Origin of the sequence: Lysinibacillus sp. FSL K6-4013, assembly GCF_038630435.1 — a bacterium.
Classification (GTDB): domain Bacteria; phylum Bacillota; class Bacilli; order Bacillales_A; family Planococcaceae; genus Lysinibacillus; species Lysinibacillus boronitolerans.
Map to the genome: position 1 here is coordinate 980,415 of NZ_CP152031.1, position 57,671 is coordinate 1,038,085.

At 37.7% G+C, this 57,671-nt stretch carries 61 protein-coding genes (2 of these 61 cut by a window edge); 48 read left to right on the forward strand and 13 right to left on the reverse strand.

What is annotated here, in order from left to right; genetic code table 11:
• Nucleotides 1-528, forward strand: partial view of an inositol monophosphatase family protein gene (locus tag MHB39_RS04590; protein ID WP_004224769.1) — the 3' portion only. The gene continues 267 nt to the left of window position 1, outside the view; the window shows 528 of its 795 coding nt (coding positions 268-795); its start codon lies off the left edge, out of view; the stop codon is at nt 526-528.
• 42 nt (nt 529-570) lie between these two features.
• Here MHB39_RS04590 and MHB39_RS04595 read toward each other — a convergent pair whose 3' ends face one another.
• Complete coding sequence (locus MHB39_RS04595; RefSeq protein ID WP_016992866.1) at nt 571-756, reverse strand: DUF5325 family protein; 186 nt, start codon at nt 754-756, stop codon at nt 571-573.
• A gap of 138 nt (nt 757-894) precedes the next feature.
• Between MHB39_RS04595 and typA the strand changes: the two genes are divergently transcribed.
• The 5 genes from typA (at nt 895) to MHB39_RS04620 (ending at nt 5,975) form a co-directional block, all read left to right on the forward strand.
• Entirely contained in the window at nt 895-2,739 is a 1,845-nt protein-coding gene (gene typA, locus MHB39_RS04600) for a translational GTPase TypA (RefSeq protein WP_004224771.1), read from the forward strand.
• 30 nt (nt 2,740-2,769) lie between these two features.
• Nucleotides 2,770-3,168, forward strand: coding sequence for a YlaH-like family protein (locus MHB39_RS04605; RefSeq protein ID WP_036077070.1), 399 nt, complete (start codon nt 2,770-2,772; stop codon nt 3,166-3,168).
• 258 nt (nt 3,169-3,426) lie between these two features.
• Nucleotides 3,427-4,419 carry an ABC transporter substrate-binding protein gene (locus MHB39_RS04610; RefSeq protein ID WP_342545935.1) on the forward strand — a complete coding sequence of 331 codons (993 nt, stop codon included), beginning with the start codon at nt 3,427-3,429 and terminating at the stop codon, nt 4,417-4,419.
• Nucleotide 4,420: 1 nt separating this feature from the next.
• Nucleotides 4,421-5,188, forward strand: coding sequence for an ABC transporter ATP-binding protein (locus MHB39_RS04615; protein WP_036077074.1), 768 nt, complete (start codon nt 4,421-4,423; stop codon nt 5,186-5,188).
• Entirely contained in the window at nt 5,181-5,975 is a 795-nt protein-coding gene (locus MHB39_RS04620) for an ABC transporter permease (protein WP_016992766.1), read from the forward strand. The genes MHB39_RS04615 and MHB39_RS04620 overlap by 8 nt, the downstream gene beginning before the upstream one ends.
• Before the next feature lie 55 nt (nt 5,976-6,030).
• On the opposite strand, the gene MHB39_RS04625 is transcribed toward MHB39_RS04620, so the two are convergent.
• Both MHB39_RS04625 and MHB39_RS04630 read right to left on the reverse strand, forming a co-directional pair.
• Nucleotides 6,031-6,234 (reverse strand): YlaI family protein, encoded by a 204-nt coding sequence (locus MHB39_RS04625; protein ID WP_004224776.1) that lies wholly within the window; start codon nt 6,232-6,234, stop codon nt 6,031-6,033.
• Between the two features lie 11 nt (nt 6,235-6,245).
• Complete coding sequence (locus MHB39_RS04630) at nt 6,246-6,746, reverse strand: hypothetical protein (protein ID WP_036077076.1); 501 nt, start codon at nt 6,744-6,746, stop codon at nt 6,246-6,248.
• 182 nt (nt 6,747-6,928) lie between these two features.
• Here MHB39_RS04630 and MHB39_RS04635 point away from each other — a divergent pair, with 182 nt between their 5' ends.
• Genes MHB39_RS04635 through pyc form a run of 3 tightly spaced genes read left to right on the forward strand, consistent with a single transcriptional unit; the run spans nt 6,929 to nt 11,899 of the window.
• Nucleotides 6,929-7,210, forward strand: a complete 282-nt coding sequence (locus MHB39_RS04635) for a YlaN family protein (protein ID WP_004224778.1) — start codon at nt 6,929-6,931, stop codon at nt 7,208-7,210.
• 60 nt (nt 7,211-7,270) lie between these two features.
• A complete protein-coding gene (locus tag MHB39_RS04640) occupies nt 7,271-8,452 on the forward strand; it encodes an FtsW/RodA/SpoVE family cell cycle protein (RefSeq protein WP_342545936.1) in 1,182 nt (393 codons plus the stop codon).
• A gap of 12 nt (nt 8,453-8,464) precedes the next feature.
• Entirely contained in the window at nt 8,465-11,899 is a 3,435-nt protein-coding gene (pyc, locus tag MHB39_RS04645) for a pyruvate carboxylase (RefSeq protein ID WP_036077080.1), read from the forward strand.
• A gap of 75 nt (nt 11,900-11,974) precedes the next feature.
• Here pyc and MHB39_RS04650 read toward each other — a convergent pair whose 3' ends face one another.
• Together MHB39_RS04650 and MHB39_RS04655 are read right to left on the reverse strand one after the other, a co-directional pair.
• Complete coding sequence (locus MHB39_RS04650; RefSeq protein ID WP_339280999.1) at nt 11,975-12,985, reverse strand: IS3 family transposase; 1,011 nt, start codon at nt 12,983-12,985, stop codon at nt 11,975-11,977.
• The gene (locus MHB39_RS04655) at nt 12,880-13,305 is read right to left on the reverse strand and encodes an HTH domain-containing protein (protein ID WP_058844812.1); all 426 of its coding nucleotides are present in this window, start codon (nt 13,303-13,305) and stop codon (nt 12,880-12,882) included. Before MHB39_RS04655 ends, MHB39_RS04650 begins: the two co-directional genes overlap by 106 nt.
• Before the next feature lie 189 nt (nt 13,306-13,494).
• Here MHB39_RS04655 and MHB39_RS04660 point away from each other — a divergent pair, with 189 nt between their 5' ends.
• Nucleotides 13,495-14,115, forward strand: coding sequence for a TetR/AcrR family transcriptional regulator (locus MHB39_RS04660; protein ID WP_036077083.1), 621 nt, complete (start codon nt 13,495-13,497; stop codon nt 14,113-14,115).
• Nucleotides 14,108-14,296, forward strand: coding sequence for a hypothetical protein (locus MHB39_RS04665; RefSeq protein WP_258859599.1), 189 nt, complete (start codon nt 14,108-14,110; stop codon nt 14,294-14,296). The genes MHB39_RS04660 and MHB39_RS04665 overlap by 8 nt, the downstream gene beginning before the upstream one ends.
• Nucleotides 14,297-14,347: 51 nt before the next feature.
• Here the strand turns inward: MHB39_RS04665 and MHB39_RS04670 are convergent, their stop codons facing one another.
• Nucleotides 14,348-15,271 (reverse strand): heme A synthase, encoded by a 924-nt coding sequence (locus MHB39_RS04670; RefSeq protein ID WP_016992770.1) that lies wholly within the window; start codon nt 15,269-15,271, stop codon nt 14,348-14,350.
• A gap of 336 nt (nt 15,272-15,607) precedes the next feature.
• On the opposite strand from MHB39_RS04670, the gene cyoE reads away from it, so the two are divergent.
• The 7 genes from cyoE (at nt 15,608) to MHB39_RS04705 (ending at nt 22,213) form a co-directional block, all read left to right on the forward strand.
• Nucleotides 15,608-16,525, forward strand: coding sequence for a heme o synthase (cyoE, locus tag MHB39_RS04675; RefSeq protein WP_004224785.1), 918 nt, complete (start codon nt 15,608-15,610; stop codon nt 16,523-16,525).
• Nucleotides 16,526-16,624: 99 nt separating this feature from the next.
• Complete coding sequence (coxB, locus tag MHB39_RS04680; RefSeq protein WP_048394696.1) at nt 16,625-17,713, forward strand: cytochrome c oxidase subunit II; 1,089 nt, start codon at nt 16,625-16,627, stop codon at nt 17,711-17,713.
• A 40-nt stretch (nt 17,714-17,753) separates the two neighbouring features.
• Nucleotides 17,754-19,637: a cytochrome c oxidase subunit I gene (gene ctaD, locus MHB39_RS04685; RefSeq protein ID WP_004224787.1), complete on the forward strand. Its 1,884-nt coding sequence runs from the start codon at nt 17,754-17,756 to the stop codon at nt 19,635-19,637.
• Nucleotides 19,637-20,263 (forward strand): cytochrome c oxidase subunit 3, encoded by a 627-nt coding sequence (locus MHB39_RS04690; RefSeq protein ID WP_004224788.1) that lies wholly within the window; start codon nt 19,637-19,639, stop codon nt 20,261-20,263. Before ctaD ends, MHB39_RS04690 begins: the two co-directional genes overlap by 1 nt.
• Nucleotides 20,263-20,607, forward strand: coding sequence for a cytochrome C oxidase subunit IV family protein (locus MHB39_RS04695; protein ID WP_004224789.1), 345 nt, complete (start codon nt 20,263-20,265; stop codon nt 20,605-20,607). The genes MHB39_RS04690 and MHB39_RS04695 overlap by 1 nt, the downstream gene beginning before the upstream one ends.
• Before the next feature lie 180 nt (nt 20,608-20,787).
• Entirely contained in the window at nt 20,788-21,711 is a 924-nt protein-coding gene (gene ctaG, locus MHB39_RS04700) for a cytochrome c oxidase assembly factor CtaG (protein WP_342545937.1), read from the forward strand.
• A gap of 40 nt (nt 21,712-21,751) precedes the next feature.
• Nucleotides 21,752-22,213: a DUF420 domain-containing protein gene (locus tag MHB39_RS04705; protein ID WP_016992774.1), complete on the forward strand. Its 462-nt coding sequence runs from the start codon at nt 21,752-21,754 to the stop codon at nt 22,211-22,213.
• 15 nt (nt 22,214-22,228) lie between these two features.
• On the opposite strand, the gene ytvI is transcribed toward MHB39_RS04705, so the two are convergent.
• Both ytvI and MHB39_RS04715 read right to left on the reverse strand, forming a co-directional pair.
• Nucleotides 22,229-23,290, reverse strand: a complete 1,062-nt coding sequence (gene ytvI, locus MHB39_RS04710; RefSeq protein ID WP_274771805.1) for a sporulation integral membrane protein YtvI — start codon at nt 23,288-23,290, stop codon at nt 22,229-22,231.
• 145 nt (nt 23,291-23,435) lie between these two features.
• Complete coding sequence (locus MHB39_RS04715; protein WP_004224795.1) at nt 23,436-23,837, reverse strand: YugN family protein; 402 nt, start codon at nt 23,835-23,837, stop codon at nt 23,436-23,438.
• A 147-nt stretch (nt 23,838-23,984) separates the two neighbouring features.
• Here MHB39_RS04715 and MHB39_RS04720 point away from each other — a divergent pair, with 147 nt between their 5' ends.
• The gene (locus tag MHB39_RS04720) at nt 23,985-25,142 is read left to right on the forward strand and encodes a CAP domain-containing protein (RefSeq protein ID WP_339280638.1); all 1,158 of its coding nucleotides are present in this window, start codon (nt 23,985-23,987) and stop codon (nt 25,140-25,142) included.
• A 150-nt stretch (nt 25,143-25,292) separates the two neighbouring features.
• Nucleotides 25,293-26,765, forward strand: a complete 1,473-nt coding sequence (locus MHB39_RS04725) for a UDP-N-acetylmuramoyl-L-alanyl-D-glutamate--2,6-diaminopimelate ligase (RefSeq protein ID WP_016992778.1) — start codon at nt 25,293-25,295, stop codon at nt 26,763-26,765.
• Here MHB39_RS04725 and MHB39_RS04730 read toward each other — a convergent pair.
• On the reverse strand, nt 26,746-27,246 hold the full coding sequence (locus MHB39_RS04730) for a PaaI family thioesterase (RefSeq protein ID WP_342545938.1): 501 nt from the start codon (nt 27,244-27,246) through the stop codon (nt 26,746-26,748). The genes MHB39_RS04725 and MHB39_RS04730 overlap by 20 nt on opposite strands.
• An 87-nt stretch (nt 27,247-27,333) precedes the next feature.
• Here MHB39_RS04730 and MHB39_RS04735 point away from each other — a divergent pair, with 87 nt between their 5' ends.
• A complete protein-coding gene (locus tag MHB39_RS04735) occupies nt 27,334-27,780 on the forward strand; it encodes a YlbF family regulator (RefSeq protein WP_016992780.1) in 447 nt (148 codons plus the stop codon).
• Nucleotides 27,781-27,887: 107 nt separating this feature from the next.
• On the forward strand, nt 27,888-28,940 hold the full coding sequence (locus MHB39_RS04740; RefSeq protein ID WP_342545939.1) for a tartrate dehydrogenase: 1,053 nt from the start codon (nt 27,888-27,890) through the stop codon (nt 28,938-28,940).
• A 90-nt stretch (nt 28,941-29,030) separates the two neighbouring features.
• Here the strand turns inward: MHB39_RS04740 and MHB39_RS04745 are convergent, their stop codons facing one another.
• Nucleotides 29,031-29,942 (reverse strand): glycerophosphodiester phosphodiesterase, encoded by a 912-nt coding sequence (locus MHB39_RS04745; RefSeq protein WP_112117452.1) that lies wholly within the window; start codon nt 29,940-29,942, stop codon nt 29,031-29,033.
• Between the two features lie 400 nt (nt 29,943-30,342).
• On the opposite strand from MHB39_RS04745, the gene MHB39_RS04750 reads away from it, so the two are divergent.
• Nucleotides 30,343-30,615, forward strand: a complete 273-nt coding sequence (locus tag MHB39_RS04750; protein WP_004224806.1) for a YlbG family protein — start codon at nt 30,343-30,345, stop codon at nt 30,613-30,615.
• Nucleotides 30,616-30,617: 2 nt separating this feature from the next.
• Here MHB39_RS04750 and MHB39_RS04755 read toward each other — a convergent pair whose 3' ends face one another.
• Entirely contained in the window at nt 30,618-31,007 is a 390-nt protein-coding gene (locus tag MHB39_RS04755) for a methylthioribose kinase (RefSeq protein ID WP_342545940.1), read from the reverse strand.
• A 56-nt stretch (nt 31,008-31,063) separates the two neighbouring features.
• Here MHB39_RS04755 and MHB39_RS04760 point away from each other — a divergent pair, with 56 nt between their 5' ends.
• The 3 genes from MHB39_RS04760 (at nt 31,064) to coaD (ending at nt 33,616) form a co-directional block, all read left to right on the forward strand.
• The gene (locus tag MHB39_RS04760) at nt 31,064-32,485 is read left to right on the forward strand and encodes a hypothetical protein (RefSeq protein WP_048394682.1); all 1,422 of its coding nucleotides are present in this window, start codon (nt 31,064-31,066) and stop codon (nt 32,483-32,485) included.
• 71 nt (nt 32,486-32,556) lie between these two features.
• Nucleotides 32,557-33,123, forward strand: coding sequence for a 16S rRNA (guanine(966)-N(2))-methyltransferase RsmD (gene rsmD / locus MHB39_RS04765; RefSeq protein ID WP_342545941.1), 567 nt, complete (start codon nt 32,557-32,559; stop codon nt 33,121-33,123).
• 1 nt (nt 33,124) lies between these two features.
• Nucleotides 33,125-33,616 carry a pantetheine-phosphate adenylyltransferase gene (gene coaD / locus MHB39_RS04770; protein WP_036077107.1) on the forward strand — a complete coding sequence of 164 codons (492 nt, stop codon included), beginning with the start codon at nt 33,125-33,127 and terminating at the stop codon, nt 33,614-33,616.
• Nucleotides 33,617-33,674: 58 nt separating this feature from the next.
• Here coaD and MHB39_RS04775 read toward each other — a convergent pair whose 3' ends face one another.
• Complete coding sequence (locus MHB39_RS04775) at nt 33,675-34,574, reverse strand: hypothetical protein (protein WP_258859592.1); 900 nt, start codon at nt 34,572-34,574, stop codon at nt 33,675-33,677.
• Between the two features lie 118 nt (nt 34,575-34,692).
• On the opposite strand from MHB39_RS04775, the gene MHB39_RS04780 reads away from it, so the two are divergent.
• The gene (locus tag MHB39_RS04780) at nt 34,693-35,739 is read left to right on the forward strand and encodes a SepM family pheromone-processing serine protease (RefSeq protein ID WP_048394679.1); all 1,047 of its coding nucleotides are present in this window, start codon (nt 34,693-34,695) and stop codon (nt 35,737-35,739) included.
• Nucleotides 35,740-35,783: 44 nt separating this feature from the next.
• Here MHB39_RS04780 and MHB39_RS04785 read toward each other — a convergent pair whose 3' ends face one another.
• Entirely contained in the window at nt 35,784-36,995 is a 1,212-nt protein-coding gene (locus MHB39_RS04785; protein ID WP_342545943.1) for a nucleotidyltransferase, read from the reverse strand.
• Between the two features lie 167 nt (nt 36,996-37,162).
• Between MHB39_RS04785 and MHB39_RS04790 the strand changes: the two genes are divergently transcribed.
• The 21 genes from MHB39_RS04790 to ftsZ all read left to right on the forward strand — a co-directional run.
• Nucleotides 37,163-37,696: a YceD family protein gene (locus MHB39_RS04790; RefSeq protein ID WP_315055327.1), complete on the forward strand. Its 534-nt coding sequence runs from the start codon at nt 37,163-37,165 to the stop codon at nt 37,694-37,696.
• A gap of 24 nt (nt 37,697-37,720) precedes the next feature.
• A complete protein-coding gene (rpmF, locus tag MHB39_RS04795) occupies nt 37,721-37,894 on the forward strand; it encodes a 50S ribosomal protein L32 (RefSeq protein WP_004224819.1) in 174 nt (57 codons plus the stop codon).
• 163 nt (nt 37,895-38,057) lie between these two features.
• Nucleotides 38,058-38,825, forward strand: a complete 768-nt coding sequence (locus MHB39_RS04800; RefSeq protein WP_016992547.1) for an enoyl-CoA hydratase/isomerase family protein — start codon at nt 38,058-38,060, stop codon at nt 38,823-38,825.
• Between the two features lie 111 nt (nt 38,826-38,936).
• On the forward strand, nt 38,937-39,314 hold the full coding sequence (locus tag MHB39_RS04805) for a transcriptional regulator (protein ID WP_004224822.1): 378 nt from the start codon (nt 38,937-38,939) through the stop codon (nt 39,312-39,314).
• Nucleotides 39,315-39,690: 376 nt separating this feature from the next.
• On the forward strand, nt 39,691-40,593 hold the full coding sequence (locus MHB39_RS04810; protein ID WP_342545946.1) for a 2-dehydropantoate 2-reductase: 903 nt from the start codon (nt 39,691-39,693) through the stop codon (nt 40,591-40,593).
• Entirely contained in the window at nt 40,590-40,985 is a 396-nt protein-coding gene (locus MHB39_RS04815) for a DUF3397 domain-containing protein (protein ID WP_016992544.1), read from the forward strand. Before MHB39_RS04810 ends, MHB39_RS04815 begins: the two co-directional genes overlap by 4 nt.
• A 422-nt stretch (nt 40,986-41,407) precedes the next feature.
• A complete protein-coding gene (gene bshC, locus MHB39_RS04820) occupies nt 41,408-43,024 on the forward strand; it encodes a bacillithiol biosynthesis cysteine-adding enzyme BshC (RefSeq protein WP_342545947.1) in 1,617 nt (538 codons plus the stop codon).
• Nucleotides 43,025-43,278: 254 nt separating this feature from the next.
• Nucleotides 43,279-43,710: a division/cell wall cluster transcriptional repressor MraZ gene (gene mraZ / locus MHB39_RS04825; RefSeq protein ID WP_016992543.1), complete on the forward strand. Its 432-nt coding sequence runs from the start codon at nt 43,279-43,281 to the stop codon at nt 43,708-43,710.
• Nucleotides 43,711-43,772: 62 nt separating this feature from the next.
• Nucleotides 43,773-44,723, forward strand: a complete 951-nt coding sequence (gene rsmH, locus MHB39_RS04830; protein ID WP_036077119.1) for a 16S rRNA (cytosine(1402)-N(4))-methyltransferase RsmH — start codon at nt 43,773-43,775, stop codon at nt 44,721-44,723.
• The gene (gene ftsL, locus MHB39_RS04835) at nt 44,724-45,095 is read left to right on the forward strand and encodes a cell division protein FtsL (protein WP_004224836.1); all 372 of its coding nucleotides are present in this window, start codon (nt 44,724-44,726) and stop codon (nt 45,093-45,095) included.
• Complete coding sequence (locus tag MHB39_RS04840; RefSeq protein ID WP_333006126.1) at nt 45,092-47,314, forward strand: penicillin-binding protein; 2,223 nt, start codon at nt 45,092-45,094, stop codon at nt 47,312-47,314. Before ftsL ends, MHB39_RS04840 begins: the two co-directional genes overlap by 4 nt.
• Nucleotides 47,315-47,371: 57 nt before the next feature.
• Entirely contained in the window at nt 47,372-49,288 is a 1,917-nt protein-coding gene (locus MHB39_RS04845; RefSeq protein WP_036077124.1) for a stage V sporulation protein D, read from the forward strand.
• A gap of 125 nt (nt 49,289-49,413) precedes the next feature.
• Entirely contained in the window at nt 49,414-50,385 is a 972-nt protein-coding gene (gene mraY / locus MHB39_RS04850; protein WP_016992541.1) for a phospho-N-acetylmuramoyl-pentapeptide-transferase, read from the forward strand.
• Nucleotides 50,385-51,734, forward strand: coding sequence for a UDP-N-acetylmuramoyl-L-alanine--D-glutamate ligase (murD, locus tag MHB39_RS04855; RefSeq protein WP_342545948.1), 1,350 nt, complete (start codon nt 50,385-50,387; stop codon nt 51,732-51,734). The genes mraY and murD overlap by 1 nt, the downstream gene beginning before the upstream one ends.
• 40 nt (nt 51,735-51,774) lie before the next feature.
• A complete protein-coding gene (ftsW, locus tag MHB39_RS04860) occupies nt 51,775-52,854 on the forward strand; it encodes a putative lipid II flippase FtsW (protein WP_036077129.1) in 1,080 nt (359 codons plus the stop codon).
• Between the two features lie 20 nt (nt 52,855-52,874).
• A complete protein-coding gene (locus MHB39_RS04865; protein WP_342545949.1) occupies nt 52,875-53,708 on the forward strand; it encodes a cell division protein FtsQ/DivIB in 834 nt (277 codons plus the stop codon).
• The gene (locus MHB39_RS04870; protein WP_036077199.1) at nt 53,686-54,414 is read left to right on the forward strand and encodes a DUF881 domain-containing protein; all 729 of its coding nucleotides are present in this window, start codon (nt 53,686-53,688) and stop codon (nt 54,412-54,414) included. The genes MHB39_RS04865 and MHB39_RS04870 overlap by 23 nt, the downstream gene beginning before the upstream one ends.
• 123 nt (nt 54,415-54,537) lie before the next feature.
• On the forward strand, nt 54,538-55,257 hold the full coding sequence (locus tag MHB39_RS04875) for a DUF881 domain-containing protein (protein WP_342545950.1): 720 nt from the start codon (nt 54,538-54,540) through the stop codon (nt 55,255-55,257).
• 3 nt (nt 55,258-55,260) lie between these two features.
• Complete coding sequence (locus MHB39_RS04880) at nt 55,261-55,632, forward strand: small basic family protein (protein ID WP_036077137.1); 372 nt, start codon at nt 55,261-55,263, stop codon at nt 55,630-55,632.
• A gap of 95 nt (nt 55,633-55,727) precedes the next feature.
• Nucleotides 55,728-57,011, forward strand: coding sequence for a cell division protein FtsA (gene ftsA, locus MHB39_RS04885; RefSeq protein WP_004224856.1), 1,284 nt, complete (start codon nt 55,728-55,730; stop codon nt 57,009-57,011).
• Nucleotides 57,012-57,064: 53 nt separating this feature from the next.
• Nucleotides 57,065-57,671, forward strand: the 5' portion of a protein-coding gene (ftsZ, locus tag MHB39_RS04890) for a cell division protein FtsZ (RefSeq protein ID WP_004224858.1). 551 nt of this gene lie beyond the right edge of the window; only the first 607 of its 1,158 coding nucleotides appear in the window; its start codon is at nt 57,065-57,067; its stop codon lies beyond the right edge, outside the window.

The following is a 57,671-nucleotide window of genomic DNA, read 5'->3' on the forward strand; positions in this document are numbered from 1 at the left end:
GGCACGATGAATTTTGTCAAACAGCATCGTCATTTTATGATTTCTATAGGTATTTTTGTCAATGGCGTAGGAAAATTAGGTTACATATTTGATGTCATGCGAGAGGATTTATTTAGTGCCATTGAGGGTCAAGGGGCATGGTATAATGATTCACCATTGCGAAAACTACAGTCTGTTACAATGGAAGAGTCTGTCATTGGCATCAATGCACATTGGGTCGCACCTAATCGACATATTCACCATGAAAAGGTGATAGATATGGTTCGTAAAGTTCGCGGTACACGGTCTTATGGCTCTGCGGCAATGGAAATTGCATTTGTTGTTAGCGGCAAATTAGATGCCTATGTCTCTATGCGTTTAGCACCATGGGATATTGCAGGAGGGACCATCATTGCTCAGGAAGTTGGAGCAGTTGCTACAAATCTACATGGTGAAGGCTTTGATTTCCTTCATCAGGATACATTTATTATTGCCAATCCCGCTATTCATAAAGAGTTATTAGAAAAATATATTGTGCCATATGAATAAAAAGGAGCAGTCTATTTACTAGACAGCTCCTTTTTATGTTCTTTAAAGTAATCCTTGCGCACGTAGTTTACGCTTCATTTTAAAGGCTGTCATGAAAATGACACAAGTAGCCACAATACCAGCTATTACACCAAATATACTACTAGCTGCAACAGAGTAGCCGATAGAGCACATTGCTAATACAGCTGCCAATGCATAGATGGCCATTACGATTTTTGCACGATTCATAGCCTAGCCTCCTATATAAAAAATTTGTCGATCAAATATATTTTTTAGAATGATGGAAATTCTAATAAGGACATTTCTATCCTTCTTGTGCTATAATATCACAGTTAAACATTCGAAAAAAGAATATGGAGTGGAATAATGACAAACTTACGTCAAGATCTTCGCAATATCGCAATTATCGCCCACGTTGACCATGGTAAAACTACTTTAGTCGACCAACTATTAAAACAATCAGGTACATTCCGTTCAAACGAACATGTTGAAGAACGTGCAATGGACTCTAATGATATTGAACGCGAACGTGGTATTACAATTTTAGCAAAAAATACTGCAGTAAACTATAACGGAACTCGTATTAACATCCTTGATACGCCTGGACACGCCGACTTCGGTGGTGAGGTAGAACGTATTTTAAAAATGGTAGATGGCGTTTTACTAGTTGTCGATGCGTATGAGGGTTGTATGCCGCAAACACGCTTTGTACTGAAAAAAGCGTTAGAACAAAAGTTAACACCGATTGTAGTTGTAAACAAAGTTGATAAAGACTCAGCTCGTCCATTAGAAGTGGTTGATGAAGTATTAGAATTATTCATCGAGCTAGGTGCTGATGATGATCAATTAGATTTCCCTGTTGTGTATGCATCAGGTGTAAACGGTACAGCTTCTCTTGATGCTGATCCAACAAAACAAGAAGAAAATATGCAATGTCTATTTGAAAAGGTAATTGAAGCAATTCCTGCACCAGTAGACAACTCAGCAGATCCATTACAATTCCAAGTGGCATTACTTGACTACAATGATTATGTTGGTCGTATTGGGATTGGACGCGTATTCCGCGGAACAATTGAAGTAGGACAACAAGTTGCTTTAATGAAGTTAGATGGGACTGTGAAACAATTCCGTGTAACGAAACTATTTGGTTTCTTTGGTTTAAAACGTGAAGAAATCCAATCAGCAAAAGCTGGTGACTTAATTGCTGTTTCAGGTATGGAAGACATCAACGTTGGAGAAACAGTTTGTCCAGTTGAACATCAAGAAGCTTTAACACCATTACGTATAGACGAGCCAACATTACAAATGACTTTCTTAGTGAATAATTCACCGTTTGCAGGTCGTGAAGGGAAATGGGTAACTGCTCGTAAAGTAGAAGAGCGTTTACGTTCACAACTTCAAACAGACGTATCTCTACGTGTAGAAGATACAGATTCACCAGATGCATGGACGGTTTCTGGACGTGGTGAGCTACATTTATCAATTCTTATTGAAAATATGCGCCGTGAAGGCTTTGAGCTACAAGTATCAAAACCTCAAGTTATCATTCGTGAAATTGATGGTGTAAAATGTGAGCCGTTTGAACGTGTACAAATTGATGTGCCAGAAGAAAATGTAGGTTCGGTTATTGAATCGATTGGTACGCGTAAAGGTGAAATGTTAGATATGGTGAACAATGGCAATGGCCAAGTTCGTTTAACTTTCCTTGTTCCAGCTCGTGGTTTAATTGGATATACAACAGAATTCATGTCTATGACTAAAGGTTTTGGTATCATTAACCATACATTCGATTGCTACCAACCATATATTCCAGGACGTATTGGTGGACGTCATCAAGGTGTTCTTGTATCAATGGAAACTGGTAAATCCACAACTTATGGTATGATGCAAGTAGAGGACCGTGGTACACTCTTTGTAGAACCAGGTACTGAAATTTATGAAGGTATGATCGTTGGTGAAAATACACGTGATAATGATATCACTGTAAACATAACAAAAATGAAGCAAAAAACGAATGTTCGTTCTGCGACAAAAGATGCAACAAACGTTATTAAAAAGCCACGTTTATTAACACTAGAAGAAGCATTAGAATTCTTAAATGATGATGAGTATTTAGAAATCACACCAGAATCTATTCGCCTTCGTAAACAAATTCTAGATAAAAATGAACGTGAAAGAATAGCGAAAAAATTAAAAAACGCTGAACAATAATTTTTTGCTTCCATGAAAGGAAGAGGAGTCTTGGATCTGAAGTCCGCTTTATTGGGTGAACTAAATGTTATTCAAGTTGCTGCACAGACAGGTACAGATGAAACAACACGAGTTTATGGGAGAATGGCTGGTATAACTAGATTTTTATATGAAAATTTACCAAGCTATGAAATAGCAGGTTATGTTGTATTTCTTCTTGTATTTGCACTTTCTGCCATTGTCTATAAGCTAGGCTTTGCCAAGAAATTAAAGTTATCTCAAAATATTATTATTTATGCGTTCCTATTTTTAGGGTGTATTATGCTTACGTTCTTTGCCCTATTCTTACCAATGATTGAAGGTCTGATTGTAGCGGCCTTAATTCTAATTGTCTATAAAACAAGATTATGGCGTGAAAAAAGAGAAGAGCAACAAGCTACCAATCAGTAACAATTACGTACTTTATAATAAGAACTTTTTATCTGTTATAAACAGTCTTAGCGGTTTTAATGCTAAGGCTGTTTTTTGTATGTTTCCCCTTGTAGTCAAGCTGAAGAAAACACCCGCACTCATTTTCTCCGAGAGCGCTTTTTAAACCAAGAAGCTCCGTTTTCTACATAAACTAAAAAATGATAGGCACCGAAATCTTCTTATGTGAATAAGTTAATGTCGATAGGCTTATTTTCAACACATCAAGGAGGAAAGGGAATGCGTTGGCTTACAAAAGGTTTATTGTTAGGTGTCATTGCTTTGTTACTCCTTTCTTTGACGGCATGTAATAAAGCAGAGCTAGAAAAAGTCAAAGTAGGAGAAGTAACTCGTTCAATATTCTATGCGCCTCAATATGTAGCACTTGAGAAAGGATTCTTCGAGGAGGAGGGTCTTTCTGTGGAGCTACAAACGATTGCAGGTGGCGATAAAACGATGACGGCGTTACTGTCAGATGGAATTGATATAGCTTTAGTTGGATCGGAGACGTCTATTTATGTCACTTTACAAGGTGCAAATGATCCTATTCAAAATTTTGCACAGTTAACCCAAACGGATGGAACCTTTTTAGTGGCAAGAGATAAGATGGATAATTTTTCGTGGGATCAATTGAAGGGCTCAGCGTTTTTGGGGCAACGTAAAGGTGGTATGCCACAAATGGCAGGTGAATTCGTGCTGAAAAAACATGGCATCAACCCTGTAAATGATTTAACGCTCATTCAAAATATTGATTTTGCCAACATTGCAACTGCTTTTGCATCAGGCACTGGTGACTATGTACAATTATTTGAACCTACTGCGAGTGTCTTCGAGAAAGAAGGGAAAGGTTATATTGTAGCTTCGTTTGGAACGGAGTCTGGTAATCTTCCTTACACGTCCTTTATGGCAAAAAGTAGTTATTTAAAGGATGAAGCTTCAACTGTTCAAGCTTTTACAAATGCATTACAACGAGCACAGGATTATGTGCAAAATGAGAGTGCTGCTGAAGTAGCAAAGATTATTCAACCATATTTTGAAAATGTAGATATAGAGATAATTGAAACTGTAATTGAGCGATATAAAGCACAAGGCTCTTATGCTACTGACCCAATCCTTGATGAAGGAGAGTGGGATAACTTGCAAACAATTATGGAGGAAGCAGGTGAACTTCCTCAACGAGTGGAGTATGAAAAACTTGTGAATACTACCTTTGCTAAAAAGGCTGCTGAGTAATATGGAATTTTTACAGCTAGAGAATATTCACCATAGTTATTTTTCAAGTACACAGGCAAAGGAAGTATTACGTGATATCAGTTTAGCCATTCATGAAGGAGAGTTTGTTTCGTTTATTGGTCCGAGTGGCTGCGGAAAAACCACATTATTATCAATTATTGCAGGATTATTCCCTGCCACTGAAGGCAATGTTTATATAGATGGTGAAAAGCTATCAGCAAATAATCAATCTAGCATTGGCTATATGCTTCAGCAGGACTATTTATTTCCTTGGAAGACCATTGAGGAAAATGTCACAATTGGCTTGAAGATAATGGAGAAAAGTCATAAAACACATAAAGTAACGGCCAACGCATTATTACAGGAAGTAGGATTACCGCATGTGGGGAACAATTATCCTCGAGAATTATCAGGAGGTATGCGGCAACGTGTCGCCCTTGCTCGTACCTTAGCTGTAAATCCTAAAATTTTATTATTAGATGAACCATTTTCTGCATTAGATTATCAGTCGAAATTAAAGCTTGAGGATTTAGTGGTGGAAACATTAAAAACTTATAAAAAGACTGCTATTCTTGTGACACATGATATTGGCGAGGCAATCGCGATGAGTGAGCGTGTAGTTCTATTTTCTGCAAACCCAGGGACAGTTCACAAGGTGTTTGAAATACCTAAAGCTCTTAGTGAGCTATCACCTTTTGATGTAAGACAGCATCCAGCCTATGCAGATATTTTCCAAACGATTTGGAAGGAGCTGGAGAGCCTTGGATAATACATTATTTAAGCAATATCAGCAATTGTTAAAAAGAGAAAAACGCTATGTTCGAGTATATCAGCTTATTATTTTATTGCTATTCTTTGGTGGATGGGAGCTGCTTTCACGATTAGAATGGATTGATCGTTTAATTTTTAGCTCGCCAACGCATGTATGGCATACATTTATTGAAAAAGTAAGTGATGGTTCTTTAACATTGCATGTGAGTGTTACATTAATGGAGACCGTAATTGGCTTTTTAGCGGGGACATTATTAGGAACATTGATAGCTATTGTCTTGTGGTGGTCCCCGTTACTATCAAAAGTACTTGATCCATATTTAGTAATTTTAAATGCGATGCCAAAAGTTGCACTGGGTCCGATTTTGATTGTTGCACTTGGCCCAGGCTACTTTTCCATCATAGCGATGGGTGCATTAATATCCATCATCATTACAACAATTGTAGTATATACGGCATTTAAAGGAGTCGATCCAAATTATAGTAAGGTTTTACAAACATTTGGAGCGACCAGATGGCAAATCTTTCGTGAGGTCATTTTGCCAGCCTCATTTCCTACGATCATTTCAACCCTGAAAGTGAATGTTGGCTTATCATGGGTAGGGGTTATTGTAGGGGAATTTTTAGTAGCTTCAAAAGGACTTGGCTATTTAATTATCTATGGCTTCCAAGTATTTAATTTTAACCTTGTCCTTATGTCACTTCTGATCATTGCCTTTTTTGCTACTATTATGTATCAAGTTGTAGAATTAGTTGAAAAAACGATTATTAAAAATAATGGATAGTAGAGAAAAAGAGGTGTCTCAAAATAGAGGCACCTCTTTTAAAGCTGTTCTTTAGTTAAAATTCTTTATCCATCTGTGGTGACGTACGATAAAAACGGAAATTGCCTGTTTCCATTCGTGCGACAGTATTTTCCGAAATGCGATCATGACAAATATTGCACATATAAGTATGAATTGGTCGATTACGCAATTTTTTCGCTAAAGGTAAATTATCATCTAAATTATGAATCGTATCGCAAATAACGCATTTAACGCGCATTGCATTCCCTCCTATTCAGCGCGGATGGCTGATACGTTTTTAATAGGATTGTCAATATTTGAACCGTCTCTTAGTAATACATGGATTGGACCATCTTCTAAAAGAGGCTTCCCGTCTTGGCTATATTTTAAAATAAGTGTATAAGCTTCTTCAATTGTGAAAGGATATTCTTGACCATCTTTGCAAGTTAAGACGATTTTTGTCGCTTCAGGTTTAATTTCAGCATTCTTCAAGAAATGACTTAATTCGATACCGAATGTACCTGTCTCCATGCCTTTACGGTCAAATTTCCTCTCTGATTTTAATGTAGGTGGGAATGTTGCTCCTTCCATAATTTCACGTGACCAGTGTGCCCCTACTTCACGCATATATTTGACGTCAGCATCTTCCTCAACATTTTGAGTAGTGAAGTAAGTGTTTAAATCTAATTTACGATCATCAAAAATCCACACAGTAGGATCTAATGTTAGTTGGTATGTGACTGCACCTGTGATAGGAATTATTGTTTCCATAATAGAAATCCTCCTCAAATCTTGTATATCCATGACATAGTATAACGCTAATGCCTAGAGATAATAAAGAAATATAATTCGAATTCTCTATTTTCCAATGAAGACACTTGCATTTTTATCGACTAAAAGATAAACTTTATTAAGATAGAATCGAAGAAATATCAGATAATGGGGGCGTCCTCATGGATACGAAATCACAAACTTCTTTTCAAGAGAAGGCTTTGGAGCTATTAGTTGCTGATGCAGATAAGATTGCTCGCCTTATTCGAGTACAAATGGATCACTTAACAATGCCACAATGCCCTTTATATGAGGAAGTATTAGATACACAAATGTTCGGCCTGTCACGTGAAATTGACTTTGCTGTGAAGCTTGGATTAATTGAACGTGAAAAAGGCAAAGAAATTCTCGATTCACTCGAGAAGGAACTTTCTGTACTACACGACGCGTATACAGACAAATAAAAAGAAAAACTCAAACGCTTTTTTGCGCTTTGAGTTTTTTTACTAGAACGAGGTTTTCCAATGAGACAATACTTAAAACGTTATGCACAAAATTTTGATTACCCCTTATTTTTTACGGTCCTATTATTAAGTTTATTTGGATTAATTATGATTTACAGTTCAAGTATGATGGTTGCTATTGTTCAAAAAGGTCAAGCACCTGATTATTTTTATCAAAAGCAAGTGACCAATTTAATGGTGGCACTTCTTGGCTTTATCCTTACAGCATTTTTCCCATATAAGCATTATGCGAATAAGAATATTATGTTATTGCTAACTGTTGTGTTAGTTGTGTTATTTACATGGGTAAAAGTAGCAGGTAATGGGGCAGAGGAAGTAGGTTCTCAAAGTTGGATTGCTATTCCAGGGTTAGGGAATTTTCAACCTTCAGAGTATGCGAAACTATTTATAATTTTATATTTTGCAGCTGCTTTTTATCGAAAAGCGCAAAAATATACGTTTGAAAAGCTACAACCTACTGAAATTTTTTACCCAATTTTTCTATGGATTTTAGTGGTTGCTGGGGTAGCCTTTGAAACAGACTTAGGAGCAGTGATTATTCTATGTGGTATTGCTGTTTCAGTTGTTGCTTCAAGTGGTATTCCATTTAAAACATTTTGGAAGTTTTTTGGTGTATTAGGTGCATTTGGTACAGCCATTCTTGGTATTCTATGGATATTTAAGGGAGAGCTACTAACAGGAAATCGAAAAGGACGGATATTGTCTTACTTAAATCCGTTTGAGTATGAGGATGGTAGTGGTCACCAAGTGGTGAATAGTTATTATGCCATTGGCGGAGGCGGCTTAGAAGGGCGTGGCCTTGGTCAATCCATTCAAAAATTAGGATACTTGCCTGAACCACAAACAGATTTTATTATGGCAATCATAATGGAAGAGCTAGGGATTTGGGGCGTTTTAATTGTCTTAGGTGGTTTGGGATTTATTGTATATAAAGGTTTTTCTATTGCATTACGAACAAAAGATCCATTGGCACGCATGATTGCGGCTGGCATTGCGAGCTGGATAGGCTGGCAATCGTTTATTAATCTTGGGGGTGTAACCGGGTTAATCCCGTTAACCGGTGTAACGTTACCTTTTATAAGCTATGGCGGTACATCTATAATCATTCTATCTTTAGCGATGGGAATATTAATCAATGTTTCTATGTTTGAAAAGGTAGAGAGGAAAAAAACACAATCATAAAGGGGGATACCTATGGAATCAATCAACAAAATTCTCGTAGCCAATCGAGGAGAAATTGCAATTCGTATTTTCCGTGCCTGTACGGAGCTGAATATCCAAACTGTTGCCATCTATTCAAGAGAAGATAGTGGTGCTTTTCATCGCTTTAAAGCAGATGAAGCTTATTTAGTGGGAGCTGGCAAGAAACCAATCGATGCTTATTTAGATATTGAAGGTATTATTGCCATCGCAAAAGATGCAGATGTTGATGCGATTCATCCAGGGTATGGTTTTTTATCAGAGAACGTGGAATTTGCACGTCGCTGTGAGGAAGAGGGTATTGTCTTTATCGGACCAACTTCTCAGCATTTAGATATGTTTGGAGATAAGGTCAAAGCACGGTCTCAAGCCATTGCGGCTGAGATTCCTGTTATTCCTGGTACAGATGGCCCAGTAGCCGATCTAGCAGAGGTAGAGACGTTTGCTAGCAATTATGGCTATCCAGTTATGATTAAGGCAGCACTTGGCGGTGGTGGTCGAGGGATGCGTCTAGTCCATGCGCCAGAGGATCTTGCTTCTTCCTATGAAAGAGCAAAATCAGAGGCAAAGGCTGCTTTTGGTTCCGATGAAGTGTATGTAGAAAAAGCAATCATAAAGCCAAAACACATTGAAGTACAAATTATTGGCGATAAACATGGTAATATTGTGCATTTATATGAGCGTGATTGCTCAATTCAGCGTCGTCATCAAAAAGTGGTGGAAATTGCGCCATCTCATTCGATTTCACAAGAGTTAAGAAATCGTATTTGCGATGCTGCTGTGAAATTAATGAAGAATGTCTCGTACATAAATGCAGGGACAGTGGAATTTTTAGTCGCAGGAGACGATTTTTATTTCATCGAGGTAAACCCTCGCATCCAAGTAGAACATACAATTACAGAAATGATTACAGGTGTCGATATCGTCCATGCCCAAATTAAGGTAGCGGCAGGCTATGAACTACACAGTGAAGAAATTCATATGCCAAAGCAAGAAGATATGCCAATGATTGGCTATGCCATTCAGGCCCGTGTGACAACAGAAGACCCTGCAAATGACTTTATGCCAGATACAGGAAAATTAATGGTTTACCGTTCAAGTGGTGGTTTTGGCGTGCGGTTAGATGCTGGAAATGGATTCCAAGGCGCTGTTGTAACACCATACTATGACTCTTTGTTAGTAAAGATTTCAACATCGGGCATGAACTTTAAAGAAGCTGCAGCGAAAATGGATCGTAATTTGAAGGAATTCCGTATTCGTGGCGTTAAAACGAATATCCCGTTTTTAAACAATGTTGTAACACATGAGAAATTTTTATCAGGTGCCTTTGATACTAGCTTTATTGATACAACGCCAGAGCTTTTCGAGTTCCCTGTGCGTAAAGACCGTGGAACAAAGCTGTTAAGCTATATAGGGAATGTGACCTTAAATGGCTTCCCAGGTGTAGAGAAGAAGTCAAAACCTATCTTTGCTCAGCCGAACCAGCCTAAAATTGATCCTTTAATTGTACCACCAGCAGGTACGAAGCAGATTTTAGATACACAGGGAGCAGATGGCTTAGTGCAGTGGATTTTAGCACAGGAAGACGTACTACTAACTGATACTACATTCCGCGATGCCCACCAATCTCTCCTTGCAACACGTGTTCGTTCACAGGATATGTATCAAATTGCAGATGCAACAGCTCGCATGATGCATCAGTTATTCTCGCTGGAAATGTGGGGCGGGGCAACATTTGACGTAGCCTATCGTTTCTTAAAAGAGGACCCATGGGAGCGCCTAGAGAAACTGCGTGAGCAAGTACCTAATGTCTTGTTCCAAATGTTACTGCGTGGAGCTAATGCCGTTGGTTACACGAATTACCCTGATAATCTAATCCGAGAATTTATCGCTGAATCGGCTTCATCAGGAATTGATGTATTCCGTATTTTCGATAGTTTAAACTGGATTAAAGGTATGGAAGTGGCGATTGATGCAGTGCGTCAATCAGGAAAAATTGCTGAAGCGGCCATCTGTTATACAGGCGACATTTTGGATGATAGTCGAGCGAAATATTCGGTGCAATATTATAAGGATATGGCGAAGGAGCTAGAGCTAGCTGGTGCACATATTTTAGCGATTAAAGATATGGCTGGTTTACTGAAGCCAGAAGCGGCCTATCGTTTAATTTCCGAGTTAAAAGAGACGACAAGTCTGCCAATCCATTTGCATACGCATGATACAAGCGGCAATGGGATTTACTTATATGCTAAAGCCATTGAAGCAGGTGTAGATATTATCGATACAGCGCTTGGATCTATGGCGGGCTTAACATCTCAGCCAAGTGCAAATTCCTTGTACTATGCGATGAAGGGGAGTAAACGAGAAGTACGTGCGGATATTGATTCTTTGGAAAAATTATCGTACTACTGGGAAGATGTTCGTAAATACTATAAAGATTTCGAAAGTGGCATGATTAGCCCGCATTCTGAGATTTACGTGCATGAGATGCCTGGTGGCCAATATAGTAACTTACAGCAGCAAGCAAAAGCGGTAGGGCTTGGTGATCGTTGGGAAGAAGTAAAACGTATGTATTCCCGTGTAAATCTACTGTTTGGTGATATTGTCAAAGTGACACCATCCTCCAAGGTGGTAGGAGATATGGCTTTATTTATGGTGCAAAATGACTTAGACGAAAATACGGTCTTAACAAGAGGGAAAACAATTGACTTCCCAGATTCTGTGATTGAATTCTTCCAAGGTTATCTTGGACAGCCACATGGCGGGTTCCCAGAGGCATTACAACAAGTAGTGTTAAAAGATCGCGAAGCAATTACAGTTCGTCCAGGAGAATTATTAGAGCCTATTCAGTTTGATCAATTAGAGGCTGTGCTAGAGGAAAAGTTAAATCGTCCTGTTACGAAAAAGGATGTTCTGGCTTATGCTCTTTATCCAAAAGTCTTTGAGGAGTATGCGAAAACAGCAGAATCCTTCGGTAATATTTCAGTTCTTGACACACCAACATTCTTATATGGCTTAAAGCTTGGAGAAATTATTGAAGTCGAAATAGAAAAAGGGAAAACATTGATTATTAAACTCGTTTCAATCGGGGAACCACAACACAATGGAACACGTGTCCTTTACTTTGAGCTCAATGGACAATCGCGTGAATTGGTGATTCAAGATATGACTGTTGAGGTTGATGGCAATTTAGCATTAAAAGCCGATCCAAGCAATCCAAACCAAATCGGCGCTACAATGCCAGGTACTGTGTTGAAAGTTGTTGTTTCTAAAGGTAGTCCTGTTAAACGTGGAGATCACCTGTTAATTACAGAAGCGATGAAAATGGAAACAACTGTTCAAGCACCTAAAGACGGCATTGTAAAAGAGGTATATGCAAGTGCAGGAGATGCCATTTCAACAGGCGATCTATTAATTGAAATTGAATAGATAGTCTTAAAAAAGGTTATTAGATACTTTTATTAGTATAAAATGTACCCTTTGTAAAGGACATTTTGAAAAAGGTTAGGCAACTTCTTGAAGCTGCTGTCTGTATTTTGCAGGCGGCAGCTTTTTTAAATTCCATTGCCCTCGATAATGATTGTAGTAAATCATATAACTCTTAATTTCTTTCTTTACTTCTTCTAACGTTTCACATGCTCTAATAGTTGTTTCATCTTTAAAATGCCCAAAGAACGATTCTTGTGGCGCATTATCCCAACAGTTTCCTCGACGTGACATGGACTGTCCTAAGCCAATTTTCTTCACTAAGGCTCGGAATTTTGGATTCGTATAGTGGAAACCTTGATCCGAATGGATAAAGGCATCCTCCCTTAAATGCCGATGTTTCTTTAATTTATGTAACGTATTGAGCGCAATTTCTATACCCAATGTAGAGGATACTTCATACGCTAAAATTTCATTTGTTTCGGCGTCTTTTATCGTTGATAAATAAGCACGTTTACCGCCTCCATATGTTAAATATGTGATGTCGGTTAGTAATACTTTTCCTGCCACACCTTGCTTGAAGTTGCGCTGTAAATTGTTAGGGCATATACGGTGTTCCTTCGTTGCTTTTGCCATACGACGCGCTGGATTGGCTTTTCGAATGGGACAGATAATATTAAACTTTTTCATAATGCGACGGATACGCTTAAGGTTGTACGTAATTTCATATTGGTTTTCTAGTGTCATTTTTATTTGACGTGCGCCTTTCTTTCGTCCTCGGAAATGAAAGGCCTTTAAAATGACTTCTTTCACCACTTCATCTTCTTCATTCTGTTTTTGACGAGTTAAGACAGCTTCTTCTCTAAAATAGCGATAGTAGCCTGAGCGTGAAACCTTTGCCATTTCACAAAGATATCGTACCATCCGTTTTAATTGATATTTTTCAATAATTTGATGGATTAACTCAAATTTTTGTGTAGTACTTATTTTGATTGCTTCCTTATCAGCTGCCTTTCGAGTTGATCTAGCTTTTTTAAAAATTCGTTTTCTGCTTCTAACAATTTCATCTTCGCCTCTAAGCGGGCGTATTTTTCTTCTATACTTAATTCGCGTTCTAAAGGGCGACCTGAAGCATGTTTTCTGGCATCTTCTAAGCCTGTAAGCCCATGCTCTTTATAAGCTGTACGCCAACGATTCGAAGCTCTCCGAATACGAGCTGGACCAAGGGCTTCAATGTCAAAACCCGCCTCAAAAAAGATTTCACTTGGATATTTTCCTTTATCGTATTCATCAATAAAAAATTCTTTAAATTCATCTGTATAAGTAATGGCTTTCGCGCTTACTGTTTTGACGTATGGATTTAATTTTAATTGTGCCTGTTGTTGTTCCGAAAAAAATTTTTTAGTCATACAATCTACCACCGCTCGTTTTTTCTTCATTATAAATAAAAATACCCTATAAGATGACCTTTTTGAAAGTGTCTATCTTATAGGGTACATTTTAGTATCTACATAACCTTTTTTATTGTGTTTAAGCGATAAATCATATAAAATTTGATTACTTAATCAAAAAAATGTTCGACCAATCAGGAGGGGTCTATGGATAGCAGTAAAAATACCTTTATTCAGGAAGCAAGAAAGCAGCAAATTATTGAAGCTACGATAACGACACTTGATGATATTGGCTATGTAAAGGCGAGTCTAGCACAAATTGCTAAACGTGCTTCTATTAGCACAGCATTAATTTCTTATCATTTTGTAGATCGACAAGATTTAATCAACCAAAGTCTCCAAGCACTGATTGAGCAATCCACAACTTTTATTTTGACAAAAACATATACTGCCAGTGACCCTGTCACACAATTAGCAAACTTCATAGAGGCAAGCATTGCTTATCAAGCAACACACCCAAAAGAAAATGCAGCATTATTAGAAATTGTCTTCAACGCTCGAACTGAACAAGACATCCCTTACTATAAACTGCCAGATGAAGAGGAAGATCCACTATTGAAGGCATTATGTAATATTTTAGAAGATGGAAAAAAACAGGGGACATTTAGTGTTCGCTCTGTCGATGTAATGGCAAAAGTAATTCAAGGAGCGATTGGTGAATACATGCTTATAGGGGGACCGCTTGCTATTGCGGCAGAGGATTACAGTCTCGAAGTAACAAATATTATATGGACAGCAATGAAAGTAGAGGGGCCAAAAAATGCTTAAAGCACTATTTAACTGGATGTTAGTCATAGGTTTAATTTTATTAGGAGGCCGTCTCGTAACGCTAATTTGTCGATATTTCGACATTCCTTTTACAACATTTTTTAAAGATTATGCTTTTGTATCCATGATTATTTTAATTGTTGGGATTATAGGGACTGAAGCTATGAAGAAACAAAAATAGTCATAGAAAAAAGATTCGACACATCGTTGGTGGCGAATCTTTTTTAATGGGCTATTTCTTTTTCTCATTATAATTACTTCGAGCGACTAGCATGATCATATAGCATAATAAACCGAATAAAAGGGAAATAAATAATGAATGCAGTAAAGCTACCGTTAAATTCAGTTTAGTAAGGACTACTAACATACCTGCAATAACTTGTAAAACTACTATTGTAAAGGCAATTATCCATCCATAGTATATAACACGTTGATGTTTATATTCCTTTACAGCATGCCAAGTTATGTATGCAATCCAAATGAAAATAATAAGAACTGCTAATCGATGTCCCATTTGCACCCATTCATACATATTATTCGGCGGTGCGAAAGGTGTTTCATTATAGCAAAATGGCCAATCGGGACAAATTAAGCTCGAATCTGTATGACGAACTAGCGCCCCAGTATAAACGACTAAATAAGAATAAATTGTGACAGCAATTGTATGCCAACGTAACTTTTTACCGATAAATACGTTATCAGCATCAAATTTCCGATCGACTTCAAATACAATCATAGAGAGAAGAAGAACCGCGGCAAAGGAAATAAGAGATATCCCAAAATGTAGTGCTAAGATGAAATCACCTTGCCCCCATAATACTTGAGCTGCTCCAATAAGAGCTTGCGCGATTAAGAAAAACATTGCTAAGAAACCTAATAGCTTTACTTCACGAATATGTCCGAGCTTACGCCATGTCCAAACGGTTAACACAAGAATTGAAATAGATACAACTCCTGTTACGAGACGATGTGAGAATTCAATAAGGACTTCTGGTGTAATCTCCTTTGGAATAAGAGATCCATTGCAATCAGGCCAGTTTCGACCACAGCCTAGGCCACTATCTGTTTTGGTAACGAGAGCCCCACCTAGTAATATAAGGAGCATCCCTACTGTAGCGGCAACAGCAAACCACTTCAAATACCTGTTGTGTTGCATAAAATGAGTCACCTACTTTATCTATCAACATTACAAGAACGTAATGTTTCTGCTACTAGATAATATCGAAAATACGTATAAAAAACAACTTGTAAAGAGAAGGGACTACTAGATGTCGATTCCATTTCACAAATTGTTCATAATTTCGTGCTTTAACCTTCACAATTCATTTTAGAAAATGTTTTACTATAGATATGTTGTTTTTAATTATATTTCTAGACAAAGCTAATTTTTACAACTTCATCTAAATTTCACTTAATGTCTAGAAATCAATCGCAAATTTCGCTATAGTTATTGTTAGCGGAATATGCTTACAAAAATGAAAGGAGAGGTATTATGTCAAACGGTCGTACACTGGCGGCTACTAGAAATACTGGTCCAGAAACAACATCTGTTGTAAAAGATTTCTTAGCACTAATAAAAATTGGAATCGTTAACTCGAATCTTGTCACAACGTTTACAGGGATGTGGCTGGCTTTTCAGTTTACTAGTAGACATTTCTTGCAAGAGCTTGATGTCATATTTTACACCATGCTGGGTGCGGCATTAATCATTGGTGGCTCAGGTGCAATGAATAATTTCATAGATCAGGATATAGATCCTATCATGAAAAGAACAAAGGCAAGACCGACAGTGACAGGCAGATTTAAGCCAAACTTTGTGTTGACCATTGCCCTCTCATTTTTAATTGTAGGTGAAATTTTGTTATTTGCGGCATCGTTTGCAGCCGGCATGTGGGGACTAGTAGGAATATTTGCTTATGTCGTTCTGTATTCAATGTGGTCAAAGAGGAAGCATGTTAGTAACACGGTTGTAGGTAGTATTTCGGGGGCTATTCCTCCTGTTATTGGATTCGCAGCGATTGAGCCCGCCTTAGGTCCAGGAGCACTAGCCTTATTCCTTATTATGTTTGCATGGCAACCACCACATTTCTATGCGCTTGCCATGAAACGGACTGAGGAATATCGTGCAGCTAAAATACCAATGCTACCTGTTATAAAGGGATTTAAACGTACAAAGTACTCAATGTTATTCTGGATTCTTTTATTATTACCGTTACCTTTCCTTTTAACAGAGCTTGGAATTGGCTTTTTAACTCTTGCTACTGCATTGAACTTGGGTTGGTTAATACTAGCTCTGAAAGGCTTTACAACAAAAGATGATATGAAATGGGCAAATAAAATGTTTATTTATTCGTTGAATCATATGACCATACTATTTGTAGCCATCATAATATTTGCGGTGTTTAGCTAAAGTTAGGGATTCTTTCTTTTTATAAGAATTCATATAGACAGAACTGATGTCCTAGGTACACATGAAAATACAACAAAGAAAGAGGGGTTTAATTAAGCTATGATGAAAGGGCTTAAAAAATGGCGTCTTTTTTCACTTCTAGCAGTGATGATGGTTTTCCTTTCAGGTTGTGGTGAAGATTATCTTTCTACACTAAAACCATCTGGAGAAGTAGGTAAACAACAATTGAATTTATTACTGTTAACTACTGTAATTATGACGCTAGTAGTAGTAATAGTATCCGTTATCTATTTACTTGCATTCCTAAAATACCGTCGTGCACGCGTGGGTGAAAATGTTATCCCTAAGCAAGTAGAGGGTAGTCATACTTTAGAAGTGATTTGGACAGTTATTCCGATTATTTTATTATTAATTATCGCTGTACCAGTTGTTACAACTACTTATAAATTTGCAGATGTTGCTGCAATGGATGAGGTAGATGAAGAAGGGAACAAAACAGCCCTAACAATCAATGTAACGGCAAAATTATACTGGTGGGAATTCGAATATCCTAACCAAGGTATCGTAACGGCTCAAGAGCTAGTGGTACCAACAGGTGAAAAAGTTTACTTTAATTTAAAAGCTGCCGATGTTAAGCACTCATTCTGGATTCCTGCTGTAGGCGGTAAAATGGATACAAACGTGGAAAACTTAAACAAATTCTACTTAGTATTCGATAAAGAATCAAAAGATCTTAAAGATGGCGTATTTTATGGAAAATGTGCTGAATTATGTGGACCTTCACATGCTTTAATGGACTTTAAAGTAAAAACATTAAGCCCAGATGCATTTGATGCATGGGTTGATGCAATGAAAGCAACTGAAGGACAAACTGCTGACAAAGCTTCAACTGATCTTGGTGAAGCAACTTTTGCTAATAGCTGCTTAGGCTGTCATGCTATCTCTGGTTCAGGAGCAGGCGGTACACCAGGTCCAAACTTAACTACGTTTGGTGACCGTAACCGTGTTGCTGGTTTCTTAGAGCATAATGAAGAAAGCTTAAAAGCTTGGATTAAAAACCCTGAGGAATTTAAACCAGGTAACTTAATGATGAATGCTGATGGCACTGCGCCTATTTACGGTAATTTATCTGATGAAGAAATTGAAGCTCTTGCAACTTACATCATGGGCTTATCAGTAGAAAAATAATTTTCGTTCTATGTAACAAATTTTGAGGGAGGTAAAAGTTGTGAGCTCATACACACAGAAAAAGGGCTTTGGAGCAGCTGTCTGGGATTACATCACTACTGTCGACCATAAAAAGTTAGCAGTGATGTATTTATTAGCCGGTACATTGTTCTTCGCTATCGCTGGTTTTGAAGCATTATTAATGCGTATTCAATTAATGAAACCAAATAATGATTTCGTATCAGCTGGTTTTTTCAATGAATTATTAACAATGCACGGAACAACAATGTTATTCCTAGCTGCTACGCCACTACTATTCGCATTTATGAACATGCTTGTACCATTACAAATTGGTGCGCGTGACGTTGCATTCCCGTTCCTTAACTCATTAGGGTTCTGGTTATTCTTCCTAGGTGCAGTATTCCTTCACCTGTCATTCTTTATGGGTGGCGCTCCTGATGCGGGCTGGACTTCTTATGCATCATTATCTTTATACTCTCCAGGACATGGTATTGATTTCTATGTACTTGGTTTACAAATTTCAGGGGCAGGTACTTTAATTTCAGGTCTTAACTTTATCGTTACGATTATTACAATGCGTGCTCCAGGTATGACATTTATGCGTATGCCATTATTCACTTGGACTGCTCTTGTATCAAGTGCCTTAATTTTATTCGCATTCCCTCCATTAACAATTGGTTTATTAATGATGTTATTTGACCGTATGTTCGGTGGTAACTTCTTTGACCATACAATGGGTGGTAACACAGTAATTTGGGAACACTTATTCTGGATCTTCGGACACCCAGAGGTTTATATCTTAGTATTACCAGCATTTGGTTTATTCTCTGAGATCATTCCAGCGTTCTCTCGTAAACGTCTATTCGGATACTCTTCAATGGTATTCGCTACAATTTTAATTGGTTTCTTAGGGTTCATGGTTTGGGCTCACCATATGTTTACAGTTGGTCTTGGGCCAACAGCAAACGCAATCTTCGCTGTTGCAACAATGGCAATTGCGGTTCCAACAGGTATGAAAGTATTCAACTGGATCCTAACTATTTGGGGTGGGTCAATTAAAGTTACAACTCCAATGCTTTATGCACTTGGATTTATCCCGTCATTCGTTGCGGGTGGTGTTACAGGGGTAATGCAAGCATCTGCACCTCTTGACTATCAATTACACGATTCTTACTTTATCGTTGCTCACTTCCACTACGTAATCGTTGGTGGTATTGTTACAGCACTATTTGGTTCAGCGCACTTCTACTGGCCAATTTTCTTCAACCGTATGTTAAACGAAACGCTTGGTAAGATTACTTTCTGGGTATTCTTTATCGGATTCCATTTAACATTCTTCCTTCAACATTTCTTAGGTTTGATGGGTATGCCACGTCGTGTATTCACTTACATGGAAGGTCAAGGTTGGGATCAATTCAACTATATCTCTACAATCGGTGCATTAATGATGGGTGTAGGGGTTATCTTAATGGTAATCAACTGCTTAATGTCTATTAAGGGCAAACCAGCAGGACGCGACCCATGGGGCGATGGACGTACTTTAGAATGGTCAATTCCACAACCAATTCCATTCTATAACTTCCGTCAAACACCACTTGTTCGTGGTTTAGATCCATGGTGGATTGAAAAGCAAGAAGGTAATAAAGAAGTTACATTTGCTGAGCCACTAGGTGATATCCATATGCCAAATAACTCAGCGATTCCATTCGTTATTTCATTAGGTATGTTTATTGCAGCATTTGGTGCACTTTACAATCCAGACGCAGATAAACCATGGTCTATCTATGTATTAATCATTGGTTTAGCAATTACATTTGGTGCGATGATTGCCCGTTCTGTTAAAGACGATCATGGCTTCCATTTACACAAAGAAGAAATTCTTGAAATTGAAGAACATCTTTACGGCAAAGGAGGAAATAAATAATGGATTTCAATACTAAATTTACTCCTCATACTTGGCCAGATCATCCTGAACAAGCTACGATGGAAGGTAAAAATAAAGTCGTTGGTTTCTGGATTTTCCTTGCCTGTGAAGTTGTACTTTTCGCAAGTTTATTCGCTACTTATTTAGCGCTTAAGAACAAAGGGCCAGCTGGCATGGAGTTCACAACTCAAGGTTTATTTGAATTACCATTAGCATTTGCTATGACGATGTTATTATTAACATCATCATTAACATCTGTTTATGCAATTTACCATATGCGTAACTTTAACTTTAAAGGTATGCAAACTTGGTTAGCGATTACATTAGCTTTAGGTCTTGGATTCTTAGCACTTGAAATCTATGAGTTCAACCACTATGTGCACCTTGGTTTTACATTTAACCAATCTGCATTCGCAACAGCTTTCTATTCTTTAGTTGGTACACACGGTTTCCACGTAACTTTAGGTCTTGTATGGATTGGTACTTTAATGATCCGTAATGCTAAACGTGGATTAAACCTGTACAATGCACCTAAATTCTTCGTAGCTGCTTTATATTGGCACTTTATCGACGTAGTTTGGGTATTTATCTTCACAGTAGTTTACTTGATGGGAGTGATCGGATAATGTCTTCACACGATACACCTATAGTTGCTAAGTCTCAAGCACAGTATGAGTATGATCGTCATCATAATGCCGTTCATATGCGTAAACAAGTAATCAACTTTGCGATTATGATTTTCTTCACTTTTATCGCATTCGCAGTAGTTGCAGCTGATTTTTCTAAATACTTAATTATGCCATTCGTATTATTATTGGCTGGCGTTCAAGTTGTACTTCAACTTTATTCTTTCATGCACTTAGAAGACAAAAAAACGCACTTTGGTGGCGTTATTGGATTCTTCATGTGGATGGGAATCTTAATCGCATTTACATTCTTCTTAGCATTTTTAACAATCATTTGGTGGTAATCACCAAAAAAGCACGTTCGTTATTTTGTACGAACGTGCTTTTCTTATGTTTTGAAGTTATTAAGGTATCAAAAGAGGCAAACGCTGTTAAACTTAACATTTGTTCACCTTTCGTTCATTGCAGTATAGCTGTAAGCGTTTTATAATAGGAGTACTGAAGTTTAAAGGAGTGCGTTCTATATGCCACTTAGTATATTTGGTTTCCAAGCATTGTGGAGCCCGTATTTAATAGGGGTTCTTGTTTTTATAACAATCATTTATTTTTTAGTCACAACAAAGTGGCGTAAAGATTTTAAAGTAAGTGAACCTTTGAAAAAAAGTGAAGCTATTTACTTTGTTTTAGCTATGATTACCATTTATATTATCAAAGGATCACCTATCGATTTAATGGCTCATATTATGTTTACCATGCACATGGTGCAAATGGCTATTCTGTTATTGCTTGTTCCTATTTTCCTAATTAAAGGGATTCCTTGGTGGGTTTGGATGGTGGCTATTGAGGCGCCGGTAGTTAGAACGTTGTTTAAAGTGCTAACATTACCAGTTGTTGCAGTCTTTGTATTTATCGGTCTATTTTCTATCTATCATTTACCGTCCGTATTGGATTACATTAAATTAAATGAAACATTACATGGTACCTATACATTTGTATTATTTCTTTCAGCAGTGTTTATGTACTGGCCTTTAATTCAAAATATGCCAAATAGTGATCAAATGAAGCCTTTGCATAAACTGGCGTATATTATTGCCAATGCCGTTTTAATTACACCTGCTTGTGGATTAATCATCTTTGCTCCAAATGCAATGTATGAGACATACACAAACGGTGATGCATGGTTAAAGGCAATGGAGCTTTGTGTACCAGCCTCTACATTGTCAGGATTATCTTTATCTGGACCAGAGCTATTTACAGACATGAAACCCGTTGCAGATCAGCAATTAGGTGGCGTGTTAATGAAAATCCTACAAGAACTTATTTTTGGTGTACTTATTGGTACAATCTTCACAAGATGGTATCGTTCTGAGCAAAAAGATCCAGATAAAATCACTGCTGACGCTTTAGCTGCCCACCAAAAGAAGTGGGAAAGTCAACAGCAACATTAAATGAAGAATAGAAATTTACTTTGTGTAAGGAGTTTTGACAATGGAATTGCAAATTTTGCCTACTATTAGTACATCGTTTATCGTTATTAGTGCTGTACTAGTAGCAATAGGGTGGGGCTTAATTATAAAAAGAAATGTAGAGGGACATAAGAAAGTGATGCTTGCTGCAGGTGTTGCAGCACTTATTTTCTTTATCATCTATGCGTCCCGTACAATCTTTATTGGAAATACGGCTTTTGGCGGTGGAGAAGATTTAAAACCATATTATACGTTCTTCTTGATTTTCCATATTATTTTAGCGACATCTGGAGCAGTGTTTGGTATCGTTAGTATTATTTCAGGTTTGAAAATGAACATTAAATTACACAGACGAATTGGGCCAATTACAAGTATTATTTGGTTCTTTGTTGCCATAACAGGTGTATTAGTTTATTTATTATTGTATATTTTATTTGAACCTGGTGAAACAACATCAGTAATTAAAGCCATTTTAGGATTTTAAAAAAAATCTCCCTCCTTATTTCTGTGCAGGAGGGAGATTTTTTATAGTTGGTTGGAATAATGAAAGCACTACGACAACAAGTAATGGACCAATTAATATCCCAAGAAATCCAAAGATTTTAAAACCAATAAACATAGCAATAAAGGTATTCAAGGAAGAAAGTCCAATTTTATCGCCAATAATTTTGGGCTCGATCATTCGGCGGATTAGAAATTGCCCAAAGGTTAATAAAATTAAGATAGCTGCATATAAATAATCGCCAGCAAATACCTGATAGATTGCCCATGGGACTAATAAAATAAATGAATCAAGAAAAGGGATAAAGTCTAAAACAACAAGTAAAAGTGCTAATAGTATAGGAAATGGTGTTTTTAAAAAATAAAATGCAGCGAATGATATGGCAAAGATCCCTATCCCTACAAGTAATTGAGCTTTCAGAAATCCAAATAAGGCTAGCTTAACACGTTGTCCAATAAAGATAATTTTTTGATGGTAATGAAAAGGAACAGGCGTTAATAATTTGCGATTAATTGTTGGTAATTCTAAAAGCAACATATACAACACAATCCAATAAACAAAAATATCAAATAGTCGTGTGGGAATATATGTTAGTAAAGTGGACCAAACATTGACGTTAGTTAAGGATAAGGAAAATTTTTCGATGGATGCTAAGGCTTTTGCAATCATGAATTGAATTTGTGAAACTAGCTCTACAGGTAAATGATAGGTGTAGTTGCTGAGCTTAGATTGCATTTGTATCCATAGGGCAGACAATTGATTAAGATAATCTGGTATATCAATAATAAAGGAAGAAAATTGTTTCCAGCTTATATAGAGGATAAGTGTACATAATAATAAAGATATACTTAGAAAAAATAAAAAAAAGAAGAAAACAACGATTTTCCGTTTTTTTCTAAACCGTTTGCACATTCGAACAATGATTGGTTCTAAAAGTAACGCGGTTAAGTAGGCAAGTAAAATTGGTAACGATATAGAGATTGACCAAAGGATAAGTATACCCATTGCGATAACAATAATGGGATGACGAAAAAAAGGACGATTAAAAAATGATAACATTTTTCCCACCTACATCTTGTAATAGATATAGGTAGTATGAGAAGAAAAAATTTTTTTACTCAAAATAAAAAAGACTGGACCACCAGTCTTTTTACAACCATGAAGCTATTTACACTTACTTGCAGTCACTTTAATGTACGAAAGATTAGCGTGCGTTAACAGGTTCAAAGTTATTTTTATTTGTAGGTTCGATTGAGAATTGATCTAATTCTAATTTAACCTTTTTTAAGATTTCTTCACATTTTTTTACAAGGTGTGCTGGATAAACTTCGTCATCGCCATATTCAACACCATGTGGATAATAGTATTTACCAAGGACTGGTTTCATTAATGTAAGGATGGCATCGTGTGCACCTACGTCACCAGAAATAGCATATGCGAATACGCGTAGGTAATAACGACCTTCACGAGTATCGAATCGTTTATCGAATGTCATACGCTCGTAATCCCAGCCGCCATCACATTCTAAACCATGTTTTTTCATAATGCTGACAAGTAGTTCTTGATCAGCTGTTAAATTTTCAAGGTTAGTATTTTCAAAATACATGTATAGTCCTCCTTTAGGTTCTCGTACAAAGTATACGCTCATTTTTATAATAGAGCATATTCGACATTGTTGCAATGACAACATTGTGTCAACCCAATTACAATTGATATAATAACTTACAATAATGGTGATGAAAAGGAGTCCTGTATGAAAGCTTTATTCCGCATTTTAATGGTTTGTGGTGCAGTTGCATTAATTGGCTTTATGTTCTTTAATACCCCTAAGGAAAATGAGCCACTAGAAGGCCCAAATACCAACTCGAATATCATACCTCAAACACAACTAAAGCAGGAACCTGCAATAGGAGCAATGACACGTCCACAAACGGGTATCTCCACATTGATAGGAAAAGGCACGCAAACTGTTTTAGAACAATATGGGGAGCCAGCAAGAAAAGAGCCATCTTCATTTGGTTATCAATGGTGGGTCTACAATAAAGATGTGTCAACTTTTTTTATGATTGGTATTGATAATAATATTGTGACACAAATTTACATAGCAGGACAAGAAATTGATGCATTTCCTTTTAAAGTGGGCCAAAAACGTGATGAAATATACAGAATGACAATCATTGATTATGAGGTAGCGGCCACTGTAGGCGAAAATATTTTCATTTTCTCGATGAGTGAAGAAGATATGCAAACAAGGCTGCTGATCAAATTTGATGGTCTTTATGCACAGCTTTATATAGATAGAGAGACGAGTGAGTTACAAGGGATACGATATACAGACAGTGAAACACTTGTCCTTCATCAGCCATATGAAATGAGCTACCAAGGGGAGCTTGTAAGACGTACGCCTCCTTCCTCATTTTTACAGCAAGAAATTGATGTGGCTAGCGCTAAACAATTAGATGATTTGTTAAATGTAACAAGAGTCCATCATGATTTACTTCCTTTAGAAATGGATGAATCGTTAGAGGAAGCGGCAAGGATGCATAGTGAGGACATGAAGGTGCAAAATTTTTTAGCGCATGAATCTCCAACCTATGGCGATCTAAAAAAGCGATTACAGACGCAACATATCGAGTATAGTGAAGCGAATGAAAACCTGGCAACTGCCTATTTTGATGCGATTGAAGCCATGCATGGCTGGACAAATTCTCCTGAACACAGAAAAGTTCTTTTGAATGATCGATATACCCGCGTTGGTTCTGGCGTTTTTGTAGATTATTACACGCAAATATATATTGAACCTACTACGCAAGAACTGGAAAGAGAAAAGCAAGATGATGATGAAGAGACAAAAAATGAAAAACAAGATAGCGAAGATTCTACAGAGAAATCAGATCAAACCTCACCATAACAGAATAATATTCAAATGAAGACAAGCTTTCAGCAAAAGGGCTTGTCTTCATTTTTTATGTGCATTTCTCCTTCTTTGAGGCTTCTACATTTTTCGTCACACCGTTACAAACGCCGTCATATGATAGAGAACTGAGAGGGGGAATGAGGTTTGCAATTAGCAGAGTTATTAAAAGACTGGCCATGCAGCGTGACAGGGGGATCTATACGGACAGAAATTACTGGTGTAGAGGACTATGCACAGGCAGTACAGCCTGGTGACATATTTATTGTGAGAAAAGGTAAAAAAACATCGGGAAGTCGGTTTGTCAAAGAAGCATTGGCACGCGGAGCAGCTGCCATCGTTTCAGAAGAAAGTATTTCTTTGCCAATTATAGATAAAGAAATTCCTTTTGTATGGGTTCCAAATACAGCATTATTTTTATCGTATGCAAGTGCGAAGCTTGCTGCTTTTCCAGCAGAAGCTTTAACTGTTATCGCCATTACGGGTACAAATGGGAAGACTACAGTGAGTCATTTTGTCAGTCAGCTACTAAATGCACTACATAAACAAGCAGCAGTTATTGGAACAGTTGGCTTTTTCATCAATGGTGAGAAACAACAAACAGCTTATGAGCAATTAACAACATTGCAGGCTAAAGAATTACATCCCATTCTTAAACAGTGTGTGCGAAAAGGTGTGACTCATGTTGTATTAGAAGCTTCTTCAATGGGGTTGCAGCAGCATAGGCTCGATCATTGTGACATTGACTGTGGTGTATTTTTAAATTTATCAGAAGATCATTTAGAAGATCATGGAGGGTTAGAAGCTTATAAACGTGCTAAAAAGCGTTTAGCGGATTTATCAAAAAAGCTAGTATTAAATGGAGATGATAATTTTTGCCGTTCTGTTGGCATTTATGATAAGAAAAAATCTTGCTCATTTGGTTTTGATAATCACAATGATTTACATATCCAAATCGTCAGTGAATCAGTTGGGAAAACCGTTCTTTGTTTACAGACTACAGCGAGTGAACATATTGTAGAAATTCCTTTTGTCGGAAAATATCATGTGCAAAATGCTGTAGCTTCTTTAATGGCTGTATGGCGCTTAGGTGTACCTATGGAAGATATAGTTGGACATATGTGGTCATTAAGGCTACCAGAGGGCAGGCTAGAGAAGATTGAAAATCCATTAGGTATTGATGTATATGTAGATTATGCCCATACAGCAGAAGCTTTACAAGCGGTGTTACAAACCTTTGATCGCTCCAAAACAATTTACCTTGTTTTCAGTTGTGGGGGAAATCGAGATAAGGCGAAACGCTTTGCAATGGGAGCAGTTGCAAGTAAATACGCTGATGTTATTTATTTAACAACAGATAATCCACGTGATGAAGATCCTATTGTGATTAATGAAAGTATTATTGCTGGTTTTTCAGAGCAACAATATTATGAAATTTATTTAGATCGCAAACTCGCTATCCATCAAGCGTTAGCAAAGGCAGAAAAAGGTGACATTGTCCTTGTTGCCGGAAAAGGGCATGAACAAACACAGCAAATTAAAAATCAAAAATTCCCTTTTTCCGATCAACAATGTATTAAAGACTATTTTGCGAGTTTAATTACAGACGACGCTGAATAACAAAGAAAGATCCTGTAGCGATGGCAAGCCTACGACCAGTTTCATCTTCGATATCACATTCCATGACAAGCGTTTGGCGTCCCTTATGGACAAAACGACCACGTGCAATCAATTCTTTATTGGTTGTGGTAGCAATATACGATACATTCATATTCGTAGTAACTACATTATAGCCCTCAGGCACAGACCGCGAAGCAAGCCCTCCCATAGCAGCATCAGCAATCGTGGCAATAATACCTCCATGTGGCACCTTTATCGTATTGTGGATGACAGGTGTAATAGGGATACGAACCTCACTGGCCTCAGGCTCAAATATACCTACCATATGTAAAGTAGCATTAAGATAACGACGGTGAATGCCTTGCTGTTTCTCCCGTAGTCCATTTAAAAGATGTAATAAAACTTCTTCATCTTCCTCGGTACTATCTTGTAAAATCTCGGCAACTAATTGTTCAATCTGACCTTTAGATGTTGTCATCATTTGGAAAACCTCTTTCATTAAAATTATCAATAATGTAAAATTACCATAAAATCTGTTATGATGGGAAAGAGATTGGGGGAATTAAAAATGATGATGACCTCTGACTGGGTAATCATTTTGGATGAGGCGGAAGCGCTTTGTGAGATGATTCTTTCCTCAGAACCTGCGATGGCGCTACAACAAGCTTATGAAGCAGTATATAGTGATGCACAAATTGTTGAAGCTATATATGCATTTAATCGCATGAAAGAGCAGTACGAAGATGTACAACGTTTCGGTAAATATCATCCGGACTACCATACAATAATGAAGTCGATTCGCCAACAGAAAAGGGCCCTTGACTTAAATGAGAAAGTTTCGGCCTTGAAAATTGCTGAAAACGATTTCCAGGATTTACTTGATGAGATTAGCTTATTAATAGGAAAAACTGTCTCTGAAGCGGTAAAAGTTCCTGTTAGTAATCCATTCTTTGCATCTAGTTCATCTTGCGGAGGTGGATGCGGCTCGGGCGGTTCATGCTCTTGCTCAGCGTAAATCGGATGTGTATATAACATATCTCTTCTAGACTGTAGACAACTCGAAGGCAACAACTGAGTTAGTTTACAGTCTTTTTTATCATTAAATTGAAGGAGGAAGCATGAATGAAAACATATCGTATCGCTGTGATACCTGGGGATGGAATAGGAAAAGAGGTTGTGCCAGCTGCAATAAAAGTTCTAGATCGGGCAGCGTTATTAGATGGTCGCTTTCAATTTGAATGGACAACTTTCCCCTGGGGCTGTGAATACTATTTAGAGACAGGGAAAATGATGCCTGATAATGGCATTGAGCTGTTAAAACAGTATGATCAAATTTTTTTAGGTGCAGTCGGAATGCCTAACTTGGTTCCAGATCATGTATCATTATGGGGTCTGCTCATTAAAATTCGACGTGAGCTACAGCAATCTATTAATGTGCGGCCAGCAAAGCTTCTACAAGGGCTACCATCACCTTTACGACAACCAAATGGCTTTGATTTTATTGTTGTAAGGGAAAATTCTGAAGGGGAATATGCGGAAAGCGGAGGAAGAATACATAGTGGTCAAGATGAAGTAGCAATCCAAAATGCTGTTTTTACAAGAAAGGGAACAGAACGGGCGATGCGCTATGCATTTGAATTAGCCAAAACACGTAATGGACATGTGACAAGTGCTACAAAATCAAATGGGATTACATATAGCATGCCTTTTTGGGATGAAGTGTTTACTCAAGTAGGAAAAGAATATGAAGAGGTAGGTCAAGCATCTAATCATATTGATGCACTAGCAGCATTTTTAGTGATGAAGCCAGAAAATTTTGATGTTATTGTAGCATCGAATTTATTTGGGGATATTTTGACAGATCTAGGCGGTGCCATTATGGGAAGCATTGGTATTGCACCTGCAGCAAATTTAAACATTGAAGGGCTATATCCATCAATGTTTGAACCTGTCCATGGTTCTGCACCAGATATAGCTGGTCAAGGAATTGCCAATCCTATTGGACAAATTTGGACAGGTAAGATGATGCTCGATTTTCTTGGTTATCAAGATGTGGGAACAAGGATATTGAATGCTATAGAGCAAACATTAGCGCGGGGTATAAAAACGCCTGATTTGGGTGGAGCTGCCACACTACAAGAAGTAACTGATGCAATCATAGATTATTTAACTTAAGTATTACTGTAATGGGAAGTAATAATGGATCTAACATTTACATGAAGGGGAAGCACATCAGTTCAGTGTGCTTCCCTTTCATTCCTGGTCTTATTTAGACTCTTGAGCTTGTAATAACTCAACTGCAATATCCGGACGATCTGTAATAATGCCCTTTGCTCCATTATTGAGTAATTTTTTCATCGTATCTAGGTCATTGATTGTCCAATAGTGGACAGGAATATTGAGGTTGTTTAAAAACTGAATAAATTTAGGAGAATCTAATGCAATAACCCCTGACTTTGGAGGGATTTGAAAAACATCCACTTTAGGGTGATATAAATGTCCAAACTGACTTGAGAAGGAAGCAAATGCTTTTCTGACATCTGATTCACCTGCACCAAGTGCTACTTGATTTTGAGCATATAAATTAAAACGATCTATTTGCTCACCATAAAAGCTTGTCACAACAACACGATGTTCAGCTTGAAGTTCTTCAATTAAGCGCCAAAGTTTAGAAGGCATCAGACTCCCTTCGTACGTATCAGGAGCATCTTTGATATCAATGTTGATTAACATATTTGGATAGGCTTCAAGCAACTCTCGTAAAGTTACGACTTTTAATTTATCCTCTCGATATGGGAAATTTCCCTCTAAATCTTCAAATTGGTAGCCGTGGTTCAAGGCATTGATTTCTGCCAACGTCATATCTGCAATGAGACCATAGCCATCCGTTGTACGTTCAACTGTCTCGTCATGGAAAACAATAATTTCCTCATCTTTTGTTAGGCGAATGTCGATTTCAAAGCCATCGACACCTAGCTGTGCAGCTTTTTCAAATGCAACCATTGTATGTTCTGGTGCTAAAAGAGCTCCGCCACGATGTGCAAGAATTATGGGGCGTTCGAATTGTAATGCTTGTTTACCTTCGCGTTGCTGTGGTTTTGAAATAGCTTTACTGCCTGCCCAAGCTGCTGCACTTGCTGCTGCAATTGCAAGCGCAATTTTTGTTTTCTTACCCATATTCGTCCTCCTTAACAATTATCCTCATATAAAAAGTAGTAGTGAATTCATTGTTTAATCAATAGTAGTAAGTACAGGGCCTACTATTAAAATTAGTTATATAAGTGAATGATGATTTTTTTATCCCGATTTTTGCCATCCTATTTGAAAAACAATCATTATGGAGGTGCAAATGTCTTGTAAAGGGTTCATTTGAGGCATGATCATCTTTCAGCATTCTTCTGTTCCTGTAATGATGCTACAATTGAATTTAATTAAAACAACTGATTCATCTTCACGATGTTCAACGTCGTATGCTTTTCCATTATAACGGAAAATTGAGCGTTCTGTCAGCTAAACTCTGTTGCTATCATTTTCTGGTCTATGGTATTCTTTTATGTAAGAAATGAGGGAATCCACTATGAACGAACGACAAGGGCTAATCGTTTACGTCCATCAATTAAAACATGCGAAGTCACTTCGGAAATATGGTCATGTTCTTTATATTTCTAGAAGGCAAAAATACGTAGTGCTTTACTGCGATCGTGAGGATATTGACATGATGACAACAAAACTACAACGCCTTCCATTTGTGAAAGACGTTGTGGCGTCTTATCGTCCTTTTGTAAAAACTGAATATGAAAATGCAAAACCAGATAAAGCAAAGGAATATGACTACAAAGTAGGTCTATAAACTTATGTTAATGCAGGTATATAGTTATTTAGTCTTAATATACCTATTAAGTATTGATAAAATAGTTTTGATTCCGAAAATATAGATGAGTGCTTTATTTCTACAACTACTGCTTTTCGACCGAGTTGTTCTATTTGTGCTTCAAACATTTTTTGTCGCTGTGTTGGCTGTTCGTCATTGTATGGGATGCCTTCTCGACAAATATAAATAGGCATGAACTTACTTTCGCCGACTGGTTTAAGGGCGACAGCTAAAGAAATCACCTTCTTGTCTTCTTTTGTAGATGTTAGTAAAAAGGCTTGATGAAAACGTTCCTGGTTGGTTTTAATAATTTCGAGTAGCTCGTAAACATCACCATAGCCTTCACCTAATTCTATAAATTGTTGTGGCATAATAATTGCACATCCTTTCCAATATTCATAGTATCATGCTGCGGGAGGTCAAGCACATGAAATTTGCATTAAGCTTTTTTTCTATTTTAGCACTAATCATTACAGGAACGGTATTTTTCCAATACCATGCTTATTCATCTGATTTAGAAACAGGCATAGGGGATTTTCATTATTCTCAGGAAATAGAAATTGTCTATCGCGAAAATAGCTTAGATATTCGTCAACATTTTAAAAACCTACCAAATCAAAAGGTGAAAATTAAATGGCCTGAAAAAGCAACAAACGCTAGTTGCTTTATTGAAAATGAAAAAAGCTGTGATCGTTTATCAGATGAAGTTTCTTACTTTGCAAAAGGGGAGACAAAATCACAATCTGTGTCATACATAATTCCAATTGAGGGTGGCTTAAAAAATAAGATGCTCCTTCAAAATGTTTTTGCTACACTAATAAATGGTGAAGCATCGTATTCAATTGTTTCAATTTCTACAGACAGTAAGGTGAAAGGACAATGGGTTACGGGTTTGCCCCTAGTAGGTCAACAACAACTTGTACTTGTCAATTACACAATGTTTAGAGGAAACGGTACTGTTCAAGATTTATATTGGCAAGCTGGGGAGCTTAAAGCGCAAGAACAGACACCGGTGTTATCAATTTATGCCCAGCAAGAAGTCCCTAATGATTTTCTAAAGTCATTAAAAAATTTACAGCTTCTAAGTGATGAGCATATTGCAATTATTCAAGAAAAAAGTCCAGTAGCAGTTCATGACGAAAGATTGTTATTTTTACCAACACTTACTGCACAAGCTGTAGAGCAAGAAGTAATTTTATCACAAATCAAATCACAATATAATTTTGTAGATTCCCCAGAATGGTTGCCTGAGGTTGTGGCATCCTATTTAATAAGCGATCCAATTGGTGGAGAAAAAACAAAGAAAATCATCAAGACATTAAATGATTACATGACGGATGCTCAACAACAAGCTTGGCAGGAAACATTGAAAAAGCTTGGAGATGAATCGATTTCACCAGATACAATGGACAAGTACTTATCACAGGTATTAGATGCCAAGACATCTTATTTTACATTAAATGCAGCTCAGCAAAATGGAACCTATCCACTTTTATTTGAGGATGCACGTGATGTCTATGTGGATGATACATTGAAGGAAGATGTTCATGTTATTCTCTATGAGGGACAGGTATTGTATACGGCAGATACATTATTGCCTTACCTCGGCTACTCAGCTGCGGAAGGAAAGAATGGCTATTATGTAAATAGTGAGCATCGTACATTCCGTTTCCCTAAAGAGCCTGGATTTTATGTATTCAACCAGCGTAGGTATTCGACTATCTCTGAACCAATCATTAAGATTGCTGATCATTATTATGTAGAAGAAGCTTGGTTACAGCGATTATTCCTAGTTGAACTACAAAAAAAGGATGAGCGTATTCAAGTATTAAAACAAGAGCAACAATAACTTTTGCAGCGGAGGGCCAACCTTTCGCTGCAAAATACTTTATATAGACGAAAGTACGGTGAGATGCTGATATGAGAGTTGTAGCAGGAGAGCGCAAAGGAATGCCGCTTAAAGCAATAGCAGGAAATACGACAAGGCCTACAACTGACAAAGTAAAGGAGTCCATTTTTAATATAATTGGGCCATTTTTTGATGGAGGTTTAGCGTTAGATCTGTTTGCTGGAAGCGGTGGCTTGGGGATTGAATCATTAAGTAGAGGAGCAGAACGTGCTATTTTTATTGAGAAAGATCCTAAAGCATTCCAGGTGCTACAAGAAAATATAAAAAAATGCCGTTATGAAGAATATACAGAGCTTTTTCGTATAGATGCAAAGCGCGCTGTGAAAGCGCTATTAAAGCGTGATATTACATTTAAACTCGTTTTTTTAGATCCACCTTACCATCAGCGGGAATATTATGACCTCGTACAGATTTTGGTCGATAACCGTAAAATACAACAAGATGGTATTATTTTATGTGAACATGCAAAAGAGGTACAATTACCTCAAAATTTTGGGGAATTTGTTTTAACAAGACAAGAAACATATGGCGGAACAATTATTTCTGTTTATCGCTGTACAGAGGAAGAGGGAGAATAAGTTGTCTGAAAAAATTGCTGTAGTTCCTGGAAGTTTTGACCCTGTAACATTCGGCCATTTAGATATAATTAAACGTGCGGCGGATGTGTTTGATATCGTATATGTAGCAGTATTAAACAATTCAGCAAAGAATCCTTTGTTTTCTGTAGAGGAACGTATGGCTTTGATGGCTGAAGTGACAAACACCTTACCTAATGTTCGTATAGAGAGTTCTTCAGGCTTATTGATTGATTATGCTAAGGAAAAAAAGGCGAAGGCAATTGTTCGTGGCTTACGAGCAGTGTCAGATTTTGAATATGAGATGCAAATTACATCGATGAACCGTTTCCTGGATGAAACAATCGAAACATTTTTCATCATGACGAAAAATCAATATTCATTCCTAAGTTCTAGTATAGTAAAAGAGGTTGCGAAATACGGTAGTGATGTTAACGAGCTAGTCCCTACATGTGTCGTAAAGGCTTTAAAAGAAAAATATGGTTTTGCACAATAAGGATGCAGAGGATGTCAAAAGAACAACGACATCCTCTTTTTAATATTTAGAGCGATTGTTATTTTAGAAAAAATAGAGCATAAATAGTGGGTACAATGATTATGCTAAGGAGGCGGAATTTAATATAAGGTCGTACAGAAAGTTTTGCAGATTTGGCGATGACAAAAATTTGTAAGTGAATACTTATACTTTGCATCGTTAACAAAATCACAACAAGTAAATGGATATACGGAAGATCTGGAAATGCTGTAACTGTCATTTTAAGACCGTTCGTTACCTCCAGAACAGCCGCTATGGAAAGCTCAAGCGTATAGGGAAGCTTTGGTATCAGCTGATCTAAGCCTTGTTGTACGATGGTTTGAATCGTTGTGAAAAAGATGATGGTTGTACCAACTAGCAGAATTGTTGGGGCTGTTTCTTTAATACTTTCCGAAAATGGAGCACTATAGAGTGGTGTGTTGTGTACGGAGATATTAGGTGAATCAGTTTTGCGAAAGAAAAAGTAGCCAGTTACTAGGCAACAAATATTAAACGTATGTAGTAAACATAAAAACAACCATCCAAATGTATTATTGTGTAGTAAATCAAGACTTACAAAACCTAATACAAAAAGTGGACTGGGGGCATGACAAACAGCTAACAAAAAATTTGCCTCTTTAGGGTGTAGTTGACCACTATTTTTCAAATAAACAATAGTGGTTGCGCCAGTTGGATAGCCTCCAAGAGCACTAATAATGTAGGCTTGTACGTATAAAGAAGCCCTTTTTGTTTTGGTACGCATAGGGGCTGTTAAACGCAGAAGCCATTGTGTTAACACAAGATACGGCAATAAGTACGGAAAAAGTGCTTCCATGAAAAGATTTAAGCCTAAATCAGTACCACTGTGAGCGGTTTGTGGGAATAACAAGAGTAAGAGAATTAGAATTACGCAGAGCACTATTTGAATTGTAGCAAACATGTTATCATCTCGTTTCAACTTTTTGTCATTCACATAGGCAAATGCTAAAATCAATATATGTGAGAAAGGCAAAAACATGAACGTATGGTTTTGCAAGCGTCCTAGGAGGTGTTTTCAAGTGAAGAAAAAAATTAGTATTTATGCAGTGTTGATAGTCGTGATTTGTTTTATGATGTTATACCGACTAGACGCGTATATTATGAAACCTGGAAGTGCCTATGATGTCAGTAAATTTGTTACTGTGGATAGTAAAGAGGCAGATAGTGAGGGGTCTTTAAGTTTAATGACAGTTGCTATGCAGCAAGCCACACCATTTTCGTATTTGTGGGCGAAAGTTCAAAAATATCAAAAGCTAATGGATATTGAACAAGTACGAAATCCTTTAGAGGATGATGAGGAATATAATATTCGACAGTTAAAGTTAATGTCTGATTCACAATTTAATGCCAAATATGTAGCCTTCCAAAGAGCAGGGCTAGAGACAAAGGTTCTTTTTAATGGTGTATTCATATTAAACGTTTTAGACGGAGGAGCTTCGGACGGTATTTTAAAAGCTGGTGATGAAATTGTCGAGGTTGATGGACAAAGAATAACCAGCCAGCAAATGCTTGTGGATCTATTAAAACCTAAGCAGCTTGGCGATAAGGTAACCATTCAATTTATACGTAATGAAGAACAACACCAGGAGACTATTACACTACAGGAAATTCCTAACGCCCAAGAACATAGAGCGGGTTTAGGTATTTCTTATACTGAAAGCAAATCGATTGAAACTAATCCGAAAGTGACGATGAAAACAGAGGATATAGGGGGACCTTCTGCTGGACTGATGTTTACACTTGAAATATTAGACCAATTACTTGATGAAGATTTAACAAAAGGCTATGCAATTGCTGGAACAGGTGAAATGCTAATAGATGGATCTGTTGGAAGAATTGGTGGAATAGACTATAAGGTTATTGCCGCTGATCGTGACGGCATGGAAATCTTTTTTGCACCAGATGATGAAATCTCTCAAGAAATGAAAGCGAAGTACCCAGAGCTAGAATCGAATTATGCAACGGCTGTCAAAACGGCCAAAGAGATTAAAACAAAAATGAAAATCGTTCCAGTGAAGAGCGTTGACGATGCTATCAATTATTTAAAGCAACTTCAACCTAAATAATATAAAGGGATGCTAAAAGGACTTTAGCATCCCTTTTGATGTCTTTAGCAACGAATAGGTGGTGTTTGATAATCCTTCGGCAGCGTAAAATCCTTTGTTCCTTGCTCGATACTTAAATTATAAAGCTCTGCTGCATGTATATCGATAGCTAACATCGCATCATTTGTAGCTGCAACTCGACTGATTAAGGGTAATTCTATATTCTTTTTTTGCTGACCTAAATAAGCTTGTCCTGTCGAACTCATACCCAATAGCCGAATAAAAGAGGGCGCGTTAAAACTTTGAAGCTGCTTTTTGGTAAACCCTGTATAGATATGTGTTATCATCCGTTGAAGGCGGGTCCAAGTATAACGCTTAGATTTTATTTTTTCCATAAAGCTATAAAATGTAGAGCTGCTTTTGGCTGCCTTTACAATTGCGTTTTCTATGCCCTCTGTTACTTCTGCATAACGAGTAAGTTCTGAAGGGGTATGTCTTATAATGGTGAACTGTAATAACGGCCAAAATGTTTCCCAGCTTGCAAATTGGTTATACTTTGTATGCCAGTCTGTTAAATAATCAAAAGTAGCTGTAGGAACAACATTTTGTACACTTTGTAAAGAATTTGTAGAGGCAAGGGCTTTACGTATGCCAGTGGCACTGGCGATCGATGCATCTTCCTTTAATGCATCATGATATCCTGCTGCAACGCGAGGAATTGTTAATGGTTTAATGTTGCTGTTAAGTGCCCTCGCTGCTTCAAGATAATGAAAGCCCAATATATTATTTGGTTGTGCAAGATCGATGTATGGAGCAGGGTACATCTGAGAAAGCTGTTCATAGGCGTAATGTAGGCTTTTTGGGTAGCTGGCACCTGTTTTAAGGCTGTCTTTAATGAACAGGTCATATTCTGCACGGTGGCTGTCAATCAGCGCGAAAGTGTTTAGAAAGGGCTGTATAGAGCCGTCTTCACTTCCAAAGGCAAAAGAGTTGCAACCAACAGCACTTAATAAGGAAATGGCACCTTTTGCGAAATCTGTAGCAGGTGCTGTACTATAGACATAAGGCAGTTCAATAACAATATCTACACCGCCAGAAAGCGCCATTTTAGTACGTGTCCATTTATCTACCATGGCAGGTTCTCCACGTTGTAAAAATGTGCCGCTCATAACAGCGATTACGAGATCTGCCTGTGCTGCTTTTTTAGCCTGTTCTAAATGATAAGCATGTCCGTTGTGAAAAGGATTATATTCAACAACAATTCCAACTGCTTGCATGCTTCTCCCCCTTATAATTTGTGTCTTTATTTTAAACTGTTAGGAGTAAATACACTTCTTATAGTATATAATTATAGGTGGGTTTTAAAGTGGTGACAAGAAATTATCTTGACATCTATTTTTACACATTATATAATCAACAGTGTTGTCTCGAGGTGATTAAACGAATGAAATGGTCAATTCATCAATTATCTAAATACCGCCAAAACGGGATGCCAATCGATGCCTTTGTCCAGCTGGATGAAGTGATGGAGCGAAACCAGGATATTCGAGCAATTTCGCCCGTTCATGTAAAAGGGCTATGTACTTTTGGTGCATCGCAAATGACATGTCAGTTAACTGTGACAGCAACGTTAACACTACCATGTGCTCGCACATGGGAGGATGTTGAGTTTCCAATTGAAGTTGAGACAGTTGAAATTTTTAGCTGGGTTGACGAAGATAAACGAGGAGACGATGACGGAGACATTCACTATATTGACGGTGAAGTCATCGACATGAAACCGGTTCTTGAGGAATTAGTTTTGCTTGAGGTACCAATGCAAGTGTTCAAGGAAGATTCTGAAGGACAAGTGCATGGTGGTAAAAATTGGTCTTATGCAACAGATGAAGACGTAGAGCTACACAAAAAAGCTGACGAACAAAAAGTGGATCCAAGACTAGCTGCTTTAGCTAAGTATTTTGATCAAACAGACGAATAGACGATCTGTAAGGAGGTGCCATCAATGGCTGTACCATTTAGAAGAACTTCTAAAACTGCAAAAAGAAAGCGTCGTACGCATTTCAAATTATCTGTACCTGGTATGGTAACTTGCCCTAACTGTGGTGAGGCTAAATTATCACACCGTGTTTGCAAAGCTTGCGGACAATACAAAGGTAAAGAAGTAGTAAGCAAATAATACAGTGTTTGCTCACTTAAAAGGCTAGTAGAGAGACCATGGCTCTTTACTAGCCTTTTTGTTTGCTTGAAAAGACGGAATATTTCGTTGATTATGAAGTTCTTTACGATAGTGAAATAATTGTGTGATACAATTTATTCATTGCGACAAAGGGGGTAGTAATATGTCTTATACGATTGACAATCATGATGGCATTATGACGTTTACCATTAACCGTGAAGAGAAACGGAATGCTGTCAATGATGAAGTGATGAACGGTCTTCAAGAAGTCATTACATATATTCGTGGGCATGAAGATGTGCGTTTCTTAGTAGTGACTGGTGCTGGCGATAAATCGTTTTGCTCAGGAGGGGATTTATCTGAGTTTCATTCATTGGAAACAGAGGATGAGGCATTTGGTATGTTAAGTAAGATGGGGAAAATATTATATGACCTTGCTACGCTTCCTGTACCAACTATAGCACTTATAAATGGTACTGCTGTTGGAGGGGGCTGTGAGATTGCAACAGCTTGTGATTTTCGTTTAGTAGCTAGCCATGCGAAATGTGGATTTATTCAAGGAACACTAGCCATTACAAGTGGCTGGGGTGGCGGTACATATTTATTTGAACGAGGTTTGCGTCATGATCGTGCGATGAAGATGCTCGTGGATGCGAAGCCTTACCCTGCGCAATTATTATATGAGATAGGGTGGGCTATGCGTGTTTTTGAAGGCTCAAAAGAAGATGCCTTGAACGATTTTATTGAACATATGCGAAAAATTCATCCTTCTGTTCATAAAGCTTATAAGGAGATTGAGCTTAGAAAGTGGCGTGAACGAAATATGTATGAGCGTGTGATGGAAGAAGTTCGTACCTGTGCAAAGTTGTGGGAAAGTGAAGCGCACCATCAAGCGGTTAATAATTTCTTGACAAAGAAGAATAATAAGTAATGTATAAAGACAGTGTTGAGAGTAAAAACATCATCACTGTCTTTTTTCATGCAATGATTCTATTTTGCTTGCTTTTGCATATAGTAGTAAAAAATGCGAGGGTGATAGATTATGGAATTGAAAAAAAGAAAAGATCAATGGACAAAGGAAGATGATGAAAGACTAGCAGAAATCGTATTGCATAATGTGCAAAATGGCAAAACACAGCTAGAGGCCTTTGAGATGGCGGCCATAGAACTAGGTCGTACAAAACAAGCGTGTGGCTTCCGATGGAATAAAACATTGCGTGGTCAATATAGTCAGTCACTACTAGCTGTGCGAAATCAGCCCCAACAATCTATGCGAAGTCATTTGAAATTAGCGTTGACAAGTTTTGACGAATTAACGGAGGCTTATCAAACGCTTGAAATGAAGCATCGGGAATTGCAAAATGAGCATGAGAAGCTAGTGAAATGGCTTCAGCAAGGTTATTCATTAATGAAAGATTAAAATTATGATTACGTGGTTTTTGGAACATGAATTACATTGCTTTTCTTTTATGGACATAAAACCCTTTCTGTATATCGTCAATAATCAGTCTATCCTGTATAATAAAAGAACCTGCGTAGAAGGTGCCTTAGATGTATTCTAAGGCACCTTATTCTTATAGTTTTATGAATGTATTATTCAGAGGTGAAGCATCAGATGGGTGTTTTAGAAGTCTACTGATATAAGGGCATACAAAAAAGTGCGTAACCCTCTTTGATGGTGTGAATAATATCGTGTTGCTTCAAAGTATCCCAGAGTGTTTCAATTTTTTTTGAACAATCTGGATGTAAAGACCTCGAGGTAACATTGATCAGTAAAGATGGAAAGGGTGTAGACAATGAAAGTAGCGATAATTGGGGCAGGGGCGGTTGGTCAATTAACAGCAAGCTTTTTAGCGGAGTCTGGTGTACCGGTAACGTTGGTTGCCAGAAGGCAGGAACAAGTAAATGAACTAAATGCCAAGAAGTTAACACGTATCAACGTTGATGGGACTAAAACTGTGCAAAGGATTGTTGCTACTACGGATTTGGCTAATCTCCCAAAGCAAGATTTACTAGTGATTGCTGTTAAATATGGACATTTGCAAAAGCTCTACAATCAATTATCCTTATTCTCAAGTGATATGCCGTTGCTTTTTATGCAAAACGGCTTAGCGCATTTTGAGGAGGCGCTACTCTTGCCACAAAAAAATATCGCCTTTGGTTCAGTGACCTTTGGAGCTCAATTGTTGGACCAATCAACGGTTCAGCATAGAGGAGTAGGACTATGTAAAATAGCGATAGAACGAGGAGAACACCAGGCTTTTCAACAGCTACTACAATTACAACATTCCTCATTTCCTATTGAATTGGCTAGTAATGCAGAGCAAATGCTTTTTGCAAAAGCGGTACTTAATAGCTTAATTAATCCATTGACAGCTGTATTGCAAGTAAAGAACGGAGAGTTAGTGACTAATCAACAAGCATTTATACTGCTAGAGAATATTTATCGAGAGCTTACGGAAGCTTTTGAAGAGATTGAACACACCATATCTTTTAGTGATGTGATAGACTTATGTAGGAAAACGGCCAACAATACTTCATCTATGCTAGCAGATCGTCTGCAGGGAAGAAAAAGTGAAATCGAAACAATTGTTGGTGTCATTCTAAATAAAGCTTTAGCAAACGGTCATAATTTACCTGCTTTGCGTACTTTATATCATCAAGTGCTTGCAATAGAGGAGAGCGGTGAAAGAAGTTGAAAGACCTTTTACATATAGTTATTAGTATTATAATTTTTTGTCCAATTGTTCTTTTCATCATTGTTTATCTGGTTGGCAGGAAAGTTAAAATTCGTGGCACACATGCTTTTGGAGCAGCCTCTGATGTTACGACATTGTGCTTGTTTTTTTCTGTTCCATTAGCTATCGGTGTGCTTTGGCGTGTGAATGTTGGGGCGCTTTTGGTGATACTCGCGATAATGATGGCCATGATTTTTACATATATTGATTGGCGGACAAAAAAGGAAATAGAAGTAAAGCCGTTATTAAAGAAAATTTGGCGTTTTTTATTCTTATTACTTAGTACAGCTTATCTAGTGATATGTATCGTGGGTGTTATTCAATCCATTATGGAATATTTACAGGTTGTCTAAGCATTTTCTTTTCATGTTGAAGCTTTAAGCGTTAAAATAATAGCATTAAAATAGTTATAAAAATCATTCTATGGGGATGAGAATATTGATTGCATTCATAAACCTTCGTAACAAGAAGTGTAGTTTAGTAACATGGACGAAGTGAACCAGCACATGTTTTTTATACCAAAAGCAAAGTTAGGTATAGAAAATCCTGCTTGAGGGAGATTGATGGCTTTTTAATGAGTTTGAAATGTCTGCTGAAACATTGTCAAAAAGTGTTTGATGATACACTGTTACCTCAAAGCCGCTAGATCGCGGATTTTTTTGAGCTATTTGAACGTCAAGGCGACATTGGAAGCCTCATGTGCATAGTATGAATGAAATTCAATTTCTTGTTATGAGTAAGGAAATGATTTAGTGAGTAGAGGAGTTTATGTTAAATGAAACTGGAGTCAATCCAAGTACCTATAAAAAATCATGTACTAGCAGATTACTGGTCGCCAAATACTGCCATTCATCAATTTTTTGAGTATGAATACAATGATCAAGCTTTTGAGAAAAGAGCGGAGCATTTAGCGAGAAATTCCCGTGATCAAAAAAAATTAACAACAATCATCCGTCAATTTATGGAGCCGCTGGGGTTATCCAAAAAAGCGAATGAACATTTAGAACAACTAGAGCAAGGAGCTATGGTAATAGTCGGTGGACAACAAGCAGGTATCTTAACAGGCCCTCTTTACTCCGTTCATAAAGCGATTTCAGTTATTGCATTAGCGAAAGAGCAAAGTACGAAGCTTCAACAGCCTGTTATTCCTGTTTTCTGGATAGCTGGAGAAGATCATGACTTAGAAGAAATCAATCACACCTATACGGTCCATGGGGAATTGCTGAAAAAAAGAGCTTATGGAGAGCGCTCTAGACGTAAAACGATGGCTTCTGCAACAACCCTAAACAAAGAGTCGATGACGCAATTAATTAATACAATTATTCGTGATATTGGAGAAACAGAGTATACAGAAACGTTGATTAAGCAATTAGTTGACGCATTGAACAATAGTGAAACATTTACAGATTTCTTTGCCTGTCTAATGAATCAATTATTCAAAGAAGAAGGCTTATTATTAATCGATGCCGCCAACTTTCAATTCCGTCAATTTGAACATAAATATTTTGCTCAAATCATTCAATCCAATGAAGAAATTGCTAGAGTAGTAACGGAAAAGGAGCAAGAGCTTGAATGTGCTGGCTATGGTAAGCCTATTTTAGCAACATATGAAGCCGCTAATTTATTTTACGTAGAAGATGGGGAGCGACATCTTTTAGAAAGAAAAAATGATCTGTTTGTTAATTTAGCGGCAAACCTTAAATTTACACAAGAAGAGCTATTAGAAGTGGCGCATAATCATCCTGAACGTTTAAGTAATAATGTAGTAACTCGCCCGTTGATGCAGGAGATGACATTGCCAGTATTAGCGTTTGTTGGGGGGCCAGGAGAGTTAGCTTATTGGGCAACACTGAAAAATGCCTTTTCAGCGTTAGGTTTACAAATGCCGATTTTTGCTCCACGCCTACATATTACTATTGTGACTCGTCATGTAGAGCAATTATTACGTGAGCATCAACTAACCGTTACTGACGTATGGGAAGGAAAAGCATTACAACTGAAAGAACGTTTTATTGCAGATGTACAGGACAGTGAAGCCAAACGTCAAATTCAGGCCATGCAACAGTTGTTAACAGAAAAATATGAAGAACTTGCCTACTATTTAGAGAAACAGCATCTCCAATTAGATAAGATTCTTGAGAAAAATCAAGAAAATCATGCGAAGCAATTTGATTATTTGCAGCAAAAAATTGAACAAACTGTATTGAGTAAGCATGAAACGACGATTCGTAAATTTATGACGCTACAAAATGAATTGTATCCAAATGATGGTTTCCAAGAGAGATCCTTTAATCCGTATCAATATTTCAATGAGTTTGGACCTATGTTAATTACTGAAATGCTGAAGCAAAATTATAGCATCGGTAAACACCACTATTTACTTTATTTATAAAATTAATAAATAGATACTTTTTACCTAAGTAGTAATTTGATATCCTGTGAATTTGATGAATAATGTCGAGATAAATAGTATTTAAAGAGCTATCCTACTAGGGGTGGCTCTTTTTTTGTATCATTTAGCATATGTCAAAAAAATTCCTAAAGGTCTAATTGCACATTAAGTGATAAAATGTCAAGTTTTTTTTAAAAAAAGTGGAGGAAAGTGGGGGGATGTGGTACATTATTTAATAAAGTGGGGTGAGTAGTATGTTCATGGGAGAATATCAACACTCCGTTGATGCGAAAGGGCGATTAATCGTACCGGCAAAATTTCGTGAAGCCTTAGGCGAAACGTTTGTTGTCACAAGAGGTCTCGATAACTGTCTATTTGGCTATCCTATGAATGAATGGCGAAAACTCGAAGAGAAATTAAAAGGTTTACCAATGACCAAAAAAGATACACGAGCATTTGCGAGGTTTTTCTTTTCTGGAGCAACAGAGGTAGAGATAGACAAGCAGGGGCGTATCAATATCCCAACTACCCTTATGCATCATGCGCATCTAGTAAAAGAATGTGTGGTGCTGGGTGTTTCAAATCGAATTGAGATTTGGGCTAAGGATGCTTGGGAAGCTTACTTTAGTGAGTCTGAACAATCTTTTAATGAAATTGCAGAAAATATGATTGGCTTTGATTTTTAACTTGTAATAGGCATTGCAACGTGATAGTTGAATGAGGTTAAGGCCTGAGAGGAGCGAGTGGTATGTTCGATCATACAACCGTGTTATTAAAAGAAACTGTTGATGGGTTGAACATAGATCCTGATGGTGTATATGTGGACTGTACACTTGGTGGTGCGGGACACAGTGAATATCTAGTACAACAATTATCAGATAAAGGCCGCTTAATTTGTTTTGATCAAGATATGACGGCTATTGAAAATGCGAAAATTCGATTAGCACCTTATATACAGCGTGTTACATTTATCCATTCGAATTTCCGTTACTTAAAAGAAGAACTATTAGCTCATGGCATTAAGCAGGTTGATGGTATTTTATATGACTTAGGCGTATCTTCTCCACAATTAGATACACCTGAGAGAGGCTTTAGTTATCACCACGATGCACCACTTGATATGCGTATGGATCAAACTGCAACACTGACAGCGTCAGATGTTGTTAATCAATGGGCATACGAGGATCTTGTTCGTATATTTTTCCGTTATGGAGAAGAAAAGTTTTCTAAACAAGTTGCCCGTAAAATTGAAGAGGCTCGAAAAACAGCACCGATTGAAACAACTGGTCAACTTGTAGAATTAATTAAAGAGGGTATTCCAGCAGCGGCACGCCGAAAAGGTGGACATCCGGCAAAGCGCATTTTCCAAGCAATACGAATTGCTGTTAATGATGAGCTAGGCGCAGCAGAGGATTCTTTAGTCGATGCGATTGATATGATTAACGTAGGGGGGCGCATTAGTGTCATTACGTTCCATTCATTGGAGGACCGCCTATGCAAGACAATCTTTAAGGAAGCGTCATCATTACCGGAATTACCACCAAATTTACCTGTAATTCCTGATGACATGAAGCCAACTTTAAAGCTTATCACACGAAAGCCTATTATTCCTTCTGATGAAGAATTGGCAGTTAATAATCGTGCGCGTTCAGCGAAGCTTAGAGTGGTGGAGAAAATTAACGACAAAGGGCGTGAGTAAATGGCAGCAGTTCGTGTAAGGCAACAGCACCAACATCAACAAGTGCAACAACCGATAACACCACCTAGTCCACAACCCACTATCATACGTCGTAAAAAAACGAACCAGAAGTTTGAAAAGACAATGCTAATTGTTTTAATTGGCATTATTGCTGTACTAGGAATACTTGTATTAAATAAACAAGCAGCGATTCAAACTACAAGTATAGACATTCAAAAAATCGAATCAGAAGCAGAAGAGATTGCGAAACAGAATGTTGACTTAACGGTTCGTGTAAGTGAACTTTCTACATACGAAAACATATGGAAAAAAGCCAAAGAACTCGGTTTAACTCAAAATGAGAAAAATGTAAAGGTAGTGCCGGGAGAATGAAAAAAAAGAGATTTCGATTCCAATGGGGAGCCTTTCTATTATTAATTTTTTATGGAGGGCTCTTTTTTCTATTATTCACAAGAATGGTGACATTACAGGCTACAGGTGAAGTAGAAGGACAAGAGCTTGCAGCGAGAGCAGCAGCTAAGTATGGTAAGGAAAGTGTAATTACAGCTAATCGTGGGAAGATTTATGATCAAAATGGACAAGTAATTGCAGAGGATACATTAAGTTATCGCATGATTGCCATTGTAAGTGAAAAGGCTACAACAGATCCTAAGAATCCCCGACATGTAGTGGATTCGGAGAAAACGGCAAAAGTACTAGCGAAATATATACCAGCGATGAAGGATAAGGAAGACGAGATTGTTAAAAAGTTGAACAATCGATATAGAAGTGATGGTGAACCTTTATATCAAGTTGAGTTTGGTAGCGCAGGCCGTGGCATTAGTCACGAGGTCATGAGTAAAATAAAGGAAGAAAAATTACCGGGAATTCTCTTTGTAAGTGACTTAAAACGGTATTATCCAAATGGTGTATTTGCCTCTCATTTAATTGGCTATGCTCTCAAAAAAGATAATGAAGATGGCACGGTTACAACCAAGGGAGAAATGGGTCTAGAATATACGTATGATAAAGAACTAACAGGCGTTAATGGCAAAGTGGAATATGAGACAGATGCTTTCCGCTATTTGCTTCCGAACAGTGAGAAAATGATTACTCCTGCAAAAAATGGGGACGACATTTATTTAACACTTGATAAAACAATCCAAAGCTTCTTAGAGGAAGCAATGACAAAGGTTGAACAGGAATATAATCCTGAGTCCATGACCGCGGTTGTGGCAGATCCGAAGACTGGAAAGATTTTAGCAATGTCACAGCGTCCTACATTTAACCCAGAAACACGTGAGAGTCAAAATATGAAGTGGCTAAACGAGGTAATTGAAGAAACGATTGAGCCTGGTTCAACAATGAAAACTTTCACACTTGCATCTGCTATTGATACGGGAAAATGGACACCGAATGATTGGTTTATGTCTGGTTCATATACAGTATTTGACCGTACGATTCGAGATCACAATAGATATGGCTGGGGTCCAATTACTTATTTAGAAGGTTTTCAACGCTCTGCCAATACTGGTATGGCCCATTTATTAACTAAGATTGGCGATGACGTATTTATTGATTATCTGGACCGCTTTGGTTTTGGGCACAAAACGGGTATTGATTTACCGAATGAAGCAGCGGGTACTATTTTATCAAAGTACCCTATTCAACGAGTAACAACAACTTATGGCCAAGGCTCAACAGTAACACCTATTCAGTTAATCCAAGCGATGACTGCTATTGCAAATGATGGCAAAATGATGCAACCGTATGTTATCGACCGTATTGTGGATTCTTCTACTGGGAAAATTATTCAAAATCATGAGCCTGTTGAAAAAGGGCAACCAATTAAAGCTGATACAGCGAAACAAGTACGAGAAATCCTTGCCTCCACATTAACATCAAAACATGGGACAGCGAAGGATTTTATATTGGAGGATTATGAGGTTGCAGGGAAAACGGGTACTGCCCAAATTCCAAAAGCTAGCGGTGGATATCTTTCAAACCAATACCTTTATTCATTTTTAGGCTTGGCTCCTGTAGATGATCCACAGCTAATTGTCTATGTCTCAGTGAAAAAACCTAAGCTGAACAATGAGCTTGGCTCCGTACCAGTATCAAAAGTCTTTAATCCCGTTATGTTAAATAGCTTAAAGCACCTTAATATCAATCCAGACGATGTTCAACATGTCAATAAAGTCAGCATTCAAGATTATACAGGTCAAAGTTCTGAAGCAGTTGAGGTAGAATTAGCGAATGATGGTTTACAACCAATCGTTGTAGGTAGTGGCGGTAAAATTATTGAACAATATCCAACAAACACTCAAAAACTCGTAAAAGGTAGTTTTGTATTTTTAAAGACTGAAGGCGAGATAACATTGCCAGACTTCACGAATTGGTCATTACGTAATCTACTAGTCTTCAAATCTATGACTGGACTAGAGATGGAAATATTCGGTGAAGGTTTTGTTGCAAGTCAAAGTGTTTCAGCTGGAACCGTCATCACCGATAGTTCACCGATAGTCGTCAAGCTCAAAACACCTGCTGAGAGCTTTGTACAAGACGTTGAGTCTGCTTCTGAGGGCGAAGTTGAAGAAGTAGAGGGTGAATAATACTGAATAGAAGTCCACTTTATTTCATACGTTGTAAAAAACAAGGTGTGATGTCGAATGAAGTGGATTTCTATCCATTCTAAAAAGCGTTTACGTATTTTATATGTGTTGTTTATGTGTGTAGCAGTGGCAATTGTTGTTAGGTTGTTTTTTTTGCAAGTGTTAGATCAAAAAGAACTAACTACCAAGGCAGAGGAGAACTGGGACAGGGAAATTCCATTCGCGAATGAACGAGGGCATATAACAGATCGAGATGGAGAGAGTATTGTAACTAATAAGCTAGCGCCTACTTTATATTTCATGCCTTCACAAAGTAATGATATTGAAGGAGCTGCAGAAAAAATTGCGCAAGTTCTCGAAGTGGATAAAGCGAAGCTATTAGAAAAAATGCAAAAAAAAGCCTACTTAGTGAAACTAGCGCCTGAAGGCAAAAATATACCTTATGAAAAAGCGGTAGAATTACAAGGTATGCAAATTGAAGGATTGTATAGTGGAGTTGATTATTCAAGGGATTATCCTTACGGCACGCTCTTATCTCGATTTTTAGGTTTTACGGGCTATGATGCTCAAGGATTAGCTGGAATAGAATATGAATATGATAAATTCCTGCAGGCCAATTCTTCTGCTATCCGTCTATTCACAGATGCAAAGGGTAATAATTTGCCTAATGTTTCAAGTGCTTGGAAAGCAGGAGAAGATGGTGCCACAATTGAGCTAACAATTGATGTCGATGTACAACAAGTCGTAGAGCGTGAAATATCGCAAGCTATGAAGCGCTATGAAGCTGACCAAGCATTGGCCATTGCTATGAATCCAAACACTGGCGAAATCTTGGCATTAGCCTCTTATCCGACTTTCCATCCAGCTGAATATCAATTAGTAGAGCCAGCCATCTACAATCGTAATTTGCCTGTATGGATGACGTATGAGCCAGGTTCAACTTTTAAAATTATTACCCTTAGTGCTGCGTTGGAAGAAAACTTAGTGGATTTGGAGCATGATACATTTTATGATCCAGGTTATACAATGGTGGCGGGAGCAAAGCTACGCTGTTGGAAACGTGAAGGGCATGGTCATGAAACATTTTTAGAGGTAGTTGAAAACTCCTGTAACCCAGGCTTTATAGAATTAGGTCAGCGTCTAGGCAATGAGCGACTACTTCAATATATTAAAGATTTTGGTTTTGGAAAAAAGACAGGATCTAATATAGCTGGTGAAGCATCAGGGATTTTATTTTCTAGGGAAGCCTTTGGTCCTGTCGAGCAGGCAACCACTTCATTTGGTCAAGGAGTAGCCGTGACACCTATTCAACAAGTTCAAGCAGTTGCTGCTGCCATAAATGGAGGCAAGCTTTATACGCCATATGTTGTGAAAAAGGTATTTAATCCAAATACAGGGGAAGTCATACAAGAAACGCAGCCAGTTGTTAAAAATCAGGTAATTCGTGAAGAAACCTCTGCTAAGGTTCGAGGTGCCTTGGAATCAGTAGTAGCGAATGGTTCAGGTCGACAAGCCTTTCGAGATGGATTGCGAATTGGTGGTAAAACTGGAACAGCACAAAAAGTTGAAAATGGCCGTTATAAAAGTGGAGAATACATCGTATCCTTTATTGGCTTTGCACCAGCAGACAATCCGCAAATTGTTGTCTATGTTGCTGTTGACAATCCGAAAAAGACTACCCAGTTTGGTGGTGTTGTAGCAGCACCTATAGTGGGGCAAATTATTGAGGATGTTGCGCCTTTTGTAGGTATTGAAAAATCGAAGGAACAACTTGAAAAGGATTATCGTTATGGTGACCCAATTACTGTGAAGGTACCGAATTTTATTGGTCAAACGAAGGATGATATTGCCAAGCAATTTTACCCATTCCGTATTGAATGGCATGGAGAAGGGACCAAAATTGGTAATCAGTTACCTGAAGTGGATAGTGTTATCAAACAAGATGGTACCATTCATTTATATTTGGAGAACTAGAATAACTTTACCTTTAAAAAATGGGAAAGAACCACTATTATTATGAAGGGTAGTAATAATAAAATGAAAGTTAATGCTTTTTTCTTAAAGAAGAAAGTGAAACAAGATTTAAAGGAGATTTTTCAATGAAACTCGCAACAACACTTACCATTTTAGCTCTTGCTTTCTTAGTAACAGTTATCCTGGCACCAATAAGTATTCCACTTCTTCGTCGTCTAAAGTTTGGGCAAAGTATTCGAGAAGAGGGACCAAAATCACATATGAAAAAAGCTGGTACACCAACAATGGGAGGAATTATATTCTTAATATCCATCCTCCTTACAACTGTTGGTGTAGGTAGCTTTTTAGATTTATTAACGACACAGACCGTAGTACTTTTATTAGTATTAGCAGGATTCGGCTTAATAGGTTTATTAGATGATGGTTTAAAGGTTGTATTTAAAAGAAATCTAGGTTTAACCTCTCTTCAAAAATTGATAGGGCAAATTGTTATTGCTATTCTTGCGTATTTCCTTCTACATGTAGGATCGTTTGATACAACGCTAGCCATTCCATTTACGGAGTGGACAATTGATCTTGACGTATTCTATGTAGCCTTTTTAATTTTCTGGTTAGTAGGCTTCTCTAATGCAGTGAATTTGACGGATGGACTAGACGGGCTAGTGGCGGGTACTGCTTCGATTGCCTTTGCAGCATTTGGGGTTATAGCGCTATTCCAAAGTCAGGCAGATATTGCACTATTTTCGTTTGCAGTAACAGGTGCTTTATTAGGCTTTTTATTATTTAATGCCAATCCTGCCAAGGTATTTATGGGGGATACGGGGTCATTAGCATTAGGTGGTGCATTGGCTATGGTATCTGTTTTAGTAAAAGAAGAGTTCTTGCTTTTACTAGTTGGCTTAGTGTTTGTTATCGAAACACTTTCCGTTATTTTGCAGGTAGGTAGCTTTAAGCTTCGAAAAAAGCGTATTTTTAAAATGAGCCCTATTCATCATCATTTTGAATTATCAGGTTGGTCAGAATGGAAAGTGGTGCTTGTCTTCTGGTCAACGGCCTTAGCAGTAGCATTAATTGCAGTTTTATCGGAGGCGTTCTAATGAAAAACTATACAGATTTACAACATAAAAAAGTACTTGTGTTAGGTCTAGCAAAAAGTGGTGTTGCTGCTGCTGAAATTTTACACGAGCTTGGCGCATTCGTAACAGTTAATGATTCGAAGCCATTTGATGAAAGTCCAGATGCACAAGGGCTATTACAAAAGGGGATTACAGTAATCTGTGGTCGCCATCCTGAAGATCTACTTGATGAAGGCTTTGAGCTAGTGGTGAAAAATCCAGGTATACCTTATAGCAATCGAATTGTGGCAGATGCCCTTAGTCGAGAGATTCCGGTCTGGACAGAGATTGAGCTAGCTTATTTAATTAGTGATGCACCATTTATTGGTATAACGGGCTCGAATGGCAAAACAACGACGACAACTTTAATATTCGACATGTTAAATAATGGAAGTAAAAATCCGTTAATTGCTGGAAATATTGGAACAGTTGCATGTGGCGTCGCAAAAGAAGCTAAACAAGATGACATCATTGTAACAGAATTGTCTTCATTCCAATTGATGGGGATCAAAACGTTTAAGCCTAAAATTGCTATTTTGACAAACCTTTATGATGCGCATCTAGACTATCACGGAACATTTAATAACTATGCTGAAGCGAAGTTTGGTGTTACTCGAAATCAAGATGACAGTGATTATTTTATTTACAATGCCGATCAACCGATAGTGGTTGGATATGCAGCACAATCTCATGCACAGAAGATTCCATTCAGTTCAAAGGGACGTACTGAAAATGGCATTAGTGCAGATGAGACAACAATTTATTGGCAAGGTGAGCCGTATATGGATCGCGCCAACATTGCCTTGCCTGGCAAGCATAATTTAGAAAACATCTTGGCAGCCGTCGCAGCTTGTATTTTAGTAGGCTGTGACAAAGAGAAGATGGAAGAGGTTTTAGCGACATTTGGGGGAGTTAGACACCGTACACAATTCGTACGTGAATGGAACGGTCGAAAGATTTATAACGACTCTAAGGCAACCAATTGTTTAGCAACAAAGAGTGCTTTAGATGCTTTCCAAGCTCCTGTCATTTTACTCGCAGGTGGCTTAGATCGTAGACATTCTTTTGAAGAACTTCGCCCTTGTATGAGTCATGTAAAGGGTGTTGTTGCATTTGGAGAAACTGGCTTACGCTTTGTAGAATTTGCAAAATCGTGTGGTGTCCAACAAACCGTCATTGCTCAAAATGTAGAAGACGCTGTTCAATATGCAGCACCGATGTCTGCAGAAGGAGATATTATCTTACTATCTCCTGCATGTGCAAGCTGGGATCAATATGACAGCTTTGAAATACGTGGAGATGTTTTTATTGATGCTGTAATGAAGCTGTAATGAGCCTGTAACTATTTTAGAATATACTTGACTTGGAAGGATGGCATTACTGAGAGGTAAAGAAAGCTACTTATTGCTCGTCACAACTTTGATGCTATCAATAATCGGCATTATTTTCGTCTATTCTGCAGGTACCTATTGGAGTGCCGTTCATTATAGTGGAAAAATGCCGTTTTATATGAAGCAAAGCGTATACTTTGTGGTAGCCATTGTCGTATTTTTAATCACGATTCGATTAAATATTTTGAGAGAGCAGTCCTTTTGGAAAATGGCCTATATATTTTCGTTAATATTACTCGTTCTCGTACTGATTCCTGGTATAGGACTCGTGCGAAATGGTTCGCAAAGCTGGATTGGTGTAGGTCCATTAACAATACAGCCAGCAGAGTTAGCGAAAATTACCGTCATTGTGTACTTGAGCCATATATTAGCCCAACATAAAACGGGCACTCCTGTTGTTAACTGGCGACATGGTTTCATCCTGTTATTACCTGTTGTTCTCATCATGTTGCAGCCAGATTTTGGCTCAGTATTTATTCTCGTTGTATCTGTATTTTTATTATTTTTTGTCGCTGGCTATCCTCTAAAACTATACGCCATGATTATGCTAGCTGGTGTCGCTGGATTAGTAGGTCTCATAGCGACAGCGCCATATCGTCTAAAGCGTATAGAAGCATTTCTTGATCCATGGGCTGATCCCTTGGTTAGTGGGTTCCAAGCGGTGCAATCATTAATGGCTATCGGCCCAGCCGGGATTTTTGGGCATGGCTTTGGACAAAGCAGACAAAAGTTTCTGTATTTACCAGAGCCTCAAAATGATTTTATTTACGCCATTATTTTAGAGGAAGTCGGATTGATTGGTGGCCTCGTTATTTTAGCGCTTTTTGTACTAACGATCTATGCAGGCTATAGATTTGCTGTACAGGCTAAAAATCGAACGTCCTATTATGCGATTATCGGGCTTGTCACAATGCTTATGGTGCAAGCATTTTTAAATATAGCCGTAGTAATAGGTTTAGTGCCAGTAACGGGTGTCACATTACCTTTTATTAGCTATGGTGGAACATCTTTAGTAACAATGTGGTTAATAATAGGTATTATTTATCAATTAGCGAAATAAATATAAAGGAGGAGTACTTTTTGGAGAAAGTAATTGATATAGAAGATCGCATACCTACGCTAAAAAAGCGACGAAAAAAGCGTACAAACCGTAAATTTATCGTGCTAATATTACTTTTCTTTATTGTGTTAGCAGTACTCCTTTATTTTCAATCTCCATACAGTAACATCAATAAAATCACAGTCAATGGTGCAAAGCTAGCAAATGACCAATATTATTTGGAGGCAAGTACTCTTGCACCAGGAAAATCAATGTGGAGTTTCAAAGTGGAAGATATTGAGCAGATTTTATTAAAGGATAAATGGGTAAAAGAAGCACATGTTAACCGTAACTGGTTACAAGGCGTAACGATTGATATTAAAGAATGGAAAAAAGTTGCGTACTTAGCTGGAGACGGCACTTATTATCCTTTGCTAGAAAACGGCAAGCGCTTTGAACAAACAGGAAATGATACACCCATTGATGCACCTGTTTTTATCGGGATAACTGGTGAAAAGACCATAAATAAGCTTGTTGAACAGCTAGCACAATTAAAGCCAGAAGTATTAGCTTTAATTTCTCAGGTTAACACGAATAGTAATGAGGCAAATCCAAATGCAGTCAAGCTTTATATGAATGATGGCTATGAAGTTCGTGCTGTTATTCAGACACTAGCGGAAAAGTTAAATTACTATCCCTCTATTGTCGCACAAATTGCCAATTTAGAAAAAGGTGTGATTGATTTAGAGGTCGGTTCATACTATCGTCCCTTTAACGAGGAATACAACAAGATTAGTATTGACATGGAAGCGAATGCAGATGGGGAAATGGTTAACCAGGAAGTGACGGAAGATGAACAACAAGAAGACGAATAGCAAAGGGAGTTTTTTTACTAGAAAACAATTTGAATTACTAATTGTTTGTGTAACAACAGGATTTATCATCGGCTATTCATACAACCAGGCAAAAGATAACCGAGAAGCAGGCACTATTGATTCTGAACTTTTTGAGCAAGAAGAATCTTATCGGGAGGAGCTAATCACTCAACAAGAGCGCAATAAAGAACTCACAGAAGAACTAAATAATTTACAAGAACAAATTCGAAAGTATGAAAAATCCTTTGCTTCAAACGAAAAGGACTATAAGAAGCTTGTTGAGCAAGCAGAAGATTTACGGCTTTTACTCGGTGAACTAAAGAGTGAGGGGAAGGGCATACGCATAACCCTTCAGGATGGAGACTATGATCCAAAATCCTTAAATCCAAATGATTATATTGTCCATGAAAGTCATGTTTTTAAATTGTTAAATGAACTAAAAATTTCAGGCGCGCAAGCTATTGCTATTAATGGACAACGTGTATTAGCGAGTTCTTATATTCGCTGTAATGGTCCAGTAATAACAATTGATGGTACACAACATCCAGCTCCATTTGTGATCGAAGCGGTTGGTGATTCAGATACATTGATGGCTTCTTTAAATTTAAATGGGGGCGTAGTGGATCAATTATTAAATGACAATATTGTGGTGTCACTTGAAGAAAATCAAAAGCTTACAATGCCAAAAGTAAAAGTAGAAAGTTAGGACAAGTTCTATACTTTAAGCTTCAAGTTTAATTTAGCCTCCAGTTTTATAGTCAATTGTAGAGAATTATACAATTCAAAGTCGTATTCTGAGGGGCATACGATACGTCTAGGAGGGGCTATTTTGAAAAGAAATATGTACACCCGAATAACGATCGTGCTATTTATTATCGGTTTGATGATAGCGGTACAATACAATACCATACAAAAACCAGCTGAGCGAGATACACGAGATATTTGGGCAATAAGAGAGGAATTAGCACAAGAAAAACAAAGACATTCCGCATTACTGGCAGAAATTCGCTCACTTCATGAAGTAGTGGATCGCTATGAGCAATCTGAAAAAGTAAATCAGCAAGCAGCCTTAAATGAAACATTGAATCGTTTAAAGCTACAAGCAGGATTAACAGAAGTTATCGGGCCAGGTGTTGTACTTCGAGTCGAACCTGCACCTGAACTGATAGAAATGGGCTATGAAATTAAAGAAATTTCACCCGATTTGTTAACTCAATTATTAAATACCCTGTTTAAGAACAATGCGACTAATGTCTCGATTGATGATAATCGTGTAGTACAAACAACAGCCATACGAGATATAAATGGCAAGACAACAGTAAACAGTATACCATTGTCTTCGCCTTCTTTTGAGATATTTGTAGGGACAAGCGATTATAAAGCAGCGCAGAAAATGTATAATTCCTTGCAGGCCTCAACATTTATAGACTCATTTTATTTAGATAATTTTAATTTAGTAATTGAAGAACCAATTGAACAGTTACAAATTCCAGCATTTGATCAGCCGTTGACAAATGATTATTTAGCAGAGGTTAAAAAAGGAGATTAATATATGTGGCTACCATTTTTAGGTTTGGTATTTGGACTTGCCCTTGGCTTGTTAACAAATATACAAATCCCCTCTATGTATGAAAATTATCTGTCAATAGCTGTTTTAGCAGCTTTAGATACATTATTTGGAGGTATTCGTGCTCAATTGCAGCAAGTTTACGATGATAAAGTTTTTGTATCAGGATTCTTTTTTAATATAGTTCTAGCAGCAGGTTTAGCTTTTATAGGAGTGAATTTGGGGATAGATTTGTATTTAGCAGCGATTTTCGCTTTTGGAGTACGTTTGTTCCAGAATATAGCAATAATTAGGCGTATATTACTAACTAGGTTAGATGAGAAACGTCACAAGCGAAAAAAATCTTCCATAGAATGAGAGAAAAATTGACCAAAATACTCGATTTGCTTAGACATTATGCCAAATTTACAATAGAATGAAAACAAGAGCATTTTTCAAGGAGGTGCAGCGAATTGAATCAGCAAGATTTATACATTTCCCTTGATATTGGGTCCTCCTCTGTCAAGGTATTAATAGGTGAAATGAGTGACGGGCAATTACATGTAATTGGCGTCGGAAATGTAAAGTCGAATGGAGTTCGAAAAGGTGCAATTGTTGATATTGATGCAACAGTACAATCTATTCGAAAAGCAATAGAACAGGCCGAACGAATGACGGGTTATCAAATCCATGAAGTCGTTTTAGGCGTTCCAGCTAACCAGACGATGTTACAGCTAGTTAAAGGTGTTGTCGCTGTAAATAGTGAAAATAGAGAAATTACAGATGATGATTTAGACAGAGTGGTAGAATCTGCACAAGTCATGTCAATACCTCCTGAACGTGAATTAGTTAACATCATTCCAAGACAGTTTATTGTGGATAACCTTGATGAAATTAAAGATCCTCGTGGTATGATTGGCATTCGTCTTGAAATGGATGCAACAATGATAACGACATCCAAAACGCTTTTACACAATGTTCTTCGCTGTGTTGAGCGAGCGGGTTTAAGTATACGAGAAATATATTTGCAGCCATTAGCATCGGGCTATTTTGCTTTAACAGAAGATGAAAAAAACCAAGGAACTGCCTTTATTGACTTAGGTGGCGGATCTACAACAATCGCAGTATTTGAAGAGGGTTTATTAACGCATACTGGTGTCATACCAGTTGGTGGTGATCATATAACGAAGGATATTTCAATCGTTTTAAAAACACCAACAGAACAAGCAGAACAAATTAAACACCAGTTTGGACATGCCTTTTATGATGACGCATCAGATGACGAACTCTTTGAAGTGCCCGTCGTAGGTACAGATTCTACTGATCAGTACAGTCAACGTTATATATCGGAGATTATCGGTGCTAGATTAGAAGAATTACTAGAGCTAGTTATAGATGAATTAGCGCGTTTAGGTGTTAGAGATTTACCAGGCGGTGTGGTTTTAACTGGTGGTGTTGCAAAGCTTGAGGGGATTGCCCAATTAGCACGTCAAATTCTACAAACACGTGTTAGAATCTATACACCCGATTATATCGGGGTTAGAGAGCCTTCATTTGCGACGGCAGTTGGACTTATTCGTTACGCCTATTTAGAAGATGATTTTTACGGTAAAAGTACGAATACGCAGCCTGTTGAATATGCAGTTGTAGGGGCTCAACCAGCTATAAGCAAAAAGCAAGAGTATTCTGCACCTTCAGAACCAAAAGAAAGCGTAATTGGGAGAGCAAAAAAATTATTTGATAAGTTCTTTGATTAACTAGAATGCGTAATGAATGATACAGAGTCGAGTTACCGTGGGAGGAAAAAGAGATGTTAGAATTTGATACAAGTGTTGATGAACTTGCAGTAATAAAGGTCATAGGTGTTGGTGGCGGCGGTAACAACGCTGTCAATCGAATGATAGAACATGGTGTGCAGGGTGTTGATTTTATCGCAGTTAACACGGATGCACAGGCATTAAATTTATCCAAAGCAGAAGTAAGGCTACAAATTGGGGCTAAATTAACGCGTGGATTAGGTGCAGGTGCAAATCCTGAAGTAGGGAAAAAAGCTGCAGAAGAAAGCAGAGAACAGCTAGAAGAGGTTTTACGAGGAGCCGATATGGTATTCGTGACTGCTGGTATGGGCGGCGGAACGGGTACGGGTGCAGCTCCAGTGATTGCACAAATTGCACGTGAATTGGGAGCCCTTACAGTAGGTGTTGTCACACGTCCATTTACTTTTGAAGGTCGTAAGCGTCAAACACAAGCAATCGGTGGAATTGGCGGTATGAAAGAAGCAGTAGATACACTGATTGTGATACCAAACGACAAGCTACTACAAATAGTTGATAAATCAACACCAATGCTAGAAGCATTTAGAGAAGCCGATAATGTATTACGTCAAGGTGTACAAGGTATTTCAGATTTAATTGCTA

Bases quoted from the DNA above. Each gene is read 5' to 3' on its own strand.
- MHB39_RS04595 (WP_016992866.1), bottom strand. From the start codon at position 756: ATGAATCGTGCAAAAATCGTAATGGCCATCTATGCATTGGCAGCTGTA.
- typA (WP_004224771.1), top strand. From the start codon at position 895: ATGACAAACTTACGTCAAGATCTTCGCAATATCGCAATTATCGCCCAC.
- MHB39_RS04610 (WP_342545935.1), top strand. From the start codon at position 3,427: ATGCGTTGGCTTACAAAAGGTTTATTGTTAGGTGTCATTGCTTTGTTA.
- MHB39_RS04615 (WP_036077074.1), top strand. From the start codon at position 4,421: ATGGAATTTTTACAGCTAGAGAATATTCACCATAGTTATTTTTCAAGT.
- MHB39_RS04625 (WP_004224776.1), bottom strand. From the start codon at position 6,234: ATGCGCGTTAAATGCGTTATTTGCGATACGATTCATAATTTAGATGAT.
- MHB39_RS04630 (WP_036077076.1), bottom strand. From the start codon at position 6,746: ATGGAAACAATAATTCCTATCACAGGTGCAGTCACATACCAACTAACA.
- MHB39_RS04635 (WP_004224778.1), top strand. From the start codon at position 6,929: ATGGATACGAAATCACAAACTTCTTTTCAAGAGAAGGCTTTGGAGCTA.
- MHB39_RS04640 (WP_342545936.1), top strand. From the start codon at position 7,271: ATGAGACAATACTTAAAACGTTATGCACAAAATTTTGATTACCCCTTA.
- pyc (WP_036077080.1), top strand. From the start codon at position 8,465: ATGGAATCAATCAACAAAATTCTCGTAGCCAATCGAGGAGAAATTGCA.
- MHB39_RS04655 (WP_058844812.1), bottom strand. From the start codon at position 13,305: ATGACTAAAAAATTTTTTTCGGAACAACAACAGGCACAATTAAAATTA.
- MHB39_RS04660 (WP_036077083.1), top strand. From the start codon at position 13,495: ATGGATAGCAGTAAAAATACCTTTATTCAGGAAGCAAGAAAGCAGCAA.
- MHB39_RS04665 (WP_258859599.1), top strand. From the start codon at position 14,108: ATGCTTAAAGCACTATTTAACTGGATGTTAGTCATAGGTTTAATTTTA.
- MHB39_RS04670 (WP_016992770.1), bottom strand. From the start codon at position 15,271: ATGCAACACAACAGGTATTTGAAGTGGTTTGCTGTTGCCGCTACAGTA.
- cyoE (WP_004224785.1), top strand. From the start codon at position 15,608: ATGTCAAACGGTCGTACACTGGCGGCTACTAGAAATACTGGTCCAGAA.
- coxB (WP_048394696.1), top strand. From the start codon at position 16,625: ATGATGAAAGGGCTTAAAAAATGGCGTCTTTTTTCACTTCTAGCAGTG.
- MHB39_RS04690 (WP_004224788.1), top strand. From the start codon at position 19,637: ATGGATTTCAATACTAAATTTACTCCTCATACTTGGCCAGATCATCCT.
- MHB39_RS04695 (WP_004224789.1), top strand. From the start codon at position 20,263: ATGTCTTCACACGATACACCTATAGTTGCTAAGTCTCAAGCACAGTAT.
- ctaG (WP_342545937.1), top strand. From the start codon at position 20,788: ATGCCACTTAGTATATTTGGTTTCCAAGCATTGTGGAGCCCGTATTTA.
- MHB39_RS04705 (WP_016992774.1), top strand. From the start codon at position 21,752: ATGGAATTGCAAATTTTGCCTACTATTAGTACATCGTTTATCGTTATT.
- ytvI (WP_274771805.1), bottom strand. From the start codon at position 23,290: ATGTTATCATTTTTTAATCGTCCTTTTTTTCGTCATCCCATTATTGTT.
- MHB39_RS04715 (WP_004224795.1), bottom strand. From the start codon at position 23,837: ATGTATTTTGAAAATACTAACCTTGAAAATTTAACAGCTGATCAAGAA.
- MHB39_RS04720 (WP_339280638.1), top strand. From the start codon at position 23,985: ATGAAAGCTTTATTCCGCATTTTAATGGTTTGTGGTGCAGTTGCATTA.
- MHB39_RS04730 (WP_342545938.1), bottom strand. From the start codon at position 27,246: ATGATGACAACATCTAAAGGTCAGATTGAACAATTAGTTGCCGAGATT.
- MHB39_RS04735 (WP_016992780.1), top strand. From the start codon at position 27,334: ATGATGATGACCTCTGACTGGGTAATCATTTTGGATGAGGCGGAAGCG.
- MHB39_RS04740 (WP_342545939.1), top strand. From the start codon at position 27,888: ATGAAAACATATCGTATCGCTGTGATACCTGGGGATGGAATAGGAAAA.
- MHB39_RS04745 (WP_112117452.1), bottom strand. From the start codon at position 29,942: ATGGGTAAGAAAACAAAAATTGCGCTTGCAATTGCAGCAGCAAGTGCA.
- MHB39_RS04750 (WP_004224806.1), top strand. From the start codon at position 30,343: ATGAACGAACGACAAGGGCTAATCGTTTACGTCCATCAATTAAAACAT.
- MHB39_RS04755 (WP_342545940.1), bottom strand. From the start codon at position 31,007: ATGCCACAACAATTTATAGAATTAGGTGAAGGCTATGGTGATGTTTAC.
- MHB39_RS04760 (WP_048394682.1), top strand. From the start codon at position 31,064: ATGAAATTTGCATTAAGCTTTTTTTCTATTTTAGCACTAATCATTACA.
- rsmD (WP_342545941.1), top strand. From the start codon at position 32,557: ATGAGAGTTGTAGCAGGAGAGCGCAAAGGAATGCCGCTTAAAGCAATA.
- MHB39_RS04775 (WP_258859592.1), bottom strand. From the start codon at position 34,574: ATGTTTGCTACAATTCAAATAGTGCTCTGCGTAATTCTAATTCTCTTA.
- MHB39_RS04785 (WP_342545943.1), bottom strand. From the start codon at position 36,995: ATGCAAGCAGTTGGAATTGTTGTTGAATATAATCCTTTTCACAACGGA.
- MHB39_RS04790 (WP_315055327.1), top strand. From the start codon at position 37,163: ATGAAATGGTCAATTCATCAATTATCTAAATACCGCCAAAACGGGATG.
- rpmF (WP_004224819.1), top strand. From the start codon at position 37,721: ATGGCTGTACCATTTAGAAGAACTTCTAAAACTGCAAAAAGAAAGCGT.
- MHB39_RS04800 (WP_016992547.1), top strand. From the start codon at position 38,058: ATGTCTTATACGATTGACAATCATGATGGCATTATGACGTTTACCATT.
- MHB39_RS04805 (WP_004224822.1), top strand. From the start codon at position 38,937: ATGGAATTGAAAAAAAGAAAAGATCAATGGACAAAGGAAGATGATGAA.
- MHB39_RS04810 (WP_342545946.1), top strand. From the start codon at position 39,691: ATGAAAGTAGCGATAATTGGGGCAGGGGCGGTTGGTCAATTAACAGCA.
- bshC (WP_342545947.1), top strand. From the start codon at position 41,408: ATGAAACTGGAGTCAATCCAAGTACCTATAAAAAATCATGTACTAGCA.
- mraZ (WP_016992543.1), top strand. From the start codon at position 43,279: ATGTTCATGGGAGAATATCAACACTCCGTTGATGCGAAAGGGCGATTA.
- rsmH (WP_036077119.1), top strand. From the start codon at position 43,773: ATGTTCGATCATACAACCGTGTTATTAAAAGAAACTGTTGATGGGTTG.
- ftsL (WP_004224836.1), top strand. From the start codon at position 44,724: ATGGCAGCAGTTCGTGTAAGGCAACAGCACCAACATCAACAAGTGCAA.
- MHB39_RS04840 (WP_333006126.1), top strand. From the start codon at position 45,092: ATGAAAAAAAAGAGATTTCGATTCCAATGGGGAGCCTTTCTATTATTA.
- MHB39_RS04845 (WP_036077124.1), top strand. From the start codon at position 47,372: ATGAAGTGGATTTCTATCCATTCTAAAAAGCGTTTACGTATTTTATAT.
- mraY (WP_016992541.1), top strand. From the start codon at position 49,414: ATGAAACTCGCAACAACACTTACCATTTTAGCTCTTGCTTTCTTAGTA.
- murD (WP_342545948.1), top strand. From the start codon at position 50,385: ATGAAAAACTATACAGATTTACAACATAAAAAAGTACTTGTGTTAGGT.
- ftsW (WP_036077129.1), top strand. From the start codon at position 51,775: ATGGCATTACTGAGAGGTAAAGAAAGCTACTTATTGCTCGTCACAACT.
- MHB39_RS04870 (WP_036077199.1), top strand. From the start codon at position 53,686: ATGAACAACAAGAAGACGAATAGCAAAGGGAGTTTTTTTACTAGAAAA.
- MHB39_RS04880 (WP_036077137.1), top strand. From the start codon at position 55,261: ATGTGGCTACCATTTTTAGGTTTGGTATTTGGACTTGCCCTTGGCTTG.